Raw genomic sequence first — 53,891 nt, forward strand, 5'->3', positions numbered from 1 at the left:
AGGCCGTCGCGCTGCTCGCCGACGGATACCGCCCGGCTGCCTGACCTGCATATCCGTCATCGAATTGAGGAGTTCGTCGTGAACACCCTGCTGTACGTGGTGAGCGCGCTGACCGTCATGTTCACCGTCCTGGCGATCCCGGTGGCCCTGGCCTTCGCGGTCCACAGCCGCACCGAGTACGACCACGGTCCGGACTGCTGGTTCTGCCACCCGCGCCTGCCTCGCATCAGGCGCTGACCTGCACAAACGAGCTGTTCGACGGTTCCACCGGCCCCCGAGACGAAGACAGCGCCTCGGGAGCGCGGTGAAGGCGCCGAAACGCCGGTACCAACCCTGCCACCAAAGTGGCCCGAAAGGAGGCAAAAGCGCAGGTGAATGAGACGCCTACGAGCCCGTGGAACAACCCGCCGGAGCGTAAGAAGACGCTGCGGCGCAAGCGGGCCGAGAAGCAGGCGCGCCGCGCGGAGCACTGGGGCCGACGCTTGGCGGAGGCCCGGGCGGAGGGCCCGGACATGGTCGCCGCGGTCACCTTCGACCGGCTGCGCCACGCGCTCGACAAGCTCCCCAAGGCATCCCGCGATCAGGCGTACGAGGGCGTGGTGGAGGCGCTGGAGCGCCTCCACGAGACGCACGCACAGTAACCGGCATTGTGACCGCGGCTGTGACCGGAGCTGTGACAAGCGCCTGTGACAGCCGGAACCGGCCTCACCCGTACGGCTGCGCGCACGAGCGCGCACAGGCGCGCCCGTGCGCGCGCGAGGATACGACGCTGTGTAACACCCCGTCAAGTACCGACCAGAGTCCCGGAAGGACAGACAAAACCATGATCGAGACTGCTGTGAGCGCCGCCGCGGGCGGTGCCTGCGCCGGGTCCGCCGTGCTCCTGTACGTCGCGGAGAAGCTCCCCGGCCTGAGCCGGTTCACCGACCGGCTCCACACCGACCGGATCCAGGCGGTGCTGATCGCCACGGCGTCGGCCGCGATGGTCGCGACCCCGGCGGGCGCCTGGTGGAACGAGACCGTCAACGGCCTCAACTCCTGGGCCGTCGGCTCGGTCGGCGAGTGGACCGGTCTGATCGTGACCGGCCTGCCCGCCCTGGGCGTGATCCTCGTCTTCACCAACGACCTGATCACCCGCCGGGTCGAGCACCGTACCCGGATCCTGGGCGCGGTCCTGCCGGTCCTGGCGTCCACCATCCCCGGCCCGGTCGGCTCCGGCGTTCAGTCCGTTCTGGCCTGGGTCGTCACGAAGGTCGGGATGCTGGTCGCCGGCGCCTTCGGCGTGGCGTGAGAAGGGGGCTGACCTGTGATCGAGCTCCTGGTCCTCGTGGCCATCGCTTATGCCGGTGCCCGCGGTGTCGAGTCGATGACCGGCACCGCCGACCGGCGACATGACACCGCAGCCGCGGAGAAGACCGTCGCGAAAGTCGCCGCCGCCGGTCCGAAAGAAGACCGGACGGCCCCGAAACAAGACCCTGCGGGCCCGAAAGAGCCGCCCGGCCCGACCGAACCGGGCGGCACCTTCAGCGCGATCGCGCCGCGCAGCGCGAAGGCCGGCGGGAAGGCCGCCGTTCCGCTGGCGGTCCTCACCGAAACCGGCTCCACCATGTGGAAGGCCACGGTCGAGGGCTACCGCGAGCGCTGGCCCGAGATCCGTGCCGAGCGCCGCAAGAAGCTGACCGAGCGCGCAGCCCGGCGCAAGGCCGACAAGGAGACGGCGCAGAAGGAGAAAGAGGCACAGGAGGCGGCGGCCAAGGCCGGGCCCCCACCCGCGTATCCGCCCGCGCCCGCCGAACCACCGAAGCCCGGGGATCCCGCCCCCCAGGCCCGCGGCCCGGAGGGCAAGGAGGAGTCCGAGCCGTGGGCCTGGGACACCTGGCCTCCCGGCCCGCCCGGCGAAGGTGAGGAGCCGGTCCACGTCATCACCACGGTTCCCGAACCGCGCACCGACGACGCCGATCCGAAGCGGGTCGAAGCCGAGGAGCGTGCCGCGAAGGCGGAGAAGGAAGCCCGAGCCGCCCGCGAGGAGGCTACGACGGCGCGCGAGCAGGCCGCGACGGACAAGGTGCTGGCCGCGCAGAAGGCCGTACGGGAAGCGGACGCCCGTACCGCCGAAGCCGGTCAGCGGACCCGCGAAGCCGAGGAACGCGCCCGCGAAGCCGGGAAGCAGGCCACCGAACCCTCACCCCCCAGCGGGCGCCGCCACCTGACGGTCGTGCCCACCCCCGCACAGAACGGAGCCCAGATGTCCTCACTGTCCACGATCCTCCCCGAGATCCGCACCCTGAACGGGCTGATGAGCACGCTGACCCTCACGAAGGCGATGTGTGAAATGCGGGCCGAGGAAGCCCTGGCCATCTCCGCCGACGACTTCCGCCTCGCCAACCTGCTCGACCGGATCGAGTCCCAGATGGCCGATTTCGAGGTCGACGACAAGACGCGCGCGGAAGTCGACGTGCTGCGCGAGTCGATCCACACCCAGGCCACGGCCGCCGCCCGCTACGGCACGGCGGCCAAGGACGCCGGTGACTTCGCCGTCGCGACAGCCCAGGCCGCCTACAAGAGCCACGGCGGTATCGCCGAGGCCGTCCAGTCCTCCCCGATCGAGCAGGCCGCCCAGGCCGGCTACTACGGGCAGTAATGGACGCCCGTCAACGGCGGGTCGAGCCGTACATCTGGGAGTGGACGGAAGACGGCATCAAACGGCAGGCCGTCGTCCACTACACGCGGTTCGGCACCACGGTCATCTACGCCCCCCGTTACCCCGGTGACGAACTGGCGTGGTTCGACGCCGACTACCCGGCCGAAGGAGACCAGGGCCGGTACGAGGACGTCGACATCGTCACCCTCGGCTCTCCCGACCGGCCCGGCTACGGGCTGGTCGACCCCGACGACGACATCGACGCCGTCGACACCAGCACCGACGACCTCGATGTCGCCACCCAGCACCCGGCCCCTCAGCCCCCAGAGAAAGGATCACGCCGTATGCCGCTCACGAAGATCCCGGACGTCGTCAACCACCGGTCGCTGCTCACCGCGCTCAACTCGATCCGCGCGGAGGTGGAGTCCCGCCAGGAGGACGTCAACAACCTCGCCGCCTGGTCCACCGAGATGGCCGAGCGGATGCGCGGCGCCACAGGCGAGCTCACCGTCCTCAACGTCGACACCTACACCGTCGGCAACGTGACCATGCTCGGTGACCTCCTCGGCGGACAGAAGCTGGCCGCCGCCCAGTACAAGAACGCCACGGACACCTCCGTCACCCAGGCCGAGAGCGCGGCGCGCACCGCGCACCGCAACCACGGCCGTATCCAGGACGCCGTCGACGAGGCGGACGTCCCGATGGCGACGAACACCTTCTACGACGCCGACGAATAGCCGAGCAGACCCACCCCGCAACACCCGCCGGGCCCCAGTCCCTCTTGGAGTCCGGTCCCTGTGCTGCCCAGACGCCCCCGACCCGCCACACGCGGTTCGGGGGCGGTGGGGAGCGCCGGGGCCCCCGGCCCCGCCCTCCGCCGTCCCGAGCACGAAGGGAAACCCCGCGACCATGCGCGCCCCGAAGAACGCCTCCCCCCAGTACACCGACCTCGCCGCCTTCCTCGCTGCGCAGAACAGCCCGGCCACGGCACAGGCGGGCGCCGGGAAGCAGCCCCGCACGCTCACCCGGTGGGCGATCGACCACCGCGGCAAGCTCACCCTCGCCGCGGGCGCAGCCAGCATGGGTCCGGCCGGGGAACTGCTGTCCGCGGCCGGCGACGGCTGGAAGACCGCGCTGACACTCGGCGCGGCCGGGGCCGCGGCCGCCGGCGCCTGGGGCTGGATCCCGGGCCTGGTCAAATGGCGCGGCACCTGGCTCCCCGCCCGCACCCTGCCCAGCCGCGCCGACCGCCGCATCGGCCTGTCCGCACCGGTCACCGGCTCGGCCCTGCTGACCACCATGGCGGCGACCGGCGGCCCCGAATGGGGCGAAAACCCCTGGTGGGGTGTCTCCCTGCTCTGGTCCGCGGGATACGGCATCTGGGCCGTACGCCGCTACGGCCGCCGCCCCGTCAACGCGGCGCCCGCGCTGGCCGGGCAGCTGCTCGACTGGATGCAGTACGCCGCGGTCAGCGACGGCCCCTACCCCAGGTCGAAGCTGGTCTCCCCGCTCGCCAACCCGGACGGCGGCTGGAGTGCCGAGATCCACGTGCCCCGCGGAAAGAGCTTCCGTATCCAGGCCCTGGACGACGTCCTGTCCTCCCTGGGGATCGACGACCCCGACCTGGTCGCCCTGGAGAAGCTCTCCCCGCGCAAGGGCCGGATCACCGTGTTCACCGAAAACCCCCTGAAGAAGGGCACGCTCTTCGGCGAGCAGCACCGTCTGGACCCCGAGACCGGGCTCGCCCCCATCGGTATCTACTACGACGGCGACCAGGCTCACTACCGGTTCTTCCTGCCGGGCTCCGGCGCCGTGCACTCCTTCGTCACCGGCACCTCCGGCTCCGGCAAATCAAGGCTCCTGGACGCGCTGCTCGGTATCGAGCGCCGCAGCCCGCTGGTGTGCTCCATCGTCATCGACCCGCAAAAGGGCCTCTCCCTGCCGGACTGGCCCGACGGCGTCGCCGTGTTCGCACCCGGCAACGAGTTCGGGATCGTCGTGCTGCGCGCGATGAAGGCGATCATGGACGAGCGGGCCGCCCGCTACAACCGCATGAAGTGGACCGACGACAAGGGACGCACCCGCGTAGGCCGGGCGTTCTTCGTCCCGGGCGACCCGGACCCGCTGCTGTCCCTGACGCTGGATGAGGCCCATGCGCTGCTCACCGACCCGGAGTACGGCGAGGAAGCCGTCAAGATTGTCGGCGACCTCGCCAAGGAGGCCCGGAAGGTCGGCATCAAGTTCCGCCTCGCCAACCAGTCCCCGAACGCGTCCGAGCTGGGCGGGGAGACCCTGATCCGCGACATCCTCCAGGGCGGCAACAACGCCGTCCTGCGCTCCGGCAGCAGCGCGACCGGCAAGCGCGCCGCGGGCAGTGCCCTGGACGGCGTCGACCCCGGCGCCATCCCCAAGGAATTCGCGGACGGCACCACCACCGGCGGTCTCGGCTACCTCGCCGGACCGGACAACCGGACGGCGATGTGGCGGGCCCCCAACGTCGAAGACGCCTACGGCCTGGCCCACGAAGGAGAAACGACCGGTATCGAGCAGGCCACCATCGACGCCCTGCCGATCGTCCGTCACATCCTCGAAGAGCACGCGCTGATGCTCCGCCTGCGCAACGCCGGCGAGCAGTACACCTACGATTCCGACCGGTTCACCGGCACCACACCCAGCCCGGCCCCGGCCAGGAGTAAGCCGGCCGCCCCCGGCCCCTCGATGGAGAAGGTGCCCGCCGCGGTGGAACCCGAGGGACCGGGCCTGTCCGCGACCGGGCGGAAGATCGTCGCGTTCCTCCTCCAGCACGGCAGGCCCGCCGCTCCCGCGATCATCGCCAAGACCCTGCAAATGCCCGGCCCTCAGGTCCGTACCGCACTCAAGCGGATGAAGGACGACCCCGACGTGCCGGTCATCAACCTCGGCCACGGCGCCTGGATCCACACCGACCACGCCGACGAATACACCACCGCCGCCTGACCCCGCCGCGTCCAACGCGGCACCCACCCCCGGAGGCCGGCCCCCACCCATCGGGGGCCGGCCTCCCCGGGTGCCCGACTCGCTTGGAGCCTGCGATGAACACCGAGCACACCCCGGTCGGCCAGGAAGTCGGCCCCCGCCCCCTCGCCATCCGCCAGCCCACCCCCCAGCACTACCCCGCACCGCTCGAGACACAGGCCCTGACGCTCTACCAGGTGCCCGTCCCGGGCGCCGTCGAGGTCCAGCTCCCTGACGGCCGCACCGCATGGGCCCGCCCCGTGGACACGCACCTGGACCCGCTCCCCACCGACGCCACCGCCCGCCGCGAACCGATGCCGGGCTGGGCCAAGGCCGTCGGCCTGGTCGCCGGAAGCATCACCGCGGCCGCACTCGGAGGCGCACTCGCCCTGCGTATCGCCGCACCCGCCCTGGGAGGGCTCGTGGACCTGCTCGACATCCTCTGGAAAGTCGCCCTGACCCTCGCGGTCATCCTCCTCGGAGCGTTCACCGTCGCCCGCTCCCTGCTCGCCAAAGCCGCCGCCCACAGCGACACCACACCGACCAAGCCCCCGGTCGTCTTCGCCCCGCAAATCAACACCGCAGGCACCCGCCTGATAGGGCGGGGCGGCGACGTGAACATCCAGTGGGGCGACAACAACCGCAACAAGCAGTAACCCGTGCTCTGTCCCGCCTGCCTGCCTGGTCCCCGGCCCCGCCACCGGCGGCCCCGGAGACCGGCCAGGCCGACCGGCCACCAGCACCTCCCGCCCCGCCCGTCCAAGGAGCACACGTGTTCACCAAGAAGCCCCAGCCCGGCCCCGTCTTCACCCTCCAGCCCGCACCCGAGCCCACCTGGTGGCAGCTCCACCGCCACCAGGTCCTCTCCGCCACCGCGCTCATCAGCGGCTTCTACCTCGGCACCCAGGCCACCGACACCCCCGCCGACGCCCAGCCCGCCCCCGTCGCCCCCGCCGCCCGCACCACCCCCTGACCGGCCCGCCCGGCCTTGTACGGCCCCGCCGCTACAGGCATTCCCGCCGACAACCATGACGGCCAGCCCCGGCCAGGCACACACCCACCGGCCCCGCGCCGGTCCCCTCCCCTTGACTCCACCGAGAGGCCCAGGACGCATGAACACCACCCCCTTCCCCCACTCCCGCGACCAGCAGCATCACGCCCCCGAACCCGGCCCTCCAGCCGCACCCGCCACCTGGTGGCGCGGCGGCCACGGCTGGCTCGACACCCGCCTGCACGAGATCCGCACAGCCCCCCAGCACGGATGGAAGCTGATGGCGACCTGGATCAGGACCACCATCACCGTCACCGGCCTCCTGGCCGTACTCCTCGCACTGCGCTGGATCGGCGACACCCTGCTCGACTGGGCACACGCCCTGCCCTGGCCCATGCCCACCGACCCCACCGGACTGCTCACCACGATCGACCAGCCCGTCCACACCTACCTCGCGAGCCGTACGGCGACGCTTCCGGTGACCGCGACCACCGCGTACGCGGCCTGGCAGGCCGTCGGCGCGAGCGCGTTCGTCCTGGGCTTCCTGCGCTCCACCGGCGCCCGCCTCACCTGGACCGCGTGGGGCGCGGCCACCGTGGCCATGGTGTGGCACGGCACCCCCGAGCCCGGCCGCCAAGTCGCCGCGGGCATCGCCGTCCTCGCCTGGACGACCGCCAGCGCCCTCGCCCTGCGAGGACTGAACCTGCGCCCGCGCGTGTTCGCAGACATCCACGTCCCCGCCCCGCAGGTCACCGTCCAGCCCCACATCCACGTCCCCGCCCAACCCGACGGCGGAGCTCCAGACAACGTCCGCCAGCTCAACCGCTGATCCGGTCGCTCCGCCTGGCCACCGGCACCGCCGCCCGCACCCGGGCGACCGGTTCCGGTGACCCGGGCCGGCCGACCGGCCGCCTCGCACACCCGCCCCGACCACAGGAGCAGCCCACCGTGCCCCAGCCCGCCAACCCCCAGCCACTGACCCCCCAGGAGGCGCCCGCGCTCAGCTCGCCGGCCCTCACCGCCACCTGCCCGACGTGCGACTCCGGGCCGGGCGTCCTGTGCACCTCGCACTCCGGCACTCGCTGGCGCCGCGACTCCGTCCACCGCGCCCGCACCGCCGCCCTGCCCGCCTCCGGCTGACGCCCCCGGCCCCCACACGCCACCCGACGCGCCCCGCCGACACCAGCACGACGTCGGCGGGGCGTGCCGCTGCTCACTGATCGCTGGAGGAGACCACTCGTGCTCATCCCCCGCCCGCGCCGCCGCCCCGGACGCCCCCGCCCACGCCGCCCCGGCCCCCGCTACCCCCACCGCCCTCACCGCCTCCCCGGCGCCTGGAGCAGGTAATGCCACGCCCCCGGAAGAGGCGCCGCCGCGAGGTGAAGCGGATTTCGCGCAGCGACGCGCGTCTGCCCGAGTACGACCGCGGCCAGGTCCCCGAAGGACTCGTCACCAGGCGCCAGTTACGGGACCTGGGCCTGAGCCCCGGCGGCAATGTGGGCCCGGTAGCGATTCTGCGCTGCAGGATCTGCGCCAACCGGCCGCAGTGGTCATGCACCCACCCCACCCGCGGTCACCTGCTTCGCATCGACCTGGCCACGCGGAAGCGCATTCCGACGCTCGCTCAGGAGTGGGCCCTGGATCGCGCGATGGCCGCGAGGTCCACCTGCCCGAAGTGCCGACGCAGGTACCACTTCTGTCTTCCCCTGCGCACCCAGGGTTGCTGCGACCCGTGTGACAAGGGCTTCGAGCCCACCCCCGACACCTACACCGAACCCCCGGCCAAGCACCTGCTGGCCGCCTGATCCGACAAGAACAGCTGGCACTGCCACGGCTGCAAGGACACCTCGCAGTTCCCGGAGAAGGGCCGTCTGTTCAACATCCGCGAGAAAGCCAACGCCCACGCGAGCCTCTGCCGCGCCATTCCGCTGACGTGACCGCACTCCGCCCGCGCGCCGCTCTGCTGCTCGCCGTCTCCGTCCCGCTCGCCGCCGCAGCCACCCGGCACGCCCACCGCACCGACACCGACAAGGAGTAGACCCGTGGCCCTCACCCTCTTCACCCGCCGCCCCGCCCCCGCCGAGCCGCCGACCGTCAGGCCCGAGACGTGGCCCGAGATCGGCGAAACCTGGAAGCCCGAGGGCGTCACCATCGCCCAGCGGTACTACAACCAGGCGCACGCGGTCGTCCTCGTCTACACCGCCGACGACGGAAAGACCGGCACCTACTACGCCGTCGCCTGCCTCGGCTGCCACTTCGCCTCCGCGCAGAGCGGGCGGCGCACCTACAACATGCGCTACGGCCTCGAGGACGCCGCGAAGGTGGCCAACGAGCACGCCACGACCTGCCGCGCGCTGCCCCGCGACATCCCCGCCCGCCCGGCCGACGACACCGTACGCGAGCGGCTGCACGCCTGGGTGATCGGCGCTCGCCGCCGCAACGAGGACATCCAGCTGAGGCTCTCCGACCTGGCCCTGATCCGCCTCACCCTCCAGCGCACCAACGACTGGATCGCGGGCGTGCTCCAGCAACTGGCCGTTGACCAGCCGGAGATCCTGCGCACCGATCGCGAGTACGGCGACTACGTCTGCTACTACGCACGCCGCCTCCCGGAGAACTGACCGGCGCTCTCCGCGCGCCCCCGGCCGCCGGCCTTCCCGGCGGCCGGGGCCGCGCGGTGTCCGCCCGGTCACCCGGACCAGGCGATGGGCCCTCCCCCGGAGGTCACCGTGCCCCTCACCCGCCGCTCCCTCATGGATGCCGCCGCCGCACGCTTCGGCTGGCGCCGCGCCTACACCGACACCACCACGGTCGACGCGCTGCTCACCGAGCAGACCGAGACCGTCTACACCGGCGCCGTCGACCACGCGGCCCTGGCCACCGAGAAGAACAGCGATGTCCTCGCCGTGCAGCCCGGCGTCCTGGGCGTCCGCGGCCGTGTCCTCGCCGACGTCCTCTACCTGGAAGGCGTTCTGGCCGGCGCCCGCAACCGGCGCCTGGACCCCGACCTCATCGAGCGCCTGGAGGACGTCGTCGACCACGGCCACGAGCTGACCGTGCTGCTCGCCGACACCGTCCGCACCACCGCCACCGTCCCCACGGCCGGTCGCTGAACGCCCGGGGCGGCCACAGGCATCGAACCCGGCCGCCCCGGAGCACGCACCACCTTCCCCTCCCAGAACACATCCGACAGATGAAGGAGCACCCCCCATGGCCTCAACTCCGCGTGCCCAGCAGATCGCGAACTCGGTGATCGAGGGCGCGAGCGCGACGTCCGCGTTGTTCGGCGGCGCCGTCGGCGCCTACCTCGGCTACCAGACCGGCCCGGCCTCCTGGTCCGGCGAGATCCGGATCCTGCTGGCCGGAGCCGCCGCCGTCGTCGGTGCTGTCGCCATCGACGCTCTCGTCGACCTTGCCATCGCCCCGCTGCGGCGTCGGCTCGCCAACAGCCGCTACCGCACACCGGCCAGGGAACTCCCCGCGCTGCCGGGGTCGCTCGCCGACAGCATCGCCACCGTCGCCGCGGCGGCTGCCGGAGACGCCGCCGACCAGGCCGCGATGGCCGCGCGCATCAAGCTGGACCGCTGCGACGACGGATCGTTCCTCACCGCTGCTGAGCGGTGGACCGGCTACGAGAACGGCGAAGCCAGCCTGTTCCTCGCCCCCGGTGCCCAGCTGCACTTCGCCTTCGCCGACGACCGCCACGGCTATCCGGAGAGGACGTTCACCCTGCTGACTTCCCAGCAGGACGCCCCGGTCGCCATCACAACCCTCGCCCAGCTCCACCAGCACCTCCTCGCCCGCGAGTCCGGCCTGCCGGTCCCCCAGCCGGCCGACAGCAACACAGCGCGCTCCGCGGCCTGACGCACTGCCCGTTCCGCCCCGGCCCCCTGCGGCCGGGGCGGAACGGCGACCCGCTGGCCCACCTGGTCCACGACGACTTCGGACGCCGCTCCCTGGGAGCCGTCCAGATCTGCCTCACCAAATCGCTGCACCCCGGAATCCGAGATGAGGAGCACACCCAGCATGACTGATCGCATCCGCGCCATCGAGGGCCTCGCCCTGGTCGCCACCCTGGTCGCCGTCTTCGACGGGGTCCACCCCCTGGGGGACCAGTTCGTGCAGAACGACCGCGACGCGACGGCCAAGGGGATGCACGGATCCCACCTGGTCTACCGCGCCGACGGCTCCCCGGTGGAGGAGAACCCGTGGCGGCGCGGCAAGGAGGGCCGCACCTGCACCGCCAGTGCCTACGGCCGCCGCTCGGTGAGCCGGCACGTCGCCAGTTACAGCGCCGTGCAGCTCGCTTCCACCCTCGCCGTGACCCGCACCCTGGGCTACCGCGTCCCCGCCACCGCGCTCCTCACCGGCGCAGCGATCAACGCGGTCACCCACGGGATCCTGGACAGGCGCGAACCGCTCCTGTGGCTCGCGGAGAAGGCGGGCAAGACCGGGTACATCAAGCACGCCACCGTCGTCCGCAAGGCCGGCGGCGAGGGTACCGAGCCCGTCCAGGACGTCTCCGGGCCCGGCACGGCGCTGATGGAGCTGGACCAGGCGGCTCACCGTGCGATCGGCGTGGCCGCCGCCGTGGTCACCACCTGGATCACCCTGCGCAAGGGAAACCGCCCGTGACCTCCGCTGCCCGTACGCGGCTGGAGCGTGTACAGGCAACGGTCGGAATCGCATGCCTGGCGCTCCAGCAGATCGAGGACGACCTCACCGCCGACGACGTCGACGGCCGCCATCTCGCCGCGATCCTGCGCGAGCTCCAGGAGGACGCCGATGTCCCCGGCGGCCTCTTCCCCGCGCTCGCACAACTGCTCTCGGCCGCGGCGCGCCGGGCCGAGCAGATCGAACCCGACCGTGACGGTGATGCCTCCTGCCCGCTGCACGAGGCCGCCGCCCTGCTCGCCGACGATGCCGGGCAGCGCCTGACCTGGGCTGCCCGCTCCCTCGACCCGCAAGGAGAACACGCATGATCACACCGGCCTCCACGGAGGAAGCGCTGTCCCTCCCCGCCGGCAGCCTGTGCGCACTGGTCGGCCCCCCGGGCTCCGGCAAGTCGACCTTCGCCGCCGACTATCCCGCCACCTGGCGGGTGTGTCTGGACATCTACCGCGGCCTGGCCACCGACGACGAGGCCGATCAATCGGCCACGCCGGTCGCCGCCGAAATCCAGACCCTGCTCCTCGACGCCCGACTGTCCCGGGGACTGATCACGCTGGTGGATTCCACCAGCGTATTCGCCCACGTCAGGGCCGGTCTTCTCGCCCGTGCCCGCTACTGGCGGCGGCCTACCGTCGCCGTCCTGTTCGACGTTCCGCTCGCCACGGTGGAAGCACGGAACGCCGGCCGCGACCGCGTGGTTCCCCTGCACGTCGTACGCGAACTCCATGAGCTGACGCCGACCCGTGAGCAGCTGCTCGCGGAAGGCTTCGGCACCGTGCACGCCGTCTCCGAACTCGCCACCACCGCCGGTGCGGACGCCCTGCACTGAGCCGCGCGCCGCCCTGTTCATCAGCACGACCCGATCCGACCTGGAGGAAGCTATGGCGCAGCCTGTCGTCCACTACATGGCCACCCGGCCCGACGGCACCGTCCCGCCCACCGACAACTACCTCGCCCGCTACTACAGCGGCCTGGGCGAGACGATCCCGACCGTCAACCTCGCCGACCACATCGGCCAGGTCATCGACCACCCCGCCCCCGGCCAGAAGTGGTACACCGACCAGCCGTTCTCGTACTTCCACATGTACACGCGGCCCGGCGAGATCCTGGAGCGCATCGAGGACGGTTGGCCGATCCGGCTGTTCGTCGTGGAGCCGCTCGGTGAGACCGGCAACTGGGGCGGCGCCCACTACCCGTACTGGCTGATGTCCCAGCAGATCCGTGTCGTCGAGGAGACCGACGCCTGGAAGGCGTTCGGGCACCGCGGCGCGCAGACCCTGGCCGCCATCGCCCAGGTCCCCGACCTCGCCCGGCAGTGGGCCACGGAGTGGGCCGCCGATCCCAAGGACACGCGCCGCACCTACGCCGCGTGGAACGGGCGGGTGGACCGCACCCGTGCGCTGACCGGCTGGGCGTTCTGCCGGGCGCAGTACTCCCGACGGGAGGCCGGCCTCAAGGCGGCCGAGCAGCTCGCCGACACCGCCGCCGCCCAGGCCGCAACCGACGCCGGCGCCGACCCCGAGGCGCTGGCCGCGATCCGGCTGCGGGCCCGTTGCCTGGTCGCCGGTCAGCTCATGTTCGACCGGATCCGCAACGGCGAGTACGAGCAGGAGATCCGTGGCCTGCTCCTCGGCAGCGGACTTGGCACCCCCGCGCCCGCCACGGTCTGACGTCCCGTTCACCACGGCCGCCCCGGCCGGGGCGGCCGCTCCTCCTTGCATCAAGAACAGGAGCCACCTCATGACTACCGGCACCACCGACGAGTCGATCCGCTACACCGCCGACGTCGTCCTGCTTGCCGCCGGGCAGGTCCTGCTGATCCTGCGGGGCTGGGACCCGTACGAGGGCTGCTGGGCTTTGCCCGGCGGTCATGTGGACCGCGGAGAGACCAGCCTGGAGGCTGCGGCTCGGGAGCTGACCGAGGAGACTGGTATCGGCGTCGGCGTCGCGGACCTCCGCCAGGTGGGCGCCTACGACGCTCCTGGCCGTGATCCCCGCGGCCGGTACGTCACCGTCGCCTACACCGCCACTCTGGCCTCGCCCGTCCCGCCGGCGGCAGGAGATGACGCCACCGCCGCCCGCTGGTGGCCCCTGGACGCGCTCCCGGCGCTGGCGTTCGACCACGCGGAGATCCTCGCGGGCGTCACGAGCAGCTGACCCGTCCCACACGGATGCGGCGTTCCTCCGTGCCGCCCCGGCCATCCGGCCGGGGCGGTCGCGGTGTTCCGCCACGACCAGCGAGGCGACAAGGAAAAGGAGCTGAGAAACGCCCCGAGGCAGGCGCACCTGGTGTGGAAACCGTCGCCTGCCTCGGGTCACCCATCCCGTACAAGACGAGAGGGAATCACCAGTATGGCCTCCACCGTGCGCGTACACGCCCCGATCGGGCAACGCGCCCTCATCATCACCACCCTCGCGGTCCCGCTGACCGGCTGGACCGTCCACGCGCTCGCGTTGCACCGCAAGCTCTCCGCCGCCCGCCGCGACCCGCTGACGGGGCTGCTCGGACGCGACGGTTACACCGCCAAAGCCCGGCAGATCACCGCCCGGTACGGCGACCACGCCCTGGTGGTCCTCGTGGACCTGGACCACTTCAAGGAGGTGAATGACGGCCCCGGCGGGCACGCCGCCGGTGACCGCGTCCTGGCCGTCACCGCAACCCGGCTCACTGCGTGGGCGGGCAGCCGCGGCGCGGTCGGCCGGCTCGGAGGAGACGAGTTCGCCGTCGCGGTCCGGATCGGACCCGCCCGCCGTGAACTCCGACTTGCCCAGCTCACGCGTCTGCTTGCGCAGCCGGTAGAGGTCGACGGCGGCGCCCTGGTCGACGTCGCCGCCTCGGTCGGCGCCGCGAGTTCCGACGTCATCGGCAGCCGCGACCTCACGCTGCTCCAGCGGGCTGCCGACGCCGCGATGTACGCGGGCAAGCACACCGGACGCGCCGTCCTCGCCGACCGCTCCCACGCCACCGTGCCGTCCATCAACGGCCGGCGCGCCGGGCGACCGGGCACCAGCGCCCTCGGGGCCGCCGCGTGAGGACGCCGACCCTGTACGCCCCGGACCACATCCGCCGGGCCGCCCTGCGCGACCCGCTCGTGGCCCGCACGGTCCGCGGCCTGGAGCTGCCCACCCGCGCGGTCCTCGGCATCATCCGCATCACCGGCTCCCACACCGACACCGGTGAGCCGTGCAGCCCGTGGGCGCAGCCCGAGCGCGTCCACGTCGACCTGGACGATGTCCACCCACTGGCCCTGCCCGTCCCGTGCGACGGGCAGCTCGGCCCGTGGCGCGTCCCGCTCGCCGTGTTCGAGCAGGTCCTCGTTCAACTCCCCGACCTGGCCAAGCAGCTCACGGAGGTCCCGTCATGAGCGGTTCCCGTACCGGTGTCCCGCAGCCGCCGACGTTCATCGCGGCCGACGACCGGATCCCCTTCCCCCGTACCGAGCGGCCCCTGCGCTGCCGTACGGAACCCGTCCTGTTCTCGATCGAGGACATCCACAACACCGACGAAGACCGGAACGTTCGTGAGAGGGCGCTCGCCACGGTCCGGCGGGCCTGCTCGGGGTGTCCGATCGTGAAGGGCTGTCTGAAGTGGGCGCTCGCCAACCCCGACCTGACGAAGGCCGGGGTATGGGCGGCGACCACCGCTCCCGAACGCAAGGAGCTGCGGCACAAGCTCGCCGAGCGGCTCGGGGACGACTGGGTCGCCGTGGTGGTCGAACAGGACCGCCGCCGACGCGAGCGGCAGCGCACGGCGCACGTCAAGCCGCCGACCGTCCGTGAGCGGGCGCTCGCCCGGCTGGAACTGGAGCTCATTCCCACCCGGCCCGAGCCGTACGAGCCGTGGAAGGAACCGATGACCCCGGCTCGGCAGGCGCAGAACACGGCGGTCCTCAAGGCCGCGCTGTCCACCAAGGCGGTGGCGTGATGTTCAGCGACTGGCAGCAGGCCCTCCAAGCCGAGGCCCTGTCCCTGAACCCCAACCCGGTGGAGCAGCAGGCCGCTGCGGCCCGCACCGTCGCCCGCCACGCGAACGGCAAGGAGGACCTGCTCCTCCTCCTGGACGTGGCCGGCCTGCCCACCGACGACGACACCCTCACCACCCTGCTCCCCCTTCTCCCAGGAACCGGAGACCTGCCCACCATGACGAACACCCCCGCCCCGGCCCCGTCCGCGCACGAGGCCGTGGCCCTTTCGATGTACCACAACGGCGACAGCGAGCAGACAATCCTCGAGGCCACCGGCCTGAGGGAGAACGAATTCCGCGACCTCATGGCCGACCAGAACCCCGGCCTGCCCCGCACGGCCGTCGACGTCCCGGCCGTCGACGTCCCGGTCATCCCGCTGTTCGTCTCCACCGAGGTGCAGGAACTGCTCACCTGGGCCGCCGCCCACCCCACCACCGCCGTGCGCAGCCGCGCCGCCCGCATCACCACCGACCTTTCCGAACTGTCCGAGCGCCGCGATAGTGAGGCCGCGCAACGCGAGGCCGAACAGCACGTTGCCGACCTCAAGGCCCAACTGGAACAGGCACAGGCGAAGCTGCGCGAGGTGAAGGTCGGCACCCGCACCACGACGGCCGCGACCGCTCCCACCCCGATCCGTACGAGCCTGGGCAGCGGCCGCACCCAGGAAGAGCTCGCCGCGGTCCGGGCATGGGCACGGAAGAACGGCCACCAGGTCGCCGCCACGGGGATGGTGCGCAAGGACGTGCTGAAGGCGTACGACGCCGCGCACCAGGCGCCGGTCCGGAAGGCCGGCTGACCATGGCAGCCGACGTGATAGCCCTGGACGGGTTCCTGGACGAGGAGACCGTGCCCGGCGACCTCCACGGGACGACGGCGAGGTTCCGCCTCACGGTCAGCCCGACGGACGAGCGCACGGACGAAATGATCCTGCCATGCAGCGTCGCTGACGCGGAGCTGGCGCACGCGGTACTGCACGAGCTGGTGCCCGGCGACAAGCTCCGCGTCACCGGCCACCTCCGATTGCCCCGCACGCCGAACGAGCCCATGTGGCTTACCATCACCACGCTCGCCGTGCTGGAGACCGCGCCCGCGCTGTCCGGTCCGGCCACCGTCGCCACAGCGGCCATCGAGCGCTACGGGCCGTACGTCTGCTGGTTCGACACTGAGAACTCCGGTGAGGTGCCGGTGTGGACCGAAGCGGGGGTCTGGGTCGGCACCGCTGGCGACCCGAGCGCTCTGGACGAACTGATCGAGGCGTTCGAGCAGCGCCAGGCCGGCGAGTGACCCGACCGTGCCCATCCGTCCCGAGAACCTGCACCGCTACCCGCGCGACTGGCCCCAGATCAGCGCGCGGATCCGATTCGAGCGGGCAGGCGGCCGCTGCGAGTGGTGTGTTAACTGCACCTTCTTGAGGTCGTTGGGCACTGCGATGTCTGACTGCCCAAGGAGTTCTGTGTGACGTCGCACCTGCGCAACCAGCTGATGGAGGGGCGGGAGGAGACGCAGTGATCCGCAACGAAACCCGGCCCTGCGAAGGGCACAGACCTCGCGGGCGCTGCACCAGCCGGTCGTTCTCGACGGCGGTCGGCTGGTCGACTACGTCACCGAGGCTTCCCTCAGGACGTGAGCTGCCTGCACACCTCGGCAGCCAGCCCGTCAGCGGCATCGAGCACGGTGGACAGAACGGCGGGGGTCATGCCAGGCATGGCGAACAACCCGTGCGCCCGCGCCGCGAAGTCGGCAGGTGCAGCCGGGAGTTGTCCGGCAGCCTGAACAGCTCCCTTTTCGTTCAGCACCCAGCAACCCGCCTGAGCATGCAGGCCCTGCACGAGAAGTCCCACGGCGCGGAAGAGGCAGCCGGCGACATAGAAGGCGTCTCCGCGAGCCGCTCCCTTGCGGGCATTGGCCAGGGTGAAGGGAGCCTCCCACTGCGCGTTGGCGATCAGCGCCTCGCGCAACGGCTCCGGATAACGGCGAGTCTTCTGTTGCAGGGCCCGCAGCTCGCCGCGGGGATCAACGAGAAGGCGTCCAACGGCCACCTCGCCGACATAGGCATGGGAGTACACCCCAAGCGGGTGACCAGCCTGAATGCCTACTTCGAAGTTCCCCGCCTGGCACTCTTCCCAGATCCGGTGAACGCGGTCCAGATCGCGGTAGATCCAATCGACACGGCAGCCGTCAACGGTCAGCCATGCTCCACCGTCCACCCACGGCCCCCAGCCGCCCGGTTCCGTCACTTCGACCGACTCGCCAGTCAGCTCGGACGCGAGGAGACGCAAGGCACCAGTGTCCAGCGGCAGCCGGTAGTACAGACCCAGATCGAAATCGGAGTCAGGTCGGTGGGTTCCCCTCGCTCGGCTGCCGCCCAGACACACGCCAACCACTCCGCCGACGTCGGTCAACCGATTCGCAATCTCCATCAAACGATCCACAGCCCAGAGTCTGCAGAACCAGATCACTCGCCGCGACCACATTTCTCAGCACCCTCCGCCCTCAGGCCCACCCGTCCGGGTGAAGTGCAGAGAAGCACGGGCCACTGCGGCCTGACGCACCCCGGCGGCCGCTGCCCCGCCGTCCACGAGCAAATCCACCCCGACACCGGCTCCGTGGTCGGCCTGACCACAGCCCACCTCAACCACACCCCCGAAGACGTGCGAGAGGCCAACCTGCTCGCCGCCTGCCAGCTCTGCCATCTGCGGATTGATCACGGACACCACCGGGTCACCCACTCACTCACCCTCGCCGCCCACGCGGCCGCCGCCGGACAGCTCGGACTCCTCCCCGAGACCGCACTCACCCGCACTACCCCACCACGCCCCACCCAGCACCACGCCCCCGCGACCCAGCTCCATCAACTGCCTTTCCCCGAACCCGACCAGGAGACAAAGCCCATGGCCCGCATCAGCGTGAAGATCGCCGCCCTCCACCCCGACAAGACCGAGTGCACCCACGCGGTCGCTCCTTCTGGCAAGCCCCGCGACCCCAACTCCGGCTGCGCCGGCCGCCGCAACTACGCGGTGGTGTGCAGCGACTGCGGCCCGGTCGGCGAGCCCCACGGCCTCCGCGTCCTGGCCGAACCGGCACAGCGCGCGCACCGCAATGAGCACCGCAAGACACTCACCACCGCCACCGACTGAGACCCCTGCCCACTCCTGCAGCGCCCGGGGCTGCCATCGACCTCAAGTCCGGCCGCCCCGGCGCCCCACCCGGAAGGACCCCATGCAACAGCCCGCTGCTTCCGAACGTCCCGCAGTCGTCGTCCTGTGCGGCTCCACCACCTACTGGGACGAGCTCGCCGAAGCTGCCGTGTACGAGACCGCAGCCGGCCGTATCGTCCTCGCCCCCTGCTGCAATATGAAGGTCCCCCACCCTCTGTGGAGTGACTCGCAGCAGGCCGACCGGCTCAAGCAAGTCCTGGGCACCCTCCACCTGCGGAAGATCGACATGGCGGACGAGGTCCTGGTCGTCAACCCCGGCGGCTACATCGGCGCCAGCACCGCAGGCGAGATCGACTACGCGCACAGCATCGGCAAGCCCGTCCGGTACACGGAGCAGCCGTGACCGACTCACCGAGGCGCGAAGGAAGCACGCTCGCCCCGGCGTCCCGCTGACCCCCATACGCCCGGCTGCCGGGACCACCACGGTCCCGGCAGCCCCGCCGAATGTGAGGGCTGATGCCCACCACCGTCTTCGACCAGTTCACCCGCCGCGCCGCCGAAGTCACCGCCCAGCTCACCACCCTCGGTATCCCGCTCACCGCACCGACCCCACCGCCCGCCGACCCCAACCCCACAGACCCGTGGGCCAACAGCGACACCGTGCCGGTCGACCGTTCCACCCTCGCCTGGTGCACCGCTGTCCAGATGCTCGCCGACCACCACCACACCGGCATCGACCGCCAGGTCCTCGCTACCGACGCGCTGCTGCGCGAACTCGGAGTTCGCGGCCTCGCCCAGCTCCACTCCGACCTCCACCACGGCGCGCCCATCGACTACCGCTTCACCCCCTGCCCGTACTGCTCCGGCATCGGCGAGGACCCCACCCAGCCGACCTGTGGAGAAGTCGGCTGCGCGCCGTGGCTCGAGTTCGCCGGACACGATCACCTGTGCCCGGTCTGCCGCTACGAGGACTGCCAGCCTCAGTACTTCGCCGAAGAACGGATGAAGGAGCTGGAGGAGCTACTCGCCGAAGGCATCAAGGACAAGACCCCGTCCCGCCCCCGGCTCGCGACGTGGCTGCGCCGCCCGGAGTGAAGATGACTGAACGCCTCCTCCTTCAGGGCGCTCTGGCGGTCACTCCCGCCGCGGTCCGTCTCTGCGCCCGCTGTGGTCACATGACCGGCGCCGTCGCCCACGCCTGCCGCGCCTGCGGGCACCAGGGCTCCCGGGCTCACACTCGGCGGTTACTGGTCTGGGACCGGCCCTCGGACACACCCGTGCTCGCGCGTGAGGACATCCACGCCCACCACGCGCGGCCACCGCACCATCTGCTGACCATCGCCCAGAACGTCCCCCAGCGGCTGATCCTTTCCCGCACCCGCGACCACGGCATCAGCCTCGCGCCGCTCGGGCTCGACGGCCTGGTCCTGGACCCGCGGGCCGGCCTGCACATCGCCGTGCTGGCCGCCGCTGCCCGCCACGGAGCCGACCGGCCGGTGATGACGGTCACCGAGAACGCCGCGGCGAACATCGCCGCCTACGGAACCCTGTTCCGACGACACCACGGAACGCGGTTGCGGTACGCACTGCACGGGCGCATCCCGTACGACGACCCCGCCGGGCTGCACCGGCTGTGCGACGTGCACCGCGTCAGCCCGCCGCTACGAGAGCTGTTCCTCACCTGGTTCCTGCCCTTGTGCTCTCTGCACCTGCGGGCAGGAATCCCCGCGGCACAGCTCCCGGGCCTGCTGAAATTCTGGCGCCGCGCCCACCTGGCCCGCCTGGCCCGGCCGGACACACCCGAGGGTGAGCTCCTCGCCGAACTGCGGCGCCGCGTCGCGGCGGGTGATATGCGCTGGGTCATGGACGTCCGGACCCTGTCCCGGGCCATCCCCGAAGACCCGGTCACCCACGGCTCCCCCAACGAGCCGGAAGGAGCGAGCTGATGAACGAGAACGAGAACGGCTGGCGGTTCGTCAAGAAGCGGACCGCCGCCGACGGCGCGGTCTACGTCTCCGCCGACGGTACGCGCTACCGGCGCACCGGCGGAGCCGACCTCCAGGCGGAGGCCGCGTTCCAGCGCCGGATCACGGACCTGGGCTACCCGGTCCCGCACGTCCTGGAGGAGGGCGTCACCGACGACGGCCACTACTACGTCGTGGAGGAGTCGCTGGGCGACCAGACCCTGCACGAGAGGGCGGTGGCGTCCCTGGACGGCGGCCGCACCCTGCACGACGACGTCGCCGACACCGCCGCGCAGGTCGCCGCCCTGCTGCTGCGCGCCCAGGCCGCCCACGTTGTCGAGCCCGCGCCGGGCTCGCTGCGGCAGTGGCTGGACAGCGCCGGGTTCACCCAGAACGTCTTCCAGGAGAACCCCGACCTGGACAACACCCGCACGCGCGCCGCGCTCGATCACGTGCTGGACCGTCTGGGCACGGTTCCGCTGGTGCGGGGCCATCTCGACTACGGCCTGCCCAACGTCCTGCCGGCCGGGGTCATCGACTGGCAGCACCACGGCCTGGTGCCACTGGGATACGACGTCCTCCCGGCCCTGGAAATCATCGCCTTCAAGGGCGGCACCAAGGGCTACACCGCGAGCCCCGGCCAGCGGCGCCGCTACCTCGCCGCGCTGGACGACGCGAGCCTGCAGGCAACCGGACAGCCGGTCAGCCAGAACCTGGGTGCCTACCTGCTCGTCAAGGCCCTGTTCTTCCTCGCCCTGATGCGGCCCACCGACCCCACCCGCATCGACAAACACCTGAAGTGGCAGTACCGCCGTCATCTCTTCACGAAGGGACTCGAGCAGTATGAGCGCACCGGGACGGTCGATACCGCCCTCTTCCCCCGGCTCGAAGAGTTCACCGCTGGGCACTGCGCTGGCGACCATCCGTGACCGCGACTACCTCCTGGACCGCGCCGGGGTGATCTTCAAAGTCATCGGCGACGTCCACCCCGGCACGCACTTCCTCGGGTACGTCAAGTACTACCCGGACCCCCGCGGCGACCGGACGCTGTTCGGCCGCACCTACCGGCAGAACAGCGTCGTGTCCAAAGCATTCGGGATCCTCGCCGACCGGCCCGAATGCTACGTCTACTCCCCCGCCGTGGGATGCGTCATCACCGGCGTGCCCCGCGAAGACATCGTCACCCACTACTCCTGCCGCCAGACCCTCGCCGCACTCCACCAGACCCCCGGCCTCCTGGCCCAAACGCCGGTCAGCGAGGACCTGCTCGCCGTCATCAACTGGGTCGTCACGGCCGGCGCCGCCGACGTCATCGGCGTGACCGGATCCTTCCTAGTCGGCGCCTTCAACGCCCGCTCCGACATCGATCTGGTCTGCTACGGACCGCGCGGCTACGCGGCGGCGCAAGCACTGTTCGCCGAACGCGCCCTCATCCACCCCTACGAAGGCGAGACCCTCACCCGGCTGTACTTACGGCGCGCCAAGTACATGGTGGGCGGAAGCTTCGACGCGATCATGCGCCAGGAGGCCCGCAAACTGCAGGGCCTGACAGCCCGTGCGGGAGCGCACATCAACTGTGAGCCGCTGAGGACCGACGGCGACAAGACGTTCGCCGGGGTGATCGCCAAAGAAGTAGGGGCGATCTCCGTCCTAGCCCGGATCACGGATCACTCCGAGGGCCTGGTCACGCCGGCCCTCTACGGGATCGAGGTGGACACGGTCACCGAGTCCACGGTCGACGAACCGTCCGTGTTCGCCCGCCGGATCACCCACCTCCGCAGCTACCTCGGTGCATACACCGGAGCGTTCCGCACCGGCGACATCGTCTACCTCTCCGGCCGGCTGGTCCACATCCAAGGCCCCGCACACAGCGGCTTCGGCATCGAGCTCACCCCATGGTCGGCAGCCGAGTCCTTCCTCGCCAACCTGACCCGCTGACCATGTGCACGGCCGCTCCGACCCAGCTTCTCGCGAACTACTGGTACGACCGCCACCGCTCCGTTGACCGGACTAAGGAGTCCTGACATGAAGCACTGTGTCTTCTGCGACATTGCCGCAGGGACAACCCCGGCCGTCATCGCCCGTGAGTGGCCCGACGCCCTCGCGGTCCGCCCGCGCAGCGGCGGCGTGAACGAGGGGCACGTCTTTGTCCTGCCCCGTGTCCACGTTGAGGACGCCGGCGCCGACCCGGAGGTGACCGCCGCGGTGATGTGCCGGGCCGCCGAGCTGATGGCCGAGCATCCCGCCGCGAACATCATCACCAGCAAGGGCGAGGCGGCGACCCAGAGCGTCTTCCACCTTCACGTCCACGTCGTGCCTCGCCAGGAGGGCGACAACCTGCCTCTGCCCTGGACCCCGCAGCACACCGCCCGCGCCGCCGCGCAGCACGGAGAAACCTGATGGGCACCATCCACCTGATCATGGCCCGCGAACCCCTCCCCATCGGCGGTCCGTCCGTCTTCCTCGCCGGACCCACCCCCGACAAGAGCACCCCCGTCCCGTCCTGGCGGCCCGATGCCGCCCAACTCCTGGCCGAGCAGTGGACCGGAGCACAGCCGCTGGCCGTCCTGACCCCCGAGTCCCGCAACGGGCAGCGCGCCGACCGCTACGAGACCCAGGTCGACTGGGAGACCGACGCCCGCGCCGCCGCAACCGCGATCCTCTTCTGGATCCCCCGCGACCTGCACACCCTGCCGGGCATGACCACGAACGTGGAGTTCGGCCTCGATGTCAGCAGCGGCCGGGCGGTCCTCGGCTGCCCGCCCCACTGCCCCAACCCCGAGCGCAACCGCTACCTGATCTACGTCGCACGCCGCCACGGCGTACCGGTCCGCGAAACCCTGCACGACACCGTGGCCGCCGCGCTCACCCTCATGCCCAGGCCGGCCTCCCAGTAGCCTGGTGCCCGCACCCCGCCAGTTCCCTGGAGGCCAGATGCAGACCATGGACTTCTACCCGATGGTCATCTCCCGCTATCCGCAGGACCAGGACCATGCGCCGACGCTCGCCGACCCGGCAGCAGCTCGCCTTGTCCCTGCCGTCGACATCGCCGTCGGCGACGTGATCCTCGCGGTCGTGGATGCAATGGGCTGCGACTACTTCAACGAGGAGTACACCGCCAACCCGACAGATTTCGACCCGAAGTGCGAGTGCGGAGTCTGCTGCGAGGTCGCGGAAGAGGATGGGCCGATCGTTGTCCTCACTGCCGACTACCGGGGCTCAGGCTGCTGCGACCCCATGCTGGCCAAGACGCTGTTCCTGGCCGTGCCCGCCGCCGTGACTTGAGCTGTCCGAGGGGGCACTCCAACCTGGGCGCTCTGACACGTATGGACGAGTAGGACGAAGGCCCGTGCTCCCCGCGATACCGCGGGGAGCACGGGCCTTTTCGTGTTTCAGTAGGCGCTCAGGCAACTTTCACGGGTGAGAGCGGCCTGAGCGTCCCACAGTGTTTCCGTGACCTCTGCGTAGTCGGCGTTGGGGACTTGGAGGCAGGGCCTGAAACGGTCTTCAAGATCGTTCTTGCACAATTGTGCAAGAACGATCTTGAAGGTCTCGGCGTGGCGCTACAGAACCAAGCTCACGCCGCGAGGGAGGAGATGTCTACGCGCTCCAGCCCTGCCAGCCAAGCGTGGTGACCACGCAATGCCATCAGCCCGCAGACGCTTCGACGGTGAGTGACTCCATGAGCAGTTCCGCCACTGCCGTCAGGTCTTGAGGCGACAACTGCTCCGTCAACGCAGCCACGATGCCCTGCGGAGAGACATCGGAGATGACGACGGAAACAGGGCTTGCCGGCGCCGGGGTATTAACGGCGTTAACGGTCTGCGGTGCGACCTGAGGATCGGTTTCAGGGGCGGCCGGGGTATTAACGCCGTTAACGGTCTGCGCAGCACTCCCATCGCCCAGATTCCGGCGCGGTGCACGCTGACGAGGCGCCTTCGACGCGGCCATGGCCTCCTTCGCGGCCGGAGCCTGCTGCTCCTTTGGCAGACGACCGATACGCCGGGCAGGCTCCACCTTCAGCTGTCCGGTCTCTACAGCATCCTGCAGGTCCGGACTGAGTTGCAGCAGCGCCAGTCGCTGGGACACCCACGCCGGTGTCTTGCCCAGCCGCTTGGCGACTTGGCCCTGAGAGCCGTGCACCCCAACCAACTGCTGAATGGCCTTGGCCTGGTCCAAGGGCGGCACGTCCACCCGATGGACGTTGGCGATCAGAGCTGACTCGAGGATGTCTTCGGCACTGGCCGCCAGTTCATCGTTGACGTCAATACGCAGCTCAGTCAGCCCTGCCTGGGCGGCGGCCTTGAGCCTGCGGTTGCCGTCGATGACAACGTACTCAGCCGCCCCGAGCTGTTCCGCCTGATCAGGATGCGCGCTCAGGAAGGCGGCACGTCGTGCGACGGTGACCGGCTGGATCTGCCCACGACCGCGAAGCGACTCCGCGGTCTCCTCGATATCGGTGTACTCATCACGAGGGTTGAACGGGTTGTGCGCCAATTCCGCCAGCGGCACCGAAGCCGGCGGACGCTTGCCCTCCCCGTTGATGATTTGCTCGCGTGTCCGCACACGACGCGGCGTTGACTTCTCGTCGCCTTGACCGTCCTCGTCCAGGGTGAAGCCACGCGTTACACGATCCTGCGAGCCCTTGGGCTTGGTTTTCCTCATACCGCCAGTTCCTTCGCCAGGTCGCGCATCGCCTGCGCATGCTCGCTGTCGGGCGCGTACTCCAGCAGCGGGATCTCCCCATCCGCAGCCTCGCGCCCCTCCTTCAGATCACCGATGACCGCCAGGACTGTCGGCGAGCTACTGCGCTCCCACTGGTCACGGTTCTCCTTGACCAGCTTCCCGCGTCGGCTGTCGTAGGCGTTGATGACCAGTCCGAGGTAGTCGACCGTGATACGGCCCTTGCGGCACAGGTCTTCCATCTGTGAACGCAGCAGCCGGAAGGCACGGTGAGACGCCTTGTTGGCCCACACCGGCGTGATGACACCAGAACGGTCGGACAGCTCGCCCTCGCGGCGCCGCACGTAGTACAGCGCAGTGTCCATGTTCAGGCCGAGGCTGGGAGGACCGTCAATGATGATGATGTCGTACTCGCTCTCCAAGGGTGCCAGCGCCCGCTCCAAGGCGGCTTCACTGAAGGACACCTTCGACAGCGCCACATCTCGCAGGAACGCGTCGTCGCTGGCGGGCAGCAAGTGCAGGCGCTCGCCGAAGCGTTCCTGATCCATGGCAACCAGCAGGTCGTGTATGTCGCCCTTTGCGGTTCCGTCCATGTGCATCAGCAGGGTTTCGACATCGTCCTCGTACATGAGGTCTTCGAAGCCGAGCTCCGCTGTGAGGTGGCCCTGGGGGTCGTAGTCGACGATGAGCACCCTGCGGCCGGCCTCCGCGAGGGCCTGGGCGATGCCGCTGGAGATGAACGTCTTGCCGACCCCGCCCTTCTGATTGGCCACTATGACGCGTATGACCGGCTGCTCGGTCAACGGGGAAGTAGGGGACGGATGAGCCTCCAACCAGAGCGTCAGCGCCTGGGCCAAGCCCTGAACGTAGGTGACTCCGCGCTCGTTGCATGCGCTCTTGAACGTGTCGGGTTCACCCGCCGGGAGGAACGTCCCCCACGTCTTCGCACCAGCGGTCTCCACCTCGGGCAGTTGGTCCGCGGCGTACCACGCCTTGATGGCGTGCTCGGCAGCGTCCTGGATGTCCATGCCGTGCTCGAAAGCGCGGATCTTCAGATGTCTGCGCAGCTGGGGAGTGAGGGCTGTAATTAGCTTCTCTCGCTCTCCCCTAGGGCTAGGGATACTCATGCGGCCGAACATTACTAGGTCAGCGACTGGTTGAGATCGTCAACTCCGTGTCTTCACACAAAGTGACGCGCTGGATTGCCGTCCGACTCAGTGCGGAAGAGTGAGTGGCGAACCATTCCGCGCGGCACTGATTCGCCTGTCGTATCCGACAGTTGCTGACCGGCAGGGTCCAGGGGTGTTGAGTGCGTGCCTGGCGATCAGGGGCCGATGAAGACGCCGTGGGTGCCGACCCGGCGCCACACGATGTGGCATTCGCCTACTAATCGCTCCGGGCCGTAGGACCACGTCACACGGCCGTCCGGTGCCCAGGTGAGTTCGTAGACGCCTGGGGCGCAGCGGACGCGCTTGATGGCTGACGTCGGGACGAAAGGCCCCTGCGACGCCGGGGATCTTACCGATCCCTAGAGTTTCGTCCGTGACGAAACAGGCACACGAGTCGGCAGGAAAGCAGCAAGACGACGGGCCCGCACGGGACGGCGCCAAGGTGGTTGCGGTACGCGAGACGACCGGGATGCGCGACCGGCTGATCGAGCGCACCTGCGACTGGTGCGGCGCCCCGGTCCCGTACACGGGCAAGGGCCGCCCACCGCGCTACTGCAGTCCGGCCCACCGCAACCGAGCCTACGAACTGCGCCGCGCCGAAAAACGTGCCGACCGGCCGGTGAGCGAGGGGGGCCGTAGTCCGGAGCCGGTACGTGAGGTGGTGGAGCGCACCGAGACCGTGGTGCGCACGGTCGTACGTGAAGGCCCGGTCGAGATACGCCAGGTCCCTGCACGACGACTGAGCGGTCAGCCGTACACGCTGCCCGAGGACGTCCTGGAGTGGGCACAGATGCTCAGGCACCTCCGCCGCGCCGTGGACGACGGGAAGATACCGACCGCGTTCCGAGAGAAGCTGGCCCAAGCGTGCGAGCTGACGGCACGTGCGCTGCGCGGACAGGATCTGCGGCCCGGGCAGTGAAGGCGACATCACGACGACGAGCATGCCGTGGCCGGCTCGGTCTGTCCTCAGGGATGTTCGGTGTTGTCCAGCTGCTGCCAGAGCTGGTGGGCTGCCGCGACCAGGCGGTCATCTGCCGCGAACCAGATCGACGCGCTGCCGCCCTCCGTGTAGGAGACGACGGCGTCGCCGTACGTGCCGTCGGGCTGGATGAACCCGGCGTGGAGGGAGACCCCGCCGTGCAGAAACGACCCGGTGACGCCCAGCCAGCGGCCGGCCGGTTCGTGGACGATCCGGGTCTGCTCACTCATCGCGCCGCCCATGAGGCGCGCCTCTGTCCAACCGCAGCCGTGGATGATCGTGGTAGCGGCCGTTTCCCACTTCATCGCTGTCATATGTCCCCCTCGCAGTCGGCCTGTTGCCGGTTGCTGCTCACGCTATCGGTCGGTCAGGGGGACGGTGCGGCATTCACCCGGGACCAGCTCGTGTCCGTACTGCCAGGTGGCTCCGCCGTCCGGTGCCAGGTGCGTTCGTAGACGACGGGTGTGATCCGGGCGCCCCCTTCACTGGCGGAGTACGGTGCGCAACCGGCCTCCGGCGCGGAGGTCGGGTACGAAGGCGCGGGTGACGACGCGGCGGAACGCGCGGTGCTGGTCGGGGGCGAGACGGTTCAGGTCGGCTGTGAAGCGGGGCAGGGCTTCGTAGGTGGGCACGGCGAACTCCTCCTGGACGCACGAAGCCCCCGGCCGGGGGTCGGCCGGGGGCGGTGGTGGCTGGTCGTGTTGAAGGGCGTCGGTGACGCGGTGCGCTCAGTGGTGGGTGGTCGGGGGAGTGGTGCGTTGGTCCGTGCTGGGTGGCCTTGGAGTCGGCTGGAGTCGGATTTCGTGGCGGGTGATGCTGATGTGGTCGGCGCGCAGTATTCGCACGGGCGGGGTCAGCTTTCGTAGCGGGCGCGCAGCAGGTCGGCGCACGCCTGTGCGCGGGTCATGTCATTGGCGCAGCTGGTGCAGTCGGGCACCGTGTGGATGCGGGTGGGGTATGGCGTGTTCGAGCGGACGTAGGCGGTGAGGCGCAGCGTGAGGGGGCGGCGGCACAGCGGGCAGAGGTCTCCGTGGAGCAGTTCGTGAGTCATGCGGCGGACTGTGCACAGGCCGGTGGCTTACCGTCTCGGGCTGGCGGGGCGGCCCGCCTGGCGGGCGGGTGCGGCAAAGATCTGGTGATGCCCTCCCGCCCGGTGGGAGGGACCTCGGATCACGCTTTTTTGCACGTCAGCGCCGGGGTTCCATGGGCCGGTGATCAGTCAGACGAGGATCCGTCCGGGGGACGGGCGCTATCTCTTCCGCGGCGTGATGGTCGGCGACGGCCACCGTGCTGCGGGCAAGCCGCTGCGCGCCGCCCAGGACGAAGCCGGTGTCCCGCCCGGGATCTGGAAGGGCCGGGGCCTGGCCGCGGTCGGCCTGGTGGCCGGGGACGTGGTGAATGAGCGGCAGGCCGAGCTGCTCCTGGGGGAAGGCCGGCACCCGGACGCCGACCGGATCGAGCGCGAGCTCTTGGCGCAGGGCAAGAGCCCGGCGCAGGCCCGGCGGGCGACCGTGCTGGGCAGACCCATCGAGCACAACCGCTCACCCAAGACCGACAAGGCCAAGGAGCGCATCCCCTGGCTCGGCATGCACTTGGTGTTCCGGCCCCCTCCGACGGCCCACATCGCGTGGGCGCTGATGGATGACGAGGTCCGTCGGGTGCTGGAGCTGTGCCAGGACATCTCCGTGGACAAGACGCTGGAGTGGCTGGGGGAGTCGGTCGCGCAGATCCGGTGGGGCAGCGGCGGCAAGCGCCGCAGGCCGATCCGGGACGGGCTGATCGTCGCGGTGTTCCGGCACTACGAGTCCAGAGCTGCGGAGTCGAAGCCACTCCTCCATGATCATGCGCTGGTGTCGATCCGCGCCCGGCGGCCGGACGACAAGGGAACGTGGGGGAACTTGTCGGCGGACACACTGCTGGCCCACATCGTCGCAGCTGACACCCTCTACACCCTGTTCTTCATGGAGGAGGTGTCCGCCCGACTCGGGTGGGCCTGGGAGCCACGCGAGGTGACGCCCGGCCGCCGACCCGTCATGGAGATCTCGGGCATCGACCAGCGGCTCATCGGCTGGCAGTCGACCCGCCGCCAGCAGATCGAGGACGCGCTGTCCGTCCTCACGGCGGACTACGAAGAGGAACACGGGCATGCGCCGGGGGAGCGGGCCGGCTACGCGCTGGCCTGCCAGGCCGCCGACCGGACGCGCCCGCCGAAGCACAAGGAGCTGCGGTCGCTGTCCGAGCTGCGCGAGGGATGGCGGGAGTCGGCGGTCCGCAGGTTCGGCGCCGACACCATCGACCGACTCGCACAGCGGGCGCGGGCGGCGGCCGCGGCGGTGTGGGCGCGGGTGCGGCCGGTGGTCGACGTCGTCCTTGCCGCCGTCGACGTCGTCGCCGTGGTGTACGTAATGCGCGGTGCGTTCAAGCGCCACCATCTGCTCGCCGAAGCCCGCCGCTACCTCTCCTACGTCCTGCGCGGCCGACCCCACCAGCCCGGCCTGGACGAACAGATCGTTCAGACCGTCGTCGACGACTACACCCGCCCCGTCGGACGGGGCCGGATGATGACCGCCGATCTGCGCGCGCTGTACCCGCGCGACACCGAGGACCAGGCCGTGCTGCGCCCGCTGACCCGAAAACGGACCGCTCCCCTCTACGAGCGGGCCCGCCTTGCCGCCGGAGCACTGACCGCCCGGGTCCACGCGGTACGCCGCTCGGACCGCCTGGGCTCCCGTGCCCGCCCGCACAGCGTCGCCGTGCCCGGCGCCTCGAGGTCTCGCCCGCGCCCGTCGCGCCCGGACCGGAAGGCCGACCGTGGTCAGGAGCAGAAGCAGGGGACGGATGTCGCCGCGCTGGAGCAGACCCGCCGGACGATCGAGGCCGCCGCCAAGATGGCCGCCAAGCTCCAGGACGGCGTCCGGGAGCGCGCCGTCGCCCCCGGCCCCGCGCCGCAGCCCACCCCGGCGGCGTCCCCGCCGTCACACACTCAGCAGCCCGGCGTGCAGCAGACGCCGGGCCGGACACCCACTGGAGGAGTCGCATGACCACACCGGAGCACCCGGAGATCCCGGGACTCAAGGACGCCCTCGCCCGAGCCCGCGCAGCCCACGAGGAGATGGCCGCCGCGCTCGACGAGGACCAGGAGCCAGAGCCCGATGAGCCCCTGGGGTGGCAGCCGGTCTGGAAGCGGCCCCGGAAGCCGAAGTCGAAGACAGAGAAGAAGGCGGAGCTGCGCAAGCAACGACGGCGGCTCCAGGACGCCGGGAAGCGCCGCTTCGTCGCCGCGCAGTCGCGCCGGCCCCGCTCCCGGCAGAACCGGATCGGCAACGCGGCGGCCCGCCGCGATGCCCGCGCCCTGTCCCGGGTGCGGCACTCCAACGCCTGGCTGTGGTGACGATGCCGGGCATCGTCCACCGAGTGGAACCCAGGATGTTCTGCATCCAGTGGCGATGCACGACATCGGGTGGACTCCATCGATCGGACTCCACTCCGGTGCGCCGAATGACGATGGACTCCACCGCGATGCGCACCGTGATGGTGCGCCACTGCACCCGGCGCCGCACCGCCCGACGATGCTCGGCAATCCCGCTCGCGCCCGGTGCGCCGCACCCGACGCTCCGCACCGCGCCGGTGCGGTGCCCGTCGGCCGGCGCGCGCGACCCCTTGTCCAGCTCTGCTACCGAGGACGTTTCCCCTTGACACAAGCGGTTTCGGTCGGCGATCAGGTCGCGGTCAAGGGGGTGTGTGATAGAGGAGCAAGCCCGGCCGCGGCGCGCGTCCGGTGCGGTGCAGCGTTGCCGATGAAGCGCACCACGAGGGCGGTGCGGGTGTGGTGCGGTGGCGCGTATCGCGCCACCGCACCACACCCGTCCCGGATGCGCGGCTACGCGATGGCCCTGCCCACCGAGTGCGCAACGGCCGGCGTCGGGTGCGCCTCCATCGCCTGCTCCATCCCCGCGGCCTCCAGCTGGCGGAGTACGCCGGCGACGTCGCCGGGCTCTTCGGTGAGGACGTCCTCGGCGAAGCGGATGACGTACTGGGCGATGCCCACGGGCGACACAGGGCAGACGCGGTCGACGGACAGGACTTCCAGCAGCAGTCGCCCGAGCGCCGCCGCCAGGAAGGAGTGCGCGCACGGCGCCCCGTCGCAGTCCTCGTCCACGGCGGTCACCGGGATGATGACGCGTGCGGCAACTTCCAGGAGCATCCGGTGCAGGCTCGCACCGTCGTTGTCCTCGGCGACCGCGCAGGCCGTGTCGATGTCGTCGGCCTCCAGCGCCCGGATGTAGGCGAACGCGTCGACGACGTCTTCCGGCTCCATCGGAGCGAGCGGCGCGGTGACAGTGTTCTCGAGCATGACAGCTCCTCACGTACGGGCCGCCCCGCTGATCGCGGCGGCCTCGGAACCGATGCTCTGGCCGCGGCCCTGTGGACAGAGTCCGCGCACCGTCGGTGAGCGCCACCTTGTGGCTGTCTGCGACGACGCAGCACAGTTGGTAAATCAGCACGCTTGTTGGCAAACGACGCCGACGTCACTCATGGTTACTCTGCGAAGCGATCAGTTGTGATCAACTGCTGCGGGGTGCCGTACGAGCTGGTGATCTGGTGCGGTGCGCCCCGCTGGATCTGCGCGGGCCGCGCGGCGGCATCCTCACCGACGGCACACGTGCCCTGGGCGAGCCGCGGCTGCACCTGCTCGGCTACGGCGACTGGACCGGCCATGCCTCGGCCACCCTGATCGGCGTCGGCCGCACCGTCCGGGATGCCCTCCGCGAGGTCGCCGACCTGCTCATGTAGGCGACGTGAGCGGCCCGCCGCACTGTCTCCGCCGTGTTCACCAGTTGCGCGCAGCTCCCCCTTGTCAGTGACACCAGCGACAATTCCTTCCGACAGCGCTGTGGGGCAGGGGGGATGCGCGAGCATGCAGACAGATGACTTCTTCCGCGGCAGGCCCGATGAGCACGTGGACTGGCCTGACCACAGGCCAGGTGAATGGGTGTGCCAGCTGTGGGAGCTGAATGTCGAGCTGATGGAATCCCTGCGGTTCGGTCCCGTGCCAGCCCACCCGGACCTGGACGTAGCTGTGGCCCTGACCCGGTTGCTGCACGAGGACTTCGTCGCCAGGGGCACACACCACGACGAACGCATGAACGACGAGGAAGTCGTCCTCGCCGTCAAAGCGCACCGGGCGGTCCTCGAGCGCTTGGGCCTTGAGCCGCCGCAGCTACCGTTCCGCCATCACAGCGGCTTCTACGACTACTGGCGCAAGAAGGACATGTCCGGGGGCGGCGGCTGGCAGGCGCGCCGCGAGTGCATCGAAGAGCTGCTGGGGCCGACCAGGCAGGCCCTGGAGGACCTGCAGGAGGCCGAGTACGAGCAGCGGTTCAAGAACGGCCCCCGTGGCACCTTCAAGAACCTCATCTTCGCGGCCGTCGGCCCGAAGCCGCAGATCGTGCTGCGGGACGCGGTGAGCAACGAGGTGGAGATCGTCCGGAACGCCGAGAACTGCCTCGTATATAAGGACCCGCTGCCGGTACAGGGCCTGACCTGGCGGCAGATGGTCACCTGGTGGCAGGCACACCACATGCCGGACGCCGAGGAGCCGGAGGCCGCCGATGCCCTGTACCGGCGGCTGTACCGCTCACTGGATTCCCTGCCGGAGCAGACGGTCCTGCGCACGTACTGCACCCGCTACGCCGAACCCGACGGGTTCGACCTGCCCGCCCTCATTCCGCAGGTCTACCTGCACTACGACCCCTACACCCGCAAGAGCGGCAGACACAGCGGTGCTCTGCACCGCGAGCGCATGGACTTCCTGCTGCTGGCCCCCGACCGCTCCCGCATCGTGATCGAGGTCGACGGCGCCCACCACTACGGCACCAAGAACCCCACCAGCGCGGACGGCCGCACCACGTACACCGCCTCGCCCAGGCTGTACTCGGAGATGGTCGCCGAGGACCGCCGTCTGCGGCTGGCCGGCTATGAGATCTACCGCTTCGGCGGCTGGGAACTCACCCGGCCCGACAGCCCGCAGCTCATCTCCGACTTCTTCACCGAGCTCCTCACTCGCCACAAGAAGCCGACACCGTAGCGACGGCACAGGGCTTCAGTAGCCGGCCGTGTCCATGGCCTCCATGTACTCGATCTGCCAGTTCTCGTACTCACCGAGATGAGCCGAGTAACCGCCCCACAGCAGGTTCGCGAGCTTGTGCAGCTCGTTCACCTGCTCGTAGAAGTTGACGTTCTGCTGCACGGGCCGGGCGGGAGCCCTGCCGGCGCCGTGGCCGACCACGGCATACCGGTAGGTCTCCCCTGTCGCATCCTCGCTGTCCAGCCAGTTGAGCTGACTCCAGGACTCCGGATCGATGCGCTGTTCCAACTTGGGCAGGTCCAGCAGGGCCAGGTACCGGTTGAGGCAGTCCGCCAGTCTCCTGATGTTGTGCGTGCGCAGACGCTTGTCCAACTGGTCGGGGCTGAGGTCTTCTTCTCCTGTGTAGCCCTCGCGCAGCGCGCACTGGGCGGCCTTGCGAATCAGCCACTTCAGCGACAGTTCGATGCTGTGTCGGTAGTTGTAGAGGATCGGGAGGGGCAGCCGGTCGTCCGGGCCGTGGGCGATCCAGTGTCGGGCGGCGGTCTCGGCCACTCTCAGATACCCGCCAGCGAGGGCGAGATCGTCCTCGCTGGCACCGCCCCAGACTGCAATCTCGGCATTCGCCCAGCGGGGTCGAGGCAGGCTCAACCGGTCTTCTGCTTCCTTCATCCCGTCAGGATGGCAACCGCCCGCCTCGTCCACTACTGCTTTTGGCAACTGCCCGCCGCTGCAGCGTCCCTGGGCGCCGAGGTCCGCATCGACATCTCCCGGGAGACGCCGGAGATCCTCACCATCGACGCGGTCCGACAGTCGGACGTCTGCCGATCACATTCGGTGACCACGGCTTGCCAACTAACCTGCTGCTTCTTTACCAACTACGCAGCGACACATCCGTCAGGCCAGCGACAACCTGCGCCGCTATTTGCCAACAAGGCTGCGTGGCCACACTGTCGCGCCGCGTTTCTCCTGGACCTCGTCCGCTACGTGCGACATACCGCCCATTTCGAGAGGGGAGAAATCTCCGTCCCGGCACGCTGAGCGACGACCGGGGAAAAGCCGCTGCCGAGCGGGGTGCGCCGCTGGGAGACTTCGGGGATGACCACGCAGCGGCTGCCGTTCCCGGTCCCGGACGAACGCGCCCACCACTTCGTCACCGGCTACGCCGACATGCACGACCTCGTTGAGGACCTGGTCGTTCCCGACGGCGTGTCCGAGGCCGCGGCGACAGTCCTGCGCACCGCCCGCGAGCTGCTGCGCCAGTCGTACTACTGCTACGAGTTCTCCACCGTGGCGGTCATGCACTCCCTGATCGCGGTGGAGATCGTGCTGCGCGACCGCATCCCGGACGCGGGCAAGAAGCCGCTGCACGGGCTCATCAAGCAAGGCGCTGACGCGGGCATCCTGACGGCCCGGCAGGCGGAATACCTCGACTATGGTCGGCAGATCCGCAACGGCATGGCGCACGGCCGGACCACGCACGCGGTGATGCCGCCGGCCATGGCCGTGCCGATGGTGACGACCTCGTTCGCGATCGTCTCCGAGCTCTGCGCGGCGCCCGCCGGGTGATCACGGCTCGGTAACGGTGCTCGGGCGAATGTCACACCGTCGACTTCCGCCACACCTCTAGCAAGTGACGGGGGAGTTCCATCCGGACCCCCGCGCCACCCGCGTGAGGAGCTTCGACATGACGTACGCCAGCACCGCCCGGCAGCCCGATCCGGAGCCGCGCCCGCCCTGGACAAGGGGTGCTGAGCGGACTCCGGGCGGCCCGGAATCCAGTGCCGTGAACGGTGCCGCGAACGATTCCAACGTCGTTCCCATCACCGCAGCTCACACCGCCCGTCAGGGGGCCTCCCGGCACGCTGACACCTCTCTCCCTTCCCCTGAGACGTCGGCGAAGGGGAAGAAGTCCACTCCCACGGCCGGGAAGGTACGGGCCGATGCGCTGCGGTTGCTGGGGTGTGTGCGGATAGCGACGGTGCAGCAGATGGCTCAGGTGATCACGGAGGAGGAGTCGGACGGCCGGTCGTACGTGCGCAGGGCCATGGTGGAACTGGCGGAGCTCGGGCTGGCGGAGACGAACGGCAAGGTGGGCAAGCACCAGATCTGGAACCTGACGGTGGCGGGACAGAAGGCTCTGGCCGAAGGCAATGAGCTGCCGCTGCGTCCGAAGGCCGGTACCGGAGCGAAGGCCGTTCGAGCCGGCTTCGGTCCTCACGCTGTCGCGGTGACGGAGATGATCCTCGCCTACACCGACACGGTCCTGTCCGGAGACCGCGAGTGCCTGACCGACTGGCAGGTGGAGGTGAACCACGCCATCAAGCAGACTGGCCTGAGCTTCAACACCGACGCCGTCCTCGCCGTGCCGACCAGGACCAGCGAGGTGCGCCTCTTCGAGCTCGACAACGGCACCATGTCCCAGGCCCGCCTCGCACGCGAGGTCTGGGACTACGAGCGCTACGCCGGGCACCGCACCTGGGAAGGAGCCCGCGGCACCAACGGGAGCACGTACCCGTTCTGGCAGCGCCACCGCTACACCCGCTCCGAGCGCTTCCCGCTGCTGTATGTCGTCCTGGCGGGCAAGGAGGAGCACCTGCTCGACAACCGCCGCCAGGCGCTCACCGCCGACGTCCAGGGCATCACTGTCGCGGTGTGGGTGAACACCCTGCCCCGGCTGAAGCGCGGCGAGCCCTGGTATGAGATCGGCGTCGACGACCCGGACCGGCGCCGCCGGCGATACCCCGAACCGATCGGCCGCTGACAGGATCGGGCAAGCCTCCCCGGAGGAGACGATCCGCACGCTGACCCACGCCTTCTCCTGGGACACCCGCTGCACCGGCCCTGACGTCACGCTCGGCAAACGGCAGGAACTCCCGCTCGACGCGGCCCATACCGTCGGTCTTACCCGGCTCTTCCAGAACGCCGCCGGCACCATCGGCGCCCGCAGTACCCCAGAGGGAGGGCGCCGCGTTCACTGCGACGGGACTGGGCTTGCCCACCCGCTGTGAGAGCCGACCGAGTCGCGCCCTTGACCGAGGGGGCCGGTCGGCAACACCGGCCTGCAACACGAGCGGACACAGAACCACCATCAAGAGCCTGCCCGATTCAGACGGCGAGGATGTCCCGCAACTCCCGGGCGGCGTGTTCGCGGTGGTGCTCGGCGGGATCGCCCAGCACCACCGTCCAGGGCGCGGCGGCGGACCAGGCCAGTGCGGTAGTCGCCGGGCAGTCCGGCCAGGGTCGGACGCGCCCGGCGCCCGGGCCGCCCCGTTGTCCGGACAGGGCCGGGATGTTGGGGTTCCCGCGTACGCTCGGATCGCCCGCCATGTCCTCAGCCCAGGAGACCCCGGTGACCGCACAGGTGCCCCGCATCAACCCCGTCGTCAGTCGCGGAGGAGAGGACTCTCCGGCACCAGTGATTCCCGGATGCACGCGCGTCGAACGACAGGTCACAGCACGCGGCGCGAATGCGGATGAACTCGAAGCCCTCGGCTTGCCCAGGTACGCCATGCTTCCAGTCGTGGTCTACCAGGCCATTCAGTACGACCAAGACAGCAACATCCTGGCGGCCACGACCACCATCGTCCCTTCTCAGCATCCGAGTCCCGAGGGCTGGGAGCTTCCGGACCTGAGCGGCTGAATACACCTCTGCATCCAGGACGTGCCACGCACAGTGGTCCCTCGACGTATGGTCACGGGTTCAGGAGGCCAGGGCGTCCCACAAGTCGCGTACGGCGCGTTCGCGGTGGTGCTGGTACGTCAACTTCCAGCACCCCACCCGCCGCACCGAGACCGGGTTCGACAACACCTTCGACCTGACCGTCGACCTCGTCATCGACCCCGGCCTGAGCACGTGGACGTGGAAGGACGAAGACGAGTACGCCCATGTCCGGCGCCTGGGCATCGTCACCGACGCCGAGCACCAGGCGCTGGAGCTCGCCCGTACCCAGGTCCTCGCCCTGCTCGAGGAACGCGCCGGGCCGTTCGCGGACGCCGACCGGTGGGCGGCCTGGCGCTGGAACCCGTCCTGGCCGCCGCCGTGCCTGCCCCACGTGAGGGAGCCGGCCCCGGAAGGGTGGTGAGCGAGGCGTTGAGGCTGCGCCCTTGACCGAGGGGGCGGTGCGCGGGACGGTCGGTGCGCAACTACACGCAACTGGCTCGCCTGGAGGCGATCATGGCGTTACTTTTCTTCGGTACGGACCCGAACTCGGGTGGAGGGAACTGCCCTGCGGTGTGGGTGGACACCGACACCGCCCAGGGCCCGGAGCTGGTTCTGCAGGGCAAGGTCGCCGACGCGGTGACCCGGGCCGCTTGCGGTCAGGACAGTCCGCCTGCGGACGACGAGGCGGTCATCCGGATCCCGGCCCGGATGGTGGATCAGATCAGAAAGGCGTGTGATGCCGCAGAAGCCGCCGGCACCCAGCTTTGAGGACCTGCTCGACTCCGCCCGGCAGCACGCCCTGCACCTGGAGCTCCGCGACGTCTACGCGGTGGGGGAGGAGCGGGAGGTCTACGACGCGTTCCTGCGCGACGGGAGCGTGCCTGCGGACGACTCGGAGTTCTGGGGCGGGTGGCTGCCGTTGGTGGAGCGGACCGTTGCCCGCGGGGTGAAGGTTCTTCGGGCCCGGGTCGTGTCCGAGCCCGTCACCGAGTACATCCGCTTCGAGCACGCCATCACCGACGCCAACCTCCGTGCCGGCGAGGAGGTCCGCTGGCTGCCTCGCCGCCGTGCTTCCACGCTCTCGCTGCCGGGCAACGACTTCTGGCTCATCGACGACCAGGTCGTGCGGTTCAACGTCTTCTCCGGTGACGGCGAGGCCCTGGAGCCCGAGCACACCGAAGATCCCAGCGCGGTCAAGCTGTGTGCCGAGGCGTTCCGCTCGGTGTGGGACCTGGCCACTCCGCACGCCGATTACCGCATCTGACCCACGCACTCCCAAGGGCCGCCACCTCATGACGACCACTTCTCCTTCGTCCAGCGCCCAGTCGGCCCGCGAGGCGCTCGCCGTGCGGTTGCAGCACCTGCGCAAGGACGCCGGCCTCACCGGGAAGGAACTCTCCGCCCGGTGCGGCTGGCACCCCGCCAAGACCACCCGCATCCAAAAAGGCGCGGCACTGCCCTCGGACGCGGACATCCGCACCTGGTGCACGGCCTGCGATGCGGACAACCAGGCCGACGACCTCATCGCCACCGCCCGCGCCGTCGACTCCATGTACATGGAGTGGCGCCGCCTGCACCGCCACGGCATGCGCCAGGTCCAACAGGACTGGTACGCCCTCCACCAGCAGACCCGCGTCTGCCGCGTCTACCTCTCCAACATGCCGCCCGGCTTCCTCCAGACACCGGCGTTCGCCACCGCCCTCATGAACCAGATCACGACCTTCCAGGGCACACCCGACGACGTCGCCGAAGCCGTCGCCGCCCGGGTCGCGCGCTCCCGGTTCCTCTACGAGGGCGGCCACCGCTACGTCGTCCTCATGGAGGAATCCGTCCTGCGCTTCCGCACCGCCGGCCCCGACGCCATGCGCGGGCAGCTGCGCCACCTCCTGGCCGTGATGCCGCTCGCGTCCCTCTTGCTGGGGATCATCCCGTTCACCGCGCAGCGCACCGTGTGGCCACTGGAGGCGTTCTACGTCCACGACGACACCACGGCCGTGGTGGAGACGCTGACGGCGGAGATCAAGGTGACGCAGCCACGCGAAATCGCCGACTACGCGAAGGCGTTCGCCGGCCTCGCGGAGATGGCCGTGTACGGCGACGCCGCCCGCGATCTCATCCAGGCTGCGATCGACGCCCTGGAGTGAACCTCCGCAATTATCCGCAACATTGTTGAGGACTGTCCCCAACGCTGCGTAGCGTCGAAGTCACCGACGGACCATCAGCCGGAGAGGCGGGGCCGCATGCGCGCACACACCGACACCACCGCCCCCGAGCCGGAGGGCCATGGCCTCCAGTCGCCCGCCTACGGCGTTCCCTCCCCGGCCCTGCTGGCCCGCGCGGACCGCGGCTACGCCCGGTTCCTCGCCCAGCGGACCGAGGACCAGGACGACGGAGCCGACAGCGGCGAGGACACCCCGCGGTGACCGCCGGCCACCCGCACGAGACGCTTCCGGCAGCGAGGCTCGCCATACACACCAGCACGCACACGGTCCTGTACGACCCCGACGGACTGATCGAAGCGGAGCTCCCGCTCGACCGCGAACCGCACGAGTGCCTCGTCAAAGCCGTGCTCGCGTGGACCGGCCCGGACACGATGACGACCCGCGACTACGAGCAGATCGCTCTCCAGTTGACCGGTCACGCACGCGCGGTCGCTTCCGATGTCCGCCGCCGCGCCGACCAGCTACCGAAGAACAGCGGACCCAAAGCGCTTGCCGACCTCGTTCTTAAAGAGGCAGACGGTCGCCTGTCCGCGACGTTGGAGGGCACCGTGCGCTGCGTCCAGAACCGCGCTCGCCTCGTTCGAGCCCTCTATGAACGGCTGGACCGGCTGGAGGCCGCGCAGGACCCGGAGAGGGTTGCACCGAGCGGCGGCTGAACCGTTGTCTGGACGGTTGCTTCCAGCGGGGGAGCGAAGGTGTGAATCGGACACCGCTCATTCCTGCAGGTCAGACCCCGTGGGCAAGCCGGTCTGCGACGGCGACACCTCTTTCCCACGCGATAGCCGGGGGAAGAGGTCTGTTTCGAGCCTCGAGGTCGGCGGGCTGCGGCGGCGGAGGAAACCCCTGGTCGCCGGTTGATTGGGATGGCAGGCTCTGCCTCCACTCGAAGGGAGCTTGGCGATGACCGACAAGCCGGAGACGGAACGCGTCGACTGCACTGACTGCTTCGCCCTGCCGGGCCCCGACAACACCCGCGTCGCGTATGTGCCCCTGCGGCTGGTGTCTGAGCTGGGACACCGGGGCCGGATGCATCTGTTCTGCTAGCGAGCCTGTTCTCCGGGGGCTCTCACTGCTTGAGTGGCCAGACAGTGAGCTTCCTGGTCACGCTGGCGAGGAACGCACCGTCCGGGCTGAACGCGAGGGAACTGACGGCGCTGTTGGTGCCGGTGGTGAGGACCGCGATGCTCCTGCCGCTGACCGTGTCCCACAGGGTGACGGTGCCATCGAGGAAACCGCCCGCTAGGACCCCGCTGTGCCCGAACGCGACGCAGGTCACGCCGGAGCTGGGTCCGGTGATGGTGGCGGACGTCTTGCGGGCCGCGATGTCCCACAGTGTGATCCGCCCATCACTGCGGAGGCTCGCCAGCGTCTTCCCATCGGGGCTGACGGCCAGGGGTTGCCCTGCGGGGGAGTTCGTTTCGGTCAGGGTGGCTATCTCTGCTCCGGACGAGGTGTCCCACAGCTGAAGCAGGCCGTCGTTCACCGTGTTGTTCGGGTTGCCGTTCCCACTGGCGCTGGCCAGAACCCGCCCGCAGGGGCTGAACGCCACCTGCGCGACCCAGTATGCGTCGCCGGTGGCCAGGGTAGCCATGCTGGTGCGGGTAGCCACGTCCCACAACCTGATGGCTGGCGCGTCATAGGTGGCCGCCAGCATTGCGCCGGCTGGGGAGTAGCACACGGAAGCGACCGCCCCGTTCCACTGGGTCCCGTCGAGGTAGGGCAGGACGGTCTCTGAGCCATCCGCGACATCCCACAGACTGACCGTCCCGTCACCGTTGCCAACGGCCAGGCCGGTTCCGTCCGGGCTGAACGCCACGGACAGGGCGGCGGAAAAGCGAGAGTTGAACGCGAGGACCTCAGCGAGCGGTTTTGCCCACGGGTTGACAACCTGGTGGGACAAGGACCTGACGAACTTCTGGGTGGTCGGCTCCCATAGGCTGACCGTGCCATCCTCGCTGGCGCTGACCAGCAGCGTGCCGGATGGATTGAAGGCTGCCGAGCGCAGAGGAGCGTCACGGCTGTCGAAGAGGATCACCGGGGCCCCAGGAACACAGAGACGGCTCGAACGCCGCTCGTGGCCGGGCTCCTTAGGGGTTCGGGTGGTCGTCGGGTCCGGGCTCGGCGGCCTTTGGGCGTCGACCGTCGCCTGCCACGTGACGGTCGCCTGAGGCGTCTCCGTCTGGTCGTACTCCGGGCCGAACGGGACGGCGCGATTGCGGAGGTGGAGATAGCGAGTGACAGCGTTCTGTGCGAACTGCTGTGGTTCTGGGCTCCCGCGTCGGCGCATGCGGTCATGGACTCTTCGCCATGTCGTCTCCAGGCTTACGGTGACGTCCGCCCCAGGGATTCCGGTTTCCAGGATGTCGATCAGCTCGCCCGTGAATTCCGGAAAGCGCGCATCCTGCAGGACGAACGATCGTCTCGTCGGCGGGGCGGAGGTCAGGACGCAGTCCCCGTAGCGGTCCTCGGCCCCCTCCTGATCGTCCCCCTCACCGCTGGAGTCCTCGGGTTCTTCCAGGGCACGGGCCAATTCCGTGCGGGTGGGGGCAGCGTCGCTGGACATGCCGCCAGCAATGCCGCTGTAGCAGCAGTCCAGCACCGTGACGCGGTGTTTAGCCCGGTAGCCGCTCCGCCGGATTACGTCGCGTAACTGAAGGTAGGGCAGGGTGCCGATCTGTGGGTAGTCGGCGTCAGCGGCTGTCAGTGCCAGGTACAGCCGCTCGCTGTGGTCCCGGAGTCCGTGTCCGGCGAAGTACACCACCAGTGTGTCCTCGGCGCCCAGCGCGGCATCCCTGACCGCTCCCAGCACCTGTTCGACCGGGGTGGTGGAGCCGATCACCGTGACCTGCTCCTCGGGCAGGCCCCATATCGACGGATCGCGCAGCAAGCCAGCCAGGTGATGTGCTCCGGCTGCCGCCGCCGGCATCGCCGGCAGGTCAGCGTGTGCATAGTCATCGATCCCGATCAGCACCGCCCGACTCTTGCGCGGATCAGGAACCGTCACCGTCCCCCGCCCCTGCTTCGCCGTAGGTATCTCCCTCACCGTCTCCGAGACCACCCAGGAGGCGAACGAGGCGGGCTGTGTCCTCAGCAGTGCCGTCCTCGATCACCAGGCGGACGCCGTTACGCTCGATCACCATCCGGGCAGCGTGCCGCTGGCGGGGTGGGAGGGAAGCACGGAAGCTGAGGTGAGAATAAATCAGGCTGGCGACCGAGAACCCGCCGCTCAGCGTCAGGCTGATCCAGTCCAGAAGTTCCCCGGACATCGCCCCGTCCACCGGGGCGGGACGGACACGGTCGATCGTCAGGTGGGGTCCCACGCTGCGGTCCTGGGCCAGCCAGTCCGCGAAACGATTGGTCAGCTCCGCGACCTCGTCACCGGAGTCCGACACGGAGGACCCGCCACCACCTATCCGCACGCGCACCATATCGCCCCAATTTCCCCGGAAGACGATCTCCCCGTTACGCAACCCGCACCACCCGTCATCCGTGAACGGGATCGGACTCGCCCCCGTTCATTCACGACAGCGATGCTAACCAGATTCAGCACCAACTGTTACAGAGCAGCGCGCTGAGGGGCTTGCGCAGCATGTCAGTTGGCGGAGGGGAGAGGGGCGAGTCTTCGGTCGCTGTCGCGCTTCTTCAGGGCCAGGTTCTCGTGGTAGAGGTTCGCGGTCACCGTCGCGAGGGCGTCGAGTTTGCCGTTGAGCTGCGTGATCTCTGCTCTCGCCTCACGAAGCTGCTTGCGGAGCTCGGCGATCGTGTCATCCCGGGCGACCTCGCCGGGGGTGCGGAGGACGGGTCGGGCGACCTTGGCGTTCCACTCGGCGAGGATGTCGTCGGCGCGGTGGACGGTCGCGTGGCTGACCTGGGCTTCTCGGGCGAGGTTCTCCTTTGTGAGGGCGCCGTCGGTGTGCAAGGGCTTGCCGGCCAGCAGCCGGCCCGCAGGAAGCCGTCCGCCTCCTCGTCCACGGAGCCATCGGGCCGCACGATCGTGTACGACCAACCCCCGCCAGCCCGCCGCATCTGCTGTACCCGCAGGTCCCCCAGGACCATCCCGCTCCGCACGCTGCCGCCTCCTCGTCCCGTTCGCCGAGCAGGCAACCGAGCCGATCAGTAAAGGGACACGGGACGGCACCAACAGCGACCCCAACGAGCGAAGCGAACGCCTACAACACGGTCGGTAAAGTCCGCGCGGCGCACTCGGAGGCGGGCGGCAGCTTGCTCGGGTCCGAGCGGGGTGTCGGTGGCGACCAGGTCCGCCAGGTCCTCGCGGCGGCATATCTCCGCGACCTGGTCGGGGTGGTGCAGCGTTCCGTCCGGGTTCGCGCTCAGGTCGACCAGGAGGCCGCGGTCGACGAACCGCCGCACCACGAACGCTGTCACGGTCGCCTTCTCGCCGGGGGTGTTCGGGGTGCCGAGGGCGGCGGCGATGCGGTTGGCCGCCGCACTGCCGAGGATCGGCCAGGCGGGCATCGCGGCGTCGATGGCAGCGGCGTCCATCGCTTCCACGGTGGCACGGGACCACCGGGAGGGCGAGGCATCCGGTTCGGGGACAAGCCCGGTGTGCCGGGCCCACCGGAACGCCGATACGGGCACCTTGAGGCGCTTGGCGGCCTGGCTCGCGTCGTACTCGGTTCGTCGCATGAGTTCACCTCTCGCTCGTTCGCCGGAAGCGGCGCACAGAACATGACAGAGCACACAAAAGATGTCGAAACCCCACTGAATTAGGCAAGTTGGACGCGCATCGCTAAGACTGCGCCCGCGTACGCGAAGGAAAATCACCCGCCCGGGTGCCGCTCCGCGCCGACCGGACGGCCATGGTCGGGGCCGACCGCGGACCCGGCCATGCCGGGCCGGGCGCGTCCGAAGTGACACACAATTCGAACAAGCGATCTAATGCAGGGATGGACCCGAAGGACTTCCCTGACGACCTGGTGCAGACGCAAGCCGCCTGGAACGCCACCTACAACGCGCTCGCCGCGCCCCGCCCCCGCGACACCACCGCCCTGCGCCACCGCCTGCTGCTCCTGTCCGTACGGCTGCGGTGGCACCCCTACTGGCAGACCGTCCCCTCGGTACCGGCGGCGCGCTCCGAACTGCGCCAGCTGGCCCGCGCCCGGGGAGCAGTCCGGGCTATGTGACCGCGCGTCTCGGTCGGCGAGGAGCACGAGTGTGCGTCGGGGGTTGCGCCTACCTGTCGCGCGGGCCGCGCGACCCGGCAGCCGTCTCGGTAACTGGGCATTTCACCACGCGGTTTCGCCGTGGTCGGGGAGGCTGACACCCCCTCTACGCCCCCGAACTCATGCCCCACAGCAGGAAGAACAGAGAAGTGGATGGGTGGGCCTGTCGGTAACGTGACCGTCGTGATGGTGGGCAGCGAAGAGACCCGGCTGGTGGTGCTGCGCGGCAACAGCGCCTCGGGGAAGTCGTCTGTCGCGGCCGGCCTGCGTGAGAGGTTCGGCCGTGGCCTGGCCGTGGTCGGCCAGGACAACCTCCGCCGCATCGTGCTTCGTGAACGGGACCGGCCCGGCGCCGCGAACATCGGCCTGATCGGCCTGACCGCCCGCTATGCCCTGGACGCCGGATTCCACGTCGTCGTCGAAGGCATCCTCTACGCCGACCGCTACGGCGACATGCTCGCGGCACTGCGGGCCGACCACCGCGGCCCGACCCACGGCTTCTACCTGGACGTGCCGTTCGGCGAAACCCTCATCCGGCACGCCACCAAGCCGATCGCCGATGACGTCAGCGAGACGCAGTTGCGCGACTGGTACCGGCCGCGCGATCTGCTGCCCGGCGGTATCGAGACCGTCATCGGCGCGGGCAGCGCCCTGCACGAGACCGTCGACCGCATCATGCTCGACACCGGTCTGGCCCGCCTGCCCGCCGTGGACCGCTGACCTGGGCTCTGCCGCAACGCGCCGGCACCACCCCGACCATGAGACCGACGGAGGCCGACCACGGGCACGGCCGCGCCGGGCCCGGCCCCGACCATGGCTGGTCAGCACCGGCTGGCGCCTCTCCGTAGGCGGTCGTGCTTCATGCCCGGTGATCTCCGGAGCTGGTCCACGGGACTCGCTGGTCGGGGTCGCGGACGGGGCGCCACACGGGTGCGGAGGGGCCGTGGCGGAGCAGGTCGGCCAGCGGCGCGGCGAAGACGGGGACGTCGCAGATAAAGCGGGACGACGTCAACAGTCTGGCTCCCGCGCGCAGGGCGCTGATCCGGTTCTCGACACCGGCAGGCCCGGTGCCATCCAGGACGAACAGGACGCGCGGGAAGAGCGGATAGCGCCGCCGCCACTCCTCCACCGCCGGTTCTTGGAGGGCCGGCCGGCGCCCCGGCACCACGGGCACGTGGCGGTAGAGGCGCTCGTACGCGGTCAGCTTGGCGGCGAGGCGTTCGGGGCCCATCGTGGCCCGGTCGACTTCCACGAACGCCCGCAGCATCGGCCCGTCGCTGCCGTCGACGGGGCCGCGCCGGTAGTACAGGAGCGCGTCGGGGATGACGGCCTCGCCGTTCCCGATCGGGTGGTGGACCTCGGTCATCCAGTCCAGTGGCCGGCACAGCTCCCCGCGGCGGCGGGCGTCCTCGAGGAAGACGAGCGCGGTCTCGGTCACGGTCAGCGCGTGGCCGGCCTTCAGCCGCACGGCGGTCGGATCTGACACCGTCCTGGAGGGCCTGTGCCCGCGCAGCTCGGGCCACTCGGAGGCGAGCCGCACGCCGTACACGGTCGGGAACCACACCCGGGTCCGCCCGGCCTGCGGCAGCGTGATGCGGTCAACCAGCCCCTCGGTGCGCAGCCGGACCAGCCGCCGCCGGGTCTGCTCGATCCGCACCGAGGGAGCAATGGCCCGGTGCAACTGCTCAGCAGTGGCCATCCGGTACTGCGCCAGCACGCCCAATGCCAGCTGGTCCCCGCCGCCCACGCCCACGCCGATCATCACGGGTCTCCTCTCTTCCTGCCCGGTGCGACGCTCGTCCTGTCCGGTGCCGCCGTACCGGTCACCGCAGCAGCCGGCCCCGACCGGAGTCCCGACCGCGAAGGCCCGACCACGGTCACGAAGCGACAACACATCCAGAGACCAGGCCCACATATCCGCCGACAACCCGACCGACAACCGGCCGCGCGCTCTGCCGTACCTGCCTGTGAACCCGCAGGCCACCACGTTGGTCCGGCCGTGGCCGGGCAGGCCGACATCCCCTCTACGCCCCCGGAGTCCACGCCCCTGCAGAAGGAAAGAGAAAGCGGGTGGGTGGGACAGGCAGCGGATGGCGGGCGAGGCGATCAGGCGCCGCTGGTGTTCCTCGCGCGCGACGGCGGGGTCGCGCACGACGCCGAGCAGGCAAGCCGCCCGGACGGTGCCGCCCTCGTCCTGGTGAGTCCGGCTGGCCGGGCTGCTGTCGTTCACCCGCGGCTCGTGTGGCGTGTCGCCTTGCCTGCGAGACGTGGGCCGTTAACGTTGCTGCCTGACAGGCCAGGGACGGTCTGGAGGCGAGCGATCCGCCCGGGCGGAGGCGCAGAGGTCTCAAGGGTGGGATGCCCAGTCCCTGAAGAACGTGATTCGGTGTCCGTGCAGGCTCTCTTCTCCACGGCTGCCGCCCGGGGGCAGCTGGAGCAGGAGCATCATGCCGCACACGACCGACAAGCGGATCAGGAAGGAAGTCGGGCGCCTTCTATACCTGCCCGAGAACGCAACGCTCCAGGTGACCGGCAACCGCCCTGCCCTGGACCCTACGGACCGAGGGCAACTCGCTTTCCAAGCGCTCCTCTTCGAGTGCTTGATGAGTAACCGTGAGCACCCGCACCCCCTTGAACAGCCGAGAAAGTCCGCGATGGCCAGCATCAGCGGCTACCTGAACTCGATCTTCCACCAGCCTGGCCACCTGGAGATCCACACCAACACGGCATGCCGCGTCGCCAGCCGCCTTCTGCCCTTCCACCATGAAGATCACGGTGTGTGCGGCATCCCTGGCCTGCGCCTCATCACCTTCACCTGCCGGCGGGTAAGCCTTGTCCACCTGCCCACGCAGGGCCGACTCGATTTTGTCGACTCCCATCGATGGCAGGGGGCGGACATCGCGCGGATGGTCTTCCGGCAAGAGACCAGCTGGCATCAGCGCGACGGTCGCTCGCCCCTGTGGCATCAGCCTCGCCTCACCGACCAGGAAGCGGCGCACCACGAGTACTGGGCGTACACCTCCAGCACGCCGCTGCGCAGCGCTCTACTGATGCGTTCCATGCCGCTTTGGTATCACTTCGACCTCACACCCGCCTGGATCACCGGCCACCCCACCCGCCCGGACCGGCTTACCTGGGACTCTCACTCCGACACCGATCACAGCCAGGTAGTCGACCTGCTGACCCGCTCCGAGATCCGTATCCCGGGGGCCCGCTTTCACCCAAAGACGCCCTGCTCGGGGACCCTTGAACTCGGCACCGGCAGTGGGCAGCTGATCAGCACCTCATAGATGCCCAACACCGCGACACCCGGATCCGGTCTATTGGAGTCCCTGCCGGTCAGATACTGACTTCACGCAAGGCGACATGTACCGCACTGTACGAAACCGGTACAGTCACCGCATGTCTGGGGATCACAGCACACAAGACGCTGCTCGTACGGGAGTTGGCGCCGGCGTGGTCAGCACCGACCTGCCGGCGCAGAGCGGACCGCCGCTCACAGAGTTCGAACTCTCGGTCGGTGAGCGCAAGATCCTGCAGTTCAAGAGGAAGCCCCAGATCACGGCAGTCGCCGAACTGGTGTGGAACGCCCTGGACGCCAACGCCACCGAGGTCGACGTCGAACTGCGCCGCTCCAGCATGAACGCGATTACCGACGTCGTGGTGACCGACAACGGCCACGGCATGACACCCGAGCGAGCCCGCACTGCCTTCCAGGCATACGGCACCACCTGGAAGACCAGCAGGACACACACCGAAGGCGGAGAACGCATCCTGCACGGCCGCAATGGCGAAGGCCGTCTCTTCGCCTTCGCCCTGGGCGACCAGCTCACCTGGGAAACGGCAGCCCTGGTCGACGACATCCTGGTCGGGGTCCGGATCCGCGGCAACGCCGACCACGCCACCATCTGGCAGGTCGAGGAAACCGAGCCGACCCGGGAAGAGCCCGGTACGACCGTCCGTATCTCTGTACCCCAGGGCAAACCGCTGAGCCGCCTGGAGCGCGACGACGCCGCTGCGAACCTCACCGCGAAGCTGGCGTTCTACCTTCGGGCCTACCCGTACGCGCACGTCACCTACGACGGAAAACGGCTCGACCCCAGTGACATCATCGTTGGCGAACCCATCGATCTGGAGCTGGACTTGCCGGAGGAGTACACCGGCGAGGACCCGCCCCCGGTCGTCACCTTTGTTGAGTGGAACAAGCGGATGGGCGACCGCAAGATGCTCATCTGCAATGCCGACGGCATCGCCCTGGGCGAGCATGGCAGCGACTGGACCGACGGCCTTATCAGCTTCACCCCCTACCTACGCGCCAACCTGTTCAACGGCCTGTCCGTCGACGACCTGCACGGCCTGACCATGTCGCACTCCGGGCTCTTGGATGCGGCCGTCAAGGCCGTCCACCGGCACTTGGCCGTTCGCGGCGCCCAGATCTCCGCAGAAGTCGTGCGACAGCTGAAGACCGAAGGCATCTACCCCTACGACGAACAGCCGGCGACCGGTGCGCTCGCCATAGAGCGCCAGACCTTCGACGTCGTCGTCACAGCCGCCCGCCACGCGCTTCCCAACAAAAGGGCAGCCCGCAGCCTCTCCGTCAACCTCATCCGTACCGCTCTGGAAAGTAACCCCGGCGACCTCCACACCATCCTGGAAAAGGTCCTTGCACTCAACGACGACGACCGCCGACACCTCAAGAACCTCCTGGACAGCACCGACCTGACCCACGTCATCGGCGCGGCCACCACCGTCACCAACCGCCTGAACTTCATCCAGGCCCTGCGCAAGATCCTCGCCGACGAACACCTCCGCACGAACCTGCGCGAGGTCGACCAGCTCCACCCCCTGATCGCCAAGAACCTCTGGCTCTTCGGCGAGGACTGGAACATGACCAGGAGCGAGCTCGGACTCACCAATGTCCTCCGAGCACACCTGGAAGACCACCTCGGCCAAGACGTGGTCCTGGAGCACGAGCTCGAAGCCGTCACCCAGCCGGACGGGCGCGGTGGCCGGGTCGACATCCTGCTGTTCCGCAGCCGCCGGGACGAGAACTCCACCGAACGCCTCGTTATCGAGCTCAAACGACCCACGGTGAAGGTCGGCCCGAAGGAACTCGACCAGATCAAGAGCTACGCCCGGGCCATCATCGACGACCCGCAGTACAGCGGGGTGGGCTCCAAGTGGCGCTTCTACCTCGTCACCTACGACTACTCGGACAAGATCCTCCGCGACATCCGGCAGAAAGACCGCCCCGCCGGCCTCGCCGACGTACAGGACGACTACGAGGTCTGGGTCAAGAGCTGGGGCGAGATCCTCGACGCCGGGGAGAAAAAGCTGCGGTTCTTCCAGGAACAGCTGAACTACGAGGCGAACGACGACCGCGTCACTCAGCACCTACGCGAGAGTTACTCACACTTTATTCCCGACGCCCTAGCACCGTCGCAAAGCCAGGCCGGAGGCACTGAGCCGACGGGCACCCCCGAATAGGAACAGCGAGAAGACGTGCTGCAGGGCGACGCCGGACCGAACAGCCGGCCCGGCTGACAGCACGAGACCCCGGGCCCTGTCGGCGGGCCCGGGGCCCGGTCAGAGCCGCGAGGCGGTCAGTAGTCGTCGCGCTCGGAGTTCTGTCCGTACCGCTCGATGAGGTCGCAGGTGCAGGTTCCACCTTCGTAGTGCGGCTTGTCGCACTCCTCGTGGTGGCCCCACGGTTGCCGCGTCGTCGGGGCCGCCGACGGCGCGGGCTGCGGGGCGGCATCGGAGGCCGGTACCGCGCCCGCCCAGTCCATGCCCAGCGCCGCGAGGGAGGCGAGCTGTTCCGCGGTGAGCTTGTCGCGCCTCGACTTTGTGTTCGAGAGCCACACGCCCAGTTTCACCGGCACGGGTTCCGTCTCGTCGTCGACCGCGATCTCCACGACCGCGCTGCGCGGGATTGGCCGCTGTCCCTCCTGCTCCGCCCACTGCGCCAGGGCGGCCAGCCCCCGTTGGAACGCCGCCTGAGCCTTGCTCCTGGCCTTACCCGGACCCTTGGTGGCGTCCGTCGGCGCCGGAGGGAGCTCCGCCGGGGCGGCGGCCGTCAGGGGCAGGGTGGCGCCCTGTACGCCCAGCGCGGTCAGCCGCTCGCGCTGTTCGGGCTGGAGCTGTGCCCAGGTGCCCGGTTCCTGCTGCCGCCATCGCCAGATGCCGATGTCGTCGCCGTCGTAGACGACGCCCGGCGCGATGTAGGGCAGGATGCCGTCGGCGTCGACGAGGTCGGCGAGCACGCGGTAGTGGCGCTGCCAGCTCAGCGGCCAGGGGCAGTTCCAGTCCGGGTCGATCGCCGCCAGATGCTCCGCACGCTCCGCCGCGCGCTTCGGGTCCTTACCGAGACCACCCTTGCGGCGCAGGTTGGCCATGTGCTGCCCGATAGGCACCATCGCCTCGCCCTCGCCCCACACGGCGTCCTGACGCGGCGCGAGATGGCCCGTCGCCCGCCGGTACGACCGCAGCGCGGCCAGCTTGGCCTCCCATGCCTCCTCGCCGGGCTCCCAGAGCATTCCGGCCTCCGGGGCGTCCAGCAGGACCTTGCGCCGCTCCTCCAGCTCGCCCGCACGCAGCGCCTTGCGCTGCTGGTGCACCCACCGCCCCAGGGGGAAATCCTTGGTGACCCCCACTTCAACCTCAACGTCGTAAGGCACGGCGTAGACACCGGTGATCTCGTTCTCCGCCCGCCAGCGGATCAGGGCCTGGTAACCCCCCAACCACACCAGGGACTCGGGCCGGTAGACCCGAGTGCGCAGGAACGCCGCGATGGTCGCCGCGTTCCTCGGGGTGGAGAAGTGCAGCAGCGCAGATTCGGCAGCGGCGTCGGTGCCGTCCTGCTCCTGGTCCTCGCTCTCGCCGCCAGTTCCGATGATCTGCCCGGTCTCGTCGCGCTGGACGTGGACCCTGCGCTGTCCGCTCGTGAGGGCACGGGAGGCGAGCTGTTCGACCAGGCGCTCGTCATGGCTGCGGAGGCCTTGGAGGACGGCTACGAGGGGGCGGAACGAGGCGCTGGCGACCATGTCGGTCGGATCCTCGTCGGGCTCCAGGAAGACCGGCACGATGATCCGGGCGATCTTGGTGGAGCCGTCCTTGTTGAGCCGGAGCGCCCTGCCGATGTTCTGGACAATCTCGACTTGGGAGCCGCGGGTGTCCGCGAAGCACACGGCCTCGACTCCCCGTTCGCCGGTGATGTCCACACCTTCCCCGAGCACGCGGACGCTGGCGAGGAAGGCGCGGTGGACACGGCGTCCGGCGGCGTTGATGCCGTTGGCGAACTGGCGGATCACCTCACGCCGTTCGGCCACGAGGTGGTCACCGCACAGCCACGCCGACCACACCCGGTCCGGCGGGACGTGACGGCCGGCCTCGAGTTCGTAGAACTCCGCGTCGATGGAGGACTTCGGCAGCTTGTCGGCGGCGGCCAGGTCGTCGTCGGAGGCGTCGTTCATGTACAGCTCGGCAGCCGTCTCCGGCAGCTTCTCCGCGAACGCCATCGCCTCCTCCACCTTCTGGTGGAACGTCATGACCGTACGCAGGTTGTACGCGGCGGCGTGCTCCAAGAGCGCGGTCTGCAGCAGGGCCAGGCGCCGGCCGCGCTGCGCCTCCTCGGACTCCCCAAGGACGGGGGAGGGGTCGCGGATCTCCAGCACGTCAATCTCGAAGCCTGCGAGAATTTCGCGCTCGATCGCCTCGCTCAGCCCGAGTTCGGCCCCAGGGAGCCAGGCACCGAACGTGCCGTCCGGGTCGTCGGCCATGCTGGCGATCTCCGCCTCCTGGCCGCCGGTTCCCTTCTGCGGCTGGGCCGCCGCGAGAATCCGCGGCGTCGCGGTCAGGTAGAGCCTGAAGGCCGCCGGGATCCGCTGGTTGTCGTGAATCGCGGCCCACGGCCGACCAAGATCACCGGCGGTTCCGTGCGCCTCATCCACGATCGCGAGGTCGAAGCCCGCCATCTGCTGCCCGTACAGGCGCTCCCCGCCCGCCAGGGCGGCCTCCAGCGGCCCGCGAACCTTTCCCCGCCCTGTCGGGTCATCAGGGTCCTCGCGGTCCACCAGGGAGGCGTACGTGGCGAACACCACGATCGGCCCGGAACGAGCCCACAGGGCGAGCTGGATCGGGTTCGTGGTGGTGCGTACGCCCAGCTCGTTCAGTACCGCGTCGTTCTCCAGGGAGCACACCGCGATCATCGGGGCGCGGTGGCCGACCGCCCGCCACGCCTGGGCGGTCTGGGCGAGCAGGTCCAGGGTCGGCACGGTGACGAGGATCCGGCCGTCCGGGAAGCATTCCAGAGCGCTCGCAGCGGCCATGATTGTTTTACCGGAGCCGGTCGCTGACACGATCGTGCCCCGGGCACCCTGAGCGGGCACAGATGATCTTGCAGGGAATCCTACCCACTTACGGAAAGCCGACTTCTGGTCGACCTGGTGTTCCTTGAGCGGAATCCTGCTCATCGCCCATCACTCTCGCTAGTGCCGTACAGCCAGGCTTCCTCAAGCCTTTCGAGCGGGGTTTCCGATTCGCATTCCCTGCTCCAGACCCCCTTGAGCCACATCGGGTCGTTGTCGATCCGCTCGCACAGCACGAACGACCCGGGCTGCTCGACCAGGTGGTAGACGCCCTGCGGGAAGACTCCGGCGGGCCCGTAGATGCGCCACAGCATCTCCAGCCGCGCCCGGCGCTCGTGCAGGTAGGTCTCCAGGATCTGAGGGTAGGTGTCCCGCTCCGCCATACGCACGGTCCGCAGGGCGATGCCCACGACCTCCCGGGCCCACTCCTGGTCCCACTCGTCGGAGCTGGTGCCGGTCACGGCTGCGTAGTGCTGCCCGCAGACGTCCAGCACGCGCTCGACAAGATCCGCCGACGCCTCGCCTCCCTCCGCGTCACGGGCCGAAGGCCGGCTCCCGCTCACCGGCTGCCGATCGGGATGGCCACTGGTGCGGACGGCCGCCTCCAGCTCCAGGCCGTAGTGGTCCAGGTAGGCCAGGAGGAACAGGGCCAGGGCGCGGCCGGGGTCGCTGGCGTGCTCGATGCAGGGCTGCTCGCTGGTCCAGCCGAACGTGGCCTGGTGGGGCCGGGGATGTACGCCGCCGGTGTACGGGTCGGGGAAGACGACGGCGCGGGTGAAGAAGTCGTCCAGGCGGCTGACCAGATCCGCGTCCGGATCCTCCGGCCCACGGCCGCGCACAGCGGCGGTGGCGTTCTCCAAGATGGTGGTGAGGTACCGCCGGCGGGCGTCCTCCTGCTGCAGGAGCTCGCTGGACGGGCTCTCCTCGACCACCTCCACCACGCGGTACATGCCCCGGTCCCCGTACAGACCGCCCGGCTTCTTCAGCTCTTTGCGGGCCTTGGCGACTGCCTCCTCGATCGACCGTGCGTAGGCGTAGTTCGTCAGGACCGAGGCGCCCGGGTGCTGCGGATCGATCCGCTGCGCCACGATCCGGTAGCGGATCAGGCCGGCGGTCTCCGCGCTGCCCAGCGAAGCCTCCTCCCGGCTGTGGACAG

Annotated in this window: 67 protein-coding genes and 2 pseudogenes (2 of these 69 cut by a window edge); 52 read left to right on the top strand and 17 right to left on the bottom strand. The window is 69.8% G+C overall.

What is annotated here, in order from left to right; all coding sequences use genetic code 11:
- The 25 genes from ACFXKG_RS30710 to ACFXKG_RS30830 all read left to right on the top strand — a co-directional run.
- A protein-coding gene (locus ACFXKG_RS30710; RefSeq protein WP_384845991.1) for a DUF2637 domain-containing protein crosses the window boundary here: on the top strand, positions 1-44 show its 3' portion. Its footprint begins 1,519 nt before the window's first position; 44 of the gene's 1,563 nt are visible here — the last part of the coding sequence; its start codon lies off the left edge, out of view; it ends in the stop codon at positions 42-44.
- Positions 45-78: 34 nt separating this feature from the next.
- Positions 79-237 (top strand): hypothetical protein, encoded by a 159-nt coding sequence (locus ACFXKG_RS30715; RefSeq protein ID WP_384845993.1) that lies wholly within the window; start codon positions 79-81, stop codon positions 235-237.
- 134 nt (positions 238-371) lie between these two features.
- The gene (locus ACFXKG_RS30720; RefSeq protein WP_384845995.1) at positions 372-641 is read left to right on the top strand and encodes a hypothetical protein; all 270 of its coding nucleotides are present in this window, start codon (positions 372-374) and stop codon (positions 639-641) included.
- Positions 642-823: 182 nt separating this feature from the next.
- Positions 824-1,291 (top strand): hypothetical protein, encoded by a 468-nt coding sequence (locus ACFXKG_RS30725; protein WP_384845997.1) that lies wholly within the window; start codon positions 824-826, stop codon positions 1,289-1,291.
- Positions 1,292-1,306: 15 nt separating this feature from the next.
- Complete coding sequence (locus ACFXKG_RS30730) at positions 1,307-2,641, top strand: hypothetical protein (protein ID WP_384845999.1); 1,335 nt, start codon at positions 1,307-1,309, stop codon at positions 2,639-2,641.
- Positions 2,641-3,378, top strand: a complete 738-nt coding sequence (locus ACFXKG_RS30735) for a hypothetical protein (protein WP_384846001.1) — start codon at positions 2,641-2,643, stop codon at positions 3,376-3,378. Before ACFXKG_RS30730 ends, ACFXKG_RS30735 begins: the two co-directional genes overlap by 1 nt.
- A 172-nt stretch (positions 3,379-3,550) precedes the next feature.
- Positions 3,551-5,617 (top strand): hypothetical protein, encoded by a 2,067-nt coding sequence (locus ACFXKG_RS30740; RefSeq protein ID WP_384846003.1) that lies wholly within the window; start codon positions 3,551-3,553, stop codon positions 5,615-5,617.
- Positions 5,618-5,712: 95 nt separating this feature from the next.
- Complete coding sequence (locus ACFXKG_RS30745; RefSeq protein WP_384846005.1) at positions 5,713-6,291, top strand: hypothetical protein; 579 nt, start codon at positions 5,713-5,715, stop codon at positions 6,289-6,291.
- Positions 6,292-6,407: 116 nt separating this feature from the next.
- Positions 6,408-6,608: a hypothetical protein gene (locus ACFXKG_RS30750; RefSeq protein ID WP_384846007.1), complete on the top strand. Its 201-nt coding sequence runs from the start codon at positions 6,408-6,410 to the stop codon at positions 6,606-6,608.
- 139 nt (positions 6,609-6,747) lie between these two features.
- Positions 6,748-7,455, top strand: a complete 708-nt coding sequence (locus tag ACFXKG_RS30755; RefSeq protein WP_384846009.1) for a hypothetical protein — start codon at positions 6,748-6,750, stop codon at positions 7,453-7,455.
- Positions 7,456-7,574: 119 nt separating this feature from the next.
- Positions 7,575-7,766 (top strand): hypothetical protein, encoded by a 192-nt coding sequence (locus ACFXKG_RS30760; RefSeq protein WP_384846011.1) that lies wholly within the window; start codon positions 7,575-7,577, stop codon positions 7,764-7,766.
- Positions 7,767-7,972: 206 nt separating this feature from the next.
- Entirely contained in the window at positions 7,973-8,431 is a 459-nt protein-coding gene (locus tag ACFXKG_RS30765; RefSeq protein WP_384846013.1) for an RRQRL motif-containing zinc-binding protein, read from the top strand.
- 237 nt (positions 8,432-8,668) lie between these two features.
- Entirely contained in the window at positions 8,669-9,247 is a 579-nt protein-coding gene (locus ACFXKG_RS30770; RefSeq protein ID WP_384846015.1) for a hypothetical protein, read from the top strand.
- An 84-nt stretch (positions 9,248-9,331) separates the two neighbouring features.
- Complete coding sequence (locus ACFXKG_RS30775; RefSeq protein ID WP_384846017.1) at positions 9,332-9,739, top strand: hypothetical protein; 408 nt, start codon at positions 9,332-9,334, stop codon at positions 9,737-9,739.
- Positions 9,740-9,836: 97 nt separating this feature from the next.
- Positions 9,837-10,490, top strand: coding sequence for a hypothetical protein (locus ACFXKG_RS30780; protein ID WP_384846019.1), 654 nt, complete (start codon positions 9,837-9,839; stop codon positions 10,488-10,490).
- Positions 10,491-10,652: 162 nt separating this feature from the next.
- Positions 10,653-11,261: a hypothetical protein gene (locus ACFXKG_RS30785; protein WP_384846021.1), complete on the top strand. Its 609-nt coding sequence runs from the start codon at positions 10,653-10,655 to the stop codon at positions 11,259-11,261.
- Positions 11,258-11,608: a hypothetical protein gene (locus ACFXKG_RS30790; protein WP_384846023.1), complete on the top strand. Its 351-nt coding sequence runs from the start codon at positions 11,258-11,260 to the stop codon at positions 11,606-11,608. The genes ACFXKG_RS30785 and ACFXKG_RS30790 overlap by 4 nt, the downstream gene beginning before the upstream one ends.
- On the top strand, positions 11,605-12,126 hold the full coding sequence (locus ACFXKG_RS30795; RefSeq protein WP_384846025.1) for an AAA family ATPase: 522 nt from the start codon (positions 11,605-11,607) through the stop codon (positions 12,124-12,126). Before ACFXKG_RS30790 ends, ACFXKG_RS30795 begins: the two co-directional genes overlap by 4 nt.
- A 52-nt stretch (positions 12,127-12,178) precedes the next feature.
- Positions 12,179-12,967 (top strand): hypothetical protein, encoded by a 789-nt coding sequence (locus tag ACFXKG_RS30800; RefSeq protein WP_384846027.1) that lies wholly within the window; start codon positions 12,179-12,181, stop codon positions 12,965-12,967.
- A 70-nt stretch (positions 12,968-13,037) separates the two neighbouring features.
- A complete protein-coding gene (locus ACFXKG_RS30805) occupies positions 13,038-13,454 on the top strand; it encodes an NUDIX domain-containing protein (RefSeq protein WP_384846029.1) in 417 nt (138 codons plus the stop codon).
- A gap of 195 nt (positions 13,455-13,649) precedes the next feature.
- On the top strand, positions 13,650-14,330 hold the full coding sequence (locus ACFXKG_RS30810; protein ID WP_384846031.1) for a GGDEF domain-containing protein: 681 nt from the start codon (positions 13,650-13,652) through the stop codon (positions 14,328-14,330).
- Positions 14,327-14,662, top strand: coding sequence for a hypothetical protein (locus tag ACFXKG_RS30815; RefSeq protein ID WP_384846033.1), 336 nt, complete (start codon positions 14,327-14,329; stop codon positions 14,660-14,662). The genes ACFXKG_RS30810 and ACFXKG_RS30815 overlap by 4 nt, the downstream gene beginning before the upstream one ends.
- Positions 14,659-15,222 (top strand): WhiB family transcriptional regulator, encoded by a 564-nt coding sequence (locus ACFXKG_RS30820; protein WP_384846035.1) that lies wholly within the window; start codon positions 14,659-14,661, stop codon positions 15,220-15,222. The genes ACFXKG_RS30815 and ACFXKG_RS30820 overlap by 4 nt, the downstream gene beginning before the upstream one ends.
- On the top strand, positions 15,222-16,058 hold the full coding sequence (locus ACFXKG_RS30825) for a histone-like nucleoid-structuring protein Lsr2 (protein WP_384846124.1): 837 nt from the start codon (positions 15,222-15,224) through the stop codon (positions 16,056-16,058). Before ACFXKG_RS30820 ends, ACFXKG_RS30825 begins: the two co-directional genes overlap by 1 nt.
- Before the next feature lie 2 nt (positions 16,059-16,060).
- Entirely contained in the window at positions 16,061-16,546 is a 486-nt protein-coding gene (locus tag ACFXKG_RS30830) for a hypothetical protein (RefSeq protein WP_384846037.1), read from the top strand.
- A 332-nt stretch (positions 16,547-16,878) separates the two neighbouring features.
- On the opposite strand, the gene ACFXKG_RS30835 is transcribed toward ACFXKG_RS30830, so the two are convergent.
- Positions 16,879-17,736: a nucleotidyltransferase domain-containing protein gene (locus ACFXKG_RS30835; RefSeq protein ID WP_384846039.1), complete on the bottom strand. Its 858-nt coding sequence runs from the start codon at positions 17,734-17,736 to the stop codon at positions 16,879-16,881.
- 42 nt (positions 17,737-17,778) lie between these two features.
- On the opposite strand from ACFXKG_RS30835, the gene ACFXKG_RS30840 reads away from it, so the two are divergent.
- The 9 genes from ACFXKG_RS30840 (at position 17,779) to ACFXKG_RS30880 (ending at position 23,669) form a co-directional block, all read left to right on the top strand.
- Complete coding sequence (locus ACFXKG_RS30840) at positions 17,779-18,399, top strand: hypothetical protein (RefSeq protein WP_384846041.1); 621 nt, start codon at positions 17,779-17,781, stop codon at positions 18,397-18,399.
- Between the two features lie 82 nt (positions 18,400-18,481).
- On the top strand, positions 18,482-18,823 hold the full coding sequence (locus ACFXKG_RS30845) for a hypothetical protein (RefSeq protein WP_384846043.1): 342 nt from the start codon (positions 18,482-18,484) through the stop codon (positions 18,821-18,823).
- Between the two features lie 113 nt (positions 18,824-18,936).
- The gene (locus tag ACFXKG_RS30850) at positions 18,937-19,515 is read left to right on the top strand and encodes a hypothetical protein (RefSeq protein ID WP_384846045.1); all 579 of its coding nucleotides are present in this window, start codon (positions 18,937-18,939) and stop codon (positions 19,513-19,515) included.
- Between the two features lie 2 nt (positions 19,516-19,517).
- Positions 19,518-20,366, top strand: a complete 849-nt coding sequence (locus ACFXKG_RS30855) for a hypothetical protein (protein WP_384846047.1) — start codon at positions 19,518-19,520, stop codon at positions 20,364-20,366.
- Positions 20,366-21,313: a phosphotransferase gene (locus tag ACFXKG_RS30860; protein ID WP_384846049.1), complete on the top strand. Its 948-nt coding sequence runs from the start codon at positions 20,366-20,368 to the stop codon at positions 21,311-21,313. The genes ACFXKG_RS30855 and ACFXKG_RS30860 overlap by 1 nt, the downstream gene beginning before the upstream one ends.
- Positions 21,228-22,322 carry a hypothetical protein gene (locus tag ACFXKG_RS30865; RefSeq protein WP_384846051.1) on the top strand — a complete coding sequence of 365 codons (1,095 nt, stop codon included), beginning with the start codon at positions 21,228-21,230 and terminating at the stop codon, positions 22,320-22,322. The genes ACFXKG_RS30860 and ACFXKG_RS30865 overlap by 86 nt, the downstream gene beginning before the upstream one ends.
- 87 nt (positions 22,323-22,409) lie before the next feature.
- Positions 22,410-22,784, top strand: coding sequence for an HIT family protein (locus ACFXKG_RS30870; protein WP_384846053.1), 375 nt, complete (start codon positions 22,410-22,412; stop codon positions 22,782-22,784).
- Positions 22,784-23,281 (top strand): nucleoside 2-deoxyribosyltransferase domain-containing protein, encoded by a 498-nt coding sequence (locus ACFXKG_RS30875; protein ID WP_384846055.1) that lies wholly within the window; start codon positions 22,784-22,786, stop codon positions 23,279-23,281. The genes ACFXKG_RS30870 and ACFXKG_RS30875 overlap by 1 nt, the downstream gene beginning before the upstream one ends.
- A gap of 37 nt (positions 23,282-23,318) precedes the next feature.
- Positions 23,319-23,669, top strand: coding sequence for a hypothetical protein (locus ACFXKG_RS30880; protein ID WP_384846057.1), 351 nt, complete (start codon positions 23,319-23,321; stop codon positions 23,667-23,669).
- Positions 23,670-24,032: 363 nt separating this feature from the next.
- Here ACFXKG_RS30880 and ACFXKG_RS30885 read toward each other — a convergent pair whose 3' ends face one another.
- Positions 24,033-25,049: a ParB/RepB/Spo0J family partition protein gene (locus tag ACFXKG_RS30885; RefSeq protein ID WP_384846059.1), complete on the bottom strand. Its 1,017-nt coding sequence runs from the start codon at positions 25,047-25,049 to the stop codon at positions 24,033-24,035.
- On the bottom strand, positions 25,046-26,194 hold the full coding sequence (locus ACFXKG_RS30890; RefSeq protein WP_384846061.1) for a ParA family protein: 1,149 nt from the start codon (positions 26,192-26,194) through the stop codon (positions 25,046-25,048). Before ACFXKG_RS30890 ends, ACFXKG_RS30885 begins: the two co-directional genes overlap by 4 nt.
- A gap of 415 nt (positions 26,195-26,609) precedes the next feature.
- Between ACFXKG_RS30890 and ACFXKG_RS30895 the strand changes: the two genes are divergently transcribed.
- The gene (locus ACFXKG_RS30895; protein ID WP_384846064.1) at positions 26,610-27,155 is read left to right on the top strand and encodes a hypothetical protein; all 546 of its coding nucleotides are present in this window, start codon (positions 26,610-26,612) and stop codon (positions 27,153-27,155) included.
- 47 nt (positions 27,156-27,202) lie between these two features.
- Here the strand turns inward: ACFXKG_RS30895 and ACFXKG_RS30900 are convergent, their stop codons facing one another.
- The 3 genes from ACFXKG_RS30900 to ACFXKG_RS30910 form a co-directional block, all read right to left on the bottom strand.
- Positions 27,203-27,529, bottom strand: a complete 327-nt coding sequence (locus tag ACFXKG_RS30900) for a hypothetical protein (RefSeq protein WP_384846066.1) — start codon at positions 27,527-27,529, stop codon at positions 27,203-27,205.
- A gap of 168 nt (positions 27,530-27,697) precedes the next feature.
- Positions 27,698-27,847, bottom strand: coding sequence for a hypothetical protein (locus ACFXKG_RS30905; protein WP_384846068.1), 150 nt, complete (start codon positions 27,845-27,847; stop codon positions 27,698-27,700).
- Positions 27,848-28,068: 221 nt separating this feature from the next.
- Positions 28,069-28,266 (bottom strand): hypothetical protein, encoded by a 198-nt coding sequence (locus ACFXKG_RS30910; RefSeq protein ID WP_384846070.1) that lies wholly within the window; start codon positions 28,264-28,266, stop codon positions 28,069-28,071.
- Positions 28,267-28,483: 217 nt separating this feature from the next.
- Here ACFXKG_RS30910 and mobF point away from each other — a divergent pair, with 217 nt between their 5' ends.
- Positions 28,484-30,256 carry a MobF family relaxase gene (gene mobF, locus ACFXKG_RS30915; protein WP_384846126.1) on the top strand — a complete coding sequence of 591 codons (1,773 nt, stop codon included), beginning with the start codon at positions 28,484-28,486 and terminating at the stop codon, positions 30,254-30,256.
- A complete protein-coding gene (locus ACFXKG_RS30920) occupies positions 30,253-30,606 on the top strand; it encodes a hypothetical protein (RefSeq protein ID WP_384846072.1) in 354 nt (117 codons plus the stop codon). The genes mobF and ACFXKG_RS30920 overlap by 4 nt, the downstream gene beginning before the upstream one ends.
- A 489-nt stretch (positions 30,607-31,095) precedes the next feature.
- On the opposite strand, the gene ACFXKG_RS30925 is transcribed toward ACFXKG_RS30920, so the two are convergent.
- Entirely contained in the window at positions 31,096-31,569 is a 474-nt protein-coding gene (locus tag ACFXKG_RS30925) for a hypothetical protein (RefSeq protein ID WP_384846074.1), read from the bottom strand.
- A 245-nt stretch (positions 31,570-31,814) separates the two neighbouring features.
- Here ACFXKG_RS30925 and ACFXKG_RS30930 point away from each other — a divergent pair.
- Together ACFXKG_RS30930 and ACFXKG_RS30935 are read left to right on the top strand one after the other, a co-directional pair.
- Positions 31,815-32,009 (top strand): annotated as a pseudogene (locus tag ACFXKG_RS30930) (pyridine nucleotide-disulfide oxidoreductase); the annotation flags it as partial.
- A 199-nt stretch (positions 32,010-32,208) separates the two neighbouring features.
- The gene (locus ACFXKG_RS30935; protein ID WP_384846076.1) at positions 32,209-33,303 is read left to right on the top strand and encodes a hypothetical protein; all 1,095 of its coding nucleotides are present in this window, start codon (positions 32,209-32,211) and stop codon (positions 33,301-33,303) included.
- Between the two features lie 15 nt (positions 33,304-33,318).
- Here the strand turns inward: ACFXKG_RS30935 and ACFXKG_RS30940 are convergent, their stop codons facing one another.
- Complete coding sequence (locus tag ACFXKG_RS30940) at positions 33,319-33,972, bottom strand: hypothetical protein (RefSeq protein WP_384846078.1); 654 nt, start codon at positions 33,970-33,972, stop codon at positions 33,319-33,321.
- A 426-nt stretch (positions 33,973-34,398) separates the two neighbouring features.
- Between ACFXKG_RS30940 and ACFXKG_RS30945 the strand changes: the two genes are divergently transcribed.
- A complete protein-coding gene (locus ACFXKG_RS30945) occupies positions 34,399-34,869 on the top strand; it encodes a hypothetical protein (RefSeq protein ID WP_384846080.1) in 471 nt (156 codons plus the stop codon).
- 118 nt (positions 34,870-34,987) lie between these two features.
- Positions 34,988-36,064, top strand: a complete 1,077-nt coding sequence (locus ACFXKG_RS30950; RefSeq protein WP_384846082.1) for a replication-relaxation family protein — start codon at positions 34,988-34,990, stop codon at positions 36,062-36,064.
- A 344-nt stretch (positions 36,065-36,408) separates the two neighbouring features.
- Here ACFXKG_RS30950 and ACFXKG_RS30955 read toward each other — a convergent pair whose 3' ends face one another.
- Positions 36,409-36,630: a hypothetical protein gene (locus ACFXKG_RS30955; protein ID WP_384846084.1), complete on the bottom strand. Its 222-nt coding sequence runs from the start codon at positions 36,628-36,630 to the stop codon at positions 36,409-36,411.
- 22 nt (positions 36,631-36,652) lie between these two features.
- Here ACFXKG_RS30955 and ACFXKG_RS30960 point away from each other — a divergent pair, with 22 nt between their 5' ends.
- Positions 36,653-36,943, top strand: coding sequence for a hypothetical protein (locus ACFXKG_RS30960; protein WP_384846086.1), 291 nt, complete (start codon positions 36,653-36,655; stop codon positions 36,941-36,943).
- A 60-nt stretch (positions 36,944-37,003) separates the two neighbouring features.
- Here ACFXKG_RS30960 and ACFXKG_RS30965 read toward each other — a convergent pair whose 3' ends face one another.
- A complete protein-coding gene (locus ACFXKG_RS30965) occupies positions 37,004-37,138 on the bottom strand; it encodes a hypothetical protein (RefSeq protein ID WP_384846088.1) in 135 nt (44 codons plus the stop codon).
- 300 nt (positions 37,139-37,438) lie between these two features.
- Between ACFXKG_RS30965 and ACFXKG_RS30970 the strand changes: the two genes are divergently transcribed.
- From ACFXKG_RS30970 to ACFXKG_RS30995, 6 genes are all read left to right on the top strand, one after another.
- Entirely contained in the window at positions 37,439-37,732 is a 294-nt protein-coding gene (locus tag ACFXKG_RS30970; RefSeq protein ID WP_384846090.1) for a hypothetical protein, read from the top strand.
- On the top strand, positions 37,701-38,228 hold the full coding sequence (locus tag ACFXKG_RS30975) for a DUF6879 family protein (protein WP_384846092.1): 528 nt from the start codon (positions 37,701-37,703) through the stop codon (positions 38,226-38,228). Before ACFXKG_RS30970 ends, ACFXKG_RS30975 begins: the two co-directional genes overlap by 32 nt.
- A gap of 28 nt (positions 38,229-38,256) precedes the next feature.
- On the top strand, positions 38,257-39,108 hold the full coding sequence (locus tag ACFXKG_RS30980) for a helix-turn-helix domain-containing protein (protein ID WP_384846094.1): 852 nt from the start codon (positions 38,257-38,259) through the stop codon (positions 39,106-39,108).
- Positions 39,109-39,204: 96 nt separating this feature from the next.
- Positions 39,205-39,387, top strand: a complete 183-nt coding sequence (locus ACFXKG_RS30985; protein WP_384846096.1) for a hypothetical protein — start codon at positions 39,205-39,207, stop codon at positions 39,385-39,387.
- 44 nt (positions 39,388-39,431) lie between these two features.
- Positions 39,432-39,842, top strand: a complete 411-nt coding sequence (locus ACFXKG_RS30990) for a DUF6415 family natural product biosynthesis protein (protein ID WP_384846128.1) — start codon at positions 39,432-39,434, stop codon at positions 39,840-39,842.
- A 244-nt stretch (positions 39,843-40,086) separates the two neighbouring features.
- Positions 40,087-40,230: a hypothetical protein gene (locus tag ACFXKG_RS30995; protein WP_384846098.1), complete on the top strand. Its 144-nt coding sequence runs from the start codon at positions 40,087-40,089 to the stop codon at positions 40,228-40,230.
- Positions 40,231-40,252: 22 nt separating this feature from the next.
- On the opposite strand, the gene ACFXKG_RS31000 is transcribed toward ACFXKG_RS30995, so the two are convergent.
- From ACFXKG_RS31000 to ACFXKG_RS31015, 4 genes and pseudogenes are all read right to left on the bottom strand, one after another.
- Positions 40,253-42,157, bottom strand: a complete 1,905-nt coding sequence (locus ACFXKG_RS31000; RefSeq protein WP_384846100.1) for a caspase family protein — start codon at positions 42,155-42,157, stop codon at positions 40,253-40,255.
- A gap of 19 nt (positions 42,158-42,176) precedes the next feature.
- Positions 42,177-42,578 (bottom strand): hypothetical protein, encoded by a 402-nt coding sequence (locus ACFXKG_RS31005; protein ID WP_384846102.1) that lies wholly within the window; start codon positions 42,576-42,578, stop codon positions 42,177-42,179.
- A 200-nt stretch (positions 42,579-42,778) separates the two neighbouring features.
- Positions 42,779-43,105, bottom strand: a complete 327-nt coding sequence (locus ACFXKG_RS31010) for a hypothetical protein (protein ID WP_384846104.1) — start codon at positions 43,103-43,105, stop codon at positions 42,779-42,781.
- A gap of 254 nt (positions 43,106-43,359) precedes the next feature.
- Positions 43,360-43,833: pseudogene (locus tag ACFXKG_RS31015) on the bottom strand (hypothetical protein); the annotation flags it as partial.
- Positions 43,834-44,093: 260 nt separating this feature from the next.
- On the opposite strand from ACFXKG_RS31015, the gene ACFXKG_RS31020 reads away from it, so the two are divergent.
- The gene (locus tag ACFXKG_RS31020) at positions 44,094-44,330 is read left to right on the top strand and encodes a hypothetical protein (RefSeq protein ID WP_384846106.1); all 237 of its coding nucleotides are present in this window, start codon (positions 44,094-44,096) and stop codon (positions 44,328-44,330) included.
- Between the two features lie 225 nt (positions 44,331-44,555).
- Positions 44,556-45,089 (top strand): kinase, encoded by a 534-nt coding sequence (locus ACFXKG_RS31025; protein WP_384846130.1) that lies wholly within the window; start codon positions 44,556-44,558, stop codon positions 45,087-45,089.
- Between the two features lie 139 nt (positions 45,090-45,228).
- On the opposite strand, the gene ACFXKG_RS31030 is transcribed toward ACFXKG_RS31025, so the two are convergent.
- Positions 45,229-46,131 (bottom strand): replication-relaxation family protein, encoded by a 903-nt coding sequence (locus ACFXKG_RS31030; protein ID WP_384846108.1) that lies wholly within the window; start codon positions 46,129-46,131, stop codon positions 45,229-45,231.
- 685 nt (positions 46,132-46,816) lie between these two features.
- Between ACFXKG_RS31030 and ACFXKG_RS31035 the strand changes: the two genes are divergently transcribed.
- Both ACFXKG_RS31035 and ACFXKG_RS31040 read left to right on the top strand, forming a co-directional pair.
- A complete protein-coding gene (locus tag ACFXKG_RS31035; protein ID WP_384846110.1) occupies positions 46,817-47,659 on the top strand; it encodes a hypothetical protein in 843 nt (280 codons plus the stop codon).
- 166 nt (positions 47,660-47,825) lie between these two features.
- Positions 47,826-49,856, top strand: coding sequence for an ATP-binding protein (locus tag ACFXKG_RS31040; protein WP_384846112.1), 2,031 nt, complete (start codon positions 47,826-47,828; stop codon positions 49,854-49,856).
- Between the two features lie 116 nt (positions 49,857-49,972).
- Here the strand turns inward: ACFXKG_RS31040 and ACFXKG_RS31045 are convergent, their stop codons facing one another.
- Together ACFXKG_RS31045 and ACFXKG_RS31050 are read right to left on the bottom strand one after the other, a co-directional pair.
- Positions 49,973-52,840 carry a Helicase associated domain protein gene (locus ACFXKG_RS31045; protein WP_384846114.1) on the bottom strand — a complete coding sequence of 956 codons (2,868 nt, stop codon included), beginning with the start codon at positions 52,838-52,840 and terminating at the stop codon, positions 49,973-49,975.
- A protein-coding gene (locus ACFXKG_RS31050) for a hypothetical protein (RefSeq protein WP_384846116.1) crosses the window boundary here: on the bottom strand, positions 52,837-53,891 show its 3' portion. It continues 487 nt past the right edge of the window; the window shows 1,055 of its 1,542 coding nt (coding positions 488-1,542); its start codon lies off the right edge, out of view — the gene reads right to left on this strand; it ends in the stop codon at positions 52,837-52,839. Before ACFXKG_RS31050 ends, ACFXKG_RS31045 begins: the two co-directional genes overlap by 4 nt.

Source organism: Streptomyces sp. NPDC059255, from assembly GCF_042752355.1.
Taxonomy (GTDB): domain Bacteria; phylum Actinomycetota; class Actinomycetes; order Streptomycetales; family Streptomycetaceae; genus Streptomyces.

What these genes read in the sequence shown, in the direction of transcription:
- ACFXKG_RS30865 (WP_384846051.1), top strand. Translation starts at nt 21,228, where the DNA reads ATGAGCGCACCGGGACGGTCGATACCGCCCTCTTCCCCCGGCTCGAAG.
- ACFXKG_RS30825 (WP_384846124.1), top strand. Translation starts at nt 15,222, where the DNA reads ATGTTCAGCGACTGGCAGCAGGCCCTCCAAGCCGAGGCCCTGTCCCTG.
- ACFXKG_RS30955 (WP_384846084.1), bottom strand. Translation starts at nt 36,630, where the DNA reads ATGGCGGGCGATCCGAGCGTACGCGGGAACCCCAACATCCCGGCCCTG.
- ACFXKG_RS30975 (WP_384846092.1), top strand. Translation starts at nt 37,701, where the DNA reads ATGCCGCAGAAGCCGCCGGCACCCAGCTTTGAGGACCTGCTCGACTCC.
- ACFXKG_RS31025 (WP_384846130.1), top strand. Translation starts at nt 44,556, where the DNA reads ATGGTGGGCAGCGAAGAGACCCGGCTGGTGGTGCTGCGCGGCAACAGC.
- ACFXKG_RS30795 (WP_384846025.1), top strand. Translation starts at nt 11,605, where the DNA reads ATGATCACACCGGCCTCCACGGAGGAAGCGCTGTCCCTCCCCGCCGGC.
- ACFXKG_RS30740 (WP_384846003.1), top strand. Translation starts at nt 3,551, where the DNA reads ATGCGCGCCCCGAAGAACGCCTCCCCCCAGTACACCGACCTCGCCGCC.
- ACFXKG_RS30735 (WP_384846001.1), top strand. Translation starts at nt 2,641, where the DNA reads ATGGACGCCCGTCAACGGCGGGTCGAGCCGTACATCTGGGAGTGGACG.
- mobF (WP_384846126.1), top strand. Translation starts at nt 28,484, where the DNA reads ATGGTCGGCGACGGCCACCGTGCTGCGGGCAAGCCGCTGCGCGCCGCC.
- ACFXKG_RS30890 (WP_384846061.1), bottom strand. Translation starts at nt 26,194, where the DNA reads ATGAGTATCCCTAGCCCTAGGGGAGAGCGAGAGAAGCTAATTACAGCC.
- ACFXKG_RS30850 (WP_384846045.1), top strand. Translation starts at nt 18,937, where the DNA reads ATGCCCACCACCGTCTTCGACCAGTTCACCCGCCGCGCCGCCGAAGTC.
- ACFXKG_RS30920 (WP_384846072.1), top strand. Translation starts at nt 30,253, where the DNA reads ATGACCACACCGGAGCACCCGGAGATCCCGGGACTCAAGGACGCCCTC.
- ACFXKG_RS30870 (WP_384846053.1), top strand. Translation starts at nt 22,410, where the DNA reads ATGAAGCACTGTGTCTTCTGCGACATTGCCGCAGGGACAACCCCGGCC.
- ACFXKG_RS30785 (WP_384846021.1), top strand. Translation starts at nt 10,653, where the DNA reads ATGACTGATCGCATCCGCGCCATCGAGGGCCTCGCCCTGGTCGCCACC.
- ACFXKG_RS30745 (WP_384846005.1), top strand. Translation starts at nt 5,713, where the DNA reads ATGAACACCGAGCACACCCCGGTCGGCCAGGAAGTCGGCCCCCGCCCC.
- ACFXKG_RS30885 (WP_384846059.1), bottom strand. Translation starts at nt 25,049, where the DNA reads ATGAGGAAAACCAAGCCCAAGGGCTCGCAGGATCGTGTAACGCGTGGC.
- ACFXKG_RS30820 (WP_384846035.1), top strand. Translation starts at nt 14,659, where the DNA reads ATGAGCGGTTCCCGTACCGGTGTCCCGCAGCCGCCGACGTTCATCGCG.
- ACFXKG_RS31045 (WP_384846114.1), bottom strand. Translation starts at nt 52,840, where the DNA reads ATGAGCAGGATTCCGCTCAAGGAACACCAGGTCGACCAGAAGTCGGCT.
- ACFXKG_RS30940 (WP_384846078.1), bottom strand. Translation starts at nt 33,972, where the DNA reads ATGAAGGAAGCAGAAGACCGGTTGAGCCTGCCTCGACCCCGCTGGGCG.
- ACFXKG_RS30880 (WP_384846057.1), top strand. Translation starts at nt 23,319, where the DNA reads ATGCAGACCATGGACTTCTACCCGATGGTCATCTCCCGCTATCCGCAG.
- ACFXKG_RS30875 (WP_384846055.1), top strand. Translation starts at nt 22,784, where the DNA reads ATGGGCACCATCCACCTGATCATGGCCCGCGAACCCCTCCCCATCGGC.
- ACFXKG_RS31035 (WP_384846110.1), top strand. Translation starts at nt 46,817, where the DNA reads ATGCCGCACACGACCGACAAGCGGATCAGGAAGGAAGTCGGGCGCCTT.
- ACFXKG_RS30925 (WP_384846074.1), bottom strand. Translation starts at nt 31,569, where the DNA reads ATGCTCGAGAACACTGTCACCGCGCCGCTCGCTCCGATGGAGCCGGAA.
- ACFXKG_RS30980 (WP_384846094.1), top strand. Translation starts at nt 38,257, where the DNA reads ATGACGACCACTTCTCCTTCGTCCAGCGCCCAGTCGGCCCGCGAGGCG.
- ACFXKG_RS30845 (WP_384846043.1), top strand. Translation starts at nt 18,482, where the DNA reads ATGCAACAGCCCGCTGCTTCCGAACGTCCCGCAGTCGTCGTCCTGTGC.
- ACFXKG_RS31030 (WP_384846108.1), bottom strand. Translation starts at nt 46,131, where the DNA reads ATGATCGGCGTGGGCGTGGGCGGCGGGGACCAGCTGGCATTGGGCGTG.
- ACFXKG_RS30800 (WP_384846027.1), top strand. Translation starts at nt 12,179, where the DNA reads ATGGCGCAGCCTGTCGTCCACTACATGGCCACCCGGCCCGACGGCACC.
- ACFXKG_RS30830 (WP_384846037.1), top strand. Translation starts at nt 16,061, where the DNA reads ATGGCAGCCGACGTGATAGCCCTGGACGGGTTCCTGGACGAGGAGACC.
- ACFXKG_RS30725 (WP_384845997.1), top strand. Translation starts at nt 824, where the DNA reads ATGATCGAGACTGCTGTGAGCGCCGCCGCGGGCGGTGCCTGCGCCGGG.
- ACFXKG_RS30855 (WP_384846047.1), top strand. Translation starts at nt 19,518, where the DNA reads ATGACTGAACGCCTCCTCCTTCAGGGCGCTCTGGCGGTCACTCCCGCC.
- ACFXKG_RS30835 (WP_384846039.1), bottom strand. Translation starts at nt 17,736, where the DNA reads ATGTGGTCGCGGCGAGTGATCTGGTTCTGCAGACTCTGGGCTGTGGAT.
- ACFXKG_RS30965 (WP_384846088.1), bottom strand. Translation starts at nt 37,138, where the DNA reads ATGACGAGGTCGACGGTCAGGTCGAAGGTGTTGTCGAACCCGGTCTCG.
- ACFXKG_RS31020 (WP_384846106.1), top strand. Translation starts at nt 44,094, where the DNA reads ATGGACCCGAAGGACTTCCCTGACGACCTGGTGCAGACGCAAGCCGCC.
- ACFXKG_RS30995 (WP_384846098.1), top strand. Translation starts at nt 40,087, where the DNA reads ATGACCGACAAGCCGGAGACGGAACGCGTCGACTGCACTGACTGCTTC.
- ACFXKG_RS30805 (WP_384846029.1), top strand. Translation starts at nt 13,038, where the DNA reads ATGACTACCGGCACCACCGACGAGTCGATCCGCTACACCGCCGACGTC.
- ACFXKG_RS30910 (WP_384846070.1), bottom strand. Translation starts at nt 28,266, where the DNA reads ATGACTCACGAACTGCTCCACGGAGACCTCTGCCCGCTGTGCCGCCGC.
- ACFXKG_RS30775 (WP_384846017.1), top strand. Translation starts at nt 9,332, where the DNA reads ATGGGCCCTCCCCCGGAGGTCACCGTGCCCCTCACCCGCCGCTCCCTC.
- ACFXKG_RS30985 (WP_384846096.1), top strand. Translation starts at nt 39,205, where the DNA reads ATGCGCGCACACACCGACACCACCGCCCCCGAGCCGGAGGGCCATGGC.
- ACFXKG_RS30860 (WP_384846049.1), top strand. Translation starts at nt 20,366, where the DNA reads ATGAACGAGAACGAGAACGGCTGGCGGTTCGTCAAGAAGCGGACCGCC.
- ACFXKG_RS30900 (WP_384846066.1), bottom strand. Translation starts at nt 27,529, where the DNA reads ATGACAGCGATGAAGTGGGAAACGGCCGCTACCACGATCATCCACGGC.
- ACFXKG_RS30765 (WP_384846013.1), top strand. Translation starts at nt 7,973, where the DNA reads ATGCCACGCCCCCGGAAGAGGCGCCGCCGCGAGGTGAAGCGGATTTCG.
- ACFXKG_RS30780 (WP_384846019.1), top strand. Translation starts at nt 9,837, where the DNA reads ATGGCCTCAACTCCGCGTGCCCAGCAGATCGCGAACTCGGTGATCGAG.
- ACFXKG_RS30810 (WP_384846031.1), top strand. Translation starts at nt 13,650, where the DNA reads ATGGCCTCCACCGTGCGCGTACACGCCCCGATCGGGCAACGCGCCCTC.
- ACFXKG_RS30950 (WP_384846082.1), top strand. Translation starts at nt 34,988, where the DNA reads ATGACGTACGCCAGCACCGCCCGGCAGCCCGATCCGGAGCCGCGCCCG.
- ACFXKG_RS30755 (WP_384846009.1), top strand. Translation starts at nt 6,748, where the DNA reads ATGAACACCACCCCCTTCCCCCACTCCCGCGACCAGCAGCATCACGCC.
- ACFXKG_RS30945 (WP_384846080.1), top strand. Translation starts at nt 34,399, where the DNA reads ATGACCACGCAGCGGCTGCCGTTCCCGGTCCCGGACGAACGCGCCCAC.